A 55,900-nucleotide genomic window follows, 5' to 3' on the forward strand; every position below is an offset into this window, starting at 1 on the left:
CTAGCGCATGCTGAAACGCTGACCATCGCAACCGTGAACAACGGCGACATGATCCGCATGCAGGGTCTGACCGACGACTTCACCGCGAAAACCGGTCACACCGTTGAGTGGGTCACCCTCGAAGAGAACGTTCTTCGCCAGCGCGTAACCACCGACATCTCGACCAATGGCGGCGCATTCGACATCATGACCATCGGTATGTACGAAACCCCGATCTGGGGTGCGAACGGCTGGCTGGTCCCGCTCGACGATCTGTCCGAAGAGTACAACGTTGGCGACATCCTGCCTGCTATGGCTGGCGGTCTGAGCTACGACGGCACCCTCTACGCTGCACCGTTCTACGGTGAATCGTCGATGATCATGTATCGCACCGACCTGATGGAAAAAGCTGGCCTCGAAATGCCGACCGCTCCGACTTGGTCGTTCATCCGCGAAGCAGCCGCAGCAATGACCGACCGTGATGCTGACATCAACGGTATCTGTCTGCGCGGTAAAGCAGGCTGGGGTGAAGGCGGCGCGTTCATCACTGCGATGGGCAACTCGTTCGGCGCTCAGTGGTTCGACATGGACTGGAACGCAACTTTTGACGGCGAAGCATGGGCAAACACCCTCAACTTCTTCAAAGGCATGATGGATGAATCCGGTCCGGCTGGCTACGCCACCAACGGCTTCAACGAAAACCTCTCGCTGTTCCAGCAAGGCAAGTGCGGCATGTGGATCGACGCAACTGTTGCGGCATCCTTCGTCACCAACCCGAACGACTCGACCGTAGCTGACTCGGTTGGCTTCGCACTGGCACCGGATAACGGTCTGGGCAAACGTTCGAACTGGCTCTGGGCATGGGCTCTCGCGATCCCTGCAGGTTCGCAGAAAACCGACGCCGCGAAACAGTTCATCGAGTGGGCAACTTCGACCTCCTACATCGAGCTCGTAGCTGCAAACGAAGGCTGGGCAAACGTTCCTCCGGGCGCACGCGTATCGCTGTACGAAAACCCGAACTACAAAGACGTTCCTTTCGCACAGATGACCCTGGACTCGATCCTGTCGGCTGACCCGCTGAACGCAACTGTAAACGAAGCACCCTACGTTGGTGTTCAGTTCGCAGCGATCCCAGAATTCGCAGGTATCGCAACTGACGTAAGCCAAGAGTTCTCGGCAGCTTACGCTGGTCAACAGACCGTTGAAGAAGCTCTGGCCAAGGCACAAGCCCTGACCAACGACGCAATGGAAGCAGCTGGCTACCGCTAAGCTTTCCTCCAATGACGGTGGGTGGCCCTCGCGCTGCCCACCGCTCATTTCAATCTACGAATTACGCAAAGATCTTTAAGGTAGCGGCACAGCTACCAACAGAGGAAGTGCATTCATGGCGACCCAACATTCACGCGCTGCAGCTCGCATTATGATGGCCCCCGCGGTCATTCTATTGCTGGGTTGGATGCTCGTCCCGCTCACGATGACGCTCTATTTCTCGTTCAAGAACTACCTGCCCCTGCGTGGCGGCGACCTTGGATGGGCTGGATTCGAAAACTACACGCGCTTTGTCACAAGCAGTTCTTTCTGGCCGAGCATCCTCACCACCCTAATCATCGTTGGTGGCGTGCTGTTTATCACAGTCGTGTTCGGTGTTCTGCTGGCGCTCTTGCTGGACCGCCCAATGTGGGGCCAAGGCATCGTTCGCATCCTCGTGATTGCACCCTTCTTTGTCATGCCGACCGTGTCCGCACTGGTCTGGAAGAACATGTTCATGGACCCGACCAACGGCCTGTTCGCCCACCTGTGGCGCGCCTTTGGTGCGCAGCCCGTTGAATGGATGTCGCAGGCCTCCCTACCCTCGATCATCATCATCGTCAGCTGGCAATGGCTGCCGTTTGCGACCCTCATTCTGCTGACCGCGATCCAATCGTTGGACGGCGAACAACTCGAAGCGTCTGAAATGGACGGCGCACCTGCCCTGAAACGGTTCTGGTACATCATCCTGCCGCACCTAAGCCGTGCAATTACCGTCGTGATCCTAATCCAGACAATCTTTCTTCTGGCGGTTTTCGCAGAGATTTTCGTCACCACCGGCGGCGCATTCGGCACCAAGACACTCAGCTACCTCATCTTCCAGCGGGTTCTGGAAAGCCAAAACATCGGTCTGGGCTCTGCAGGCGGCGTCTACGCGATCATCCTCGCAAACATCATCGCCATCTTCCTGATGCGCATCGTCGGCAAAAACTTGGATAACTGAGGGAGGAGCAGTCATGGCACGCACCGTCACCACACGCCAAAAGGCGCTCAATACGACCCTCGCTTGGGCTATCGGTCTTCTGATCTTTTTCCCGATCCTGTGGACTATTCTGACCAGCTTTAAAACCGAAGGTCAGGCAATCTCTGATCCACCCATTTTCCTGTTCTTTGACTGGACGCTGGAAAACTACGCGATCGTTCAGGAACGCTCTGACTACCTGCGGTTCCTGACAAACTCTGTGATCATCGCAGTTGGCTCTACCCTCTTGGGCATCGTTGTCGCGGTTCCTGCAGCATGGTCGATGGCATTCGTTCCCTCCAAACGGACCAAAGACATCCTGATGTGGATGCTCTCGACCAAGATGTTGCCAGCGGTTGGTGTTCTTTACCCTATCTACCTGCTGTTCATCAAATTGGGTCTTTTGGACAACCGTTGGGGTCTGGTCGTTGTCCTGATGTTGATCAACCTGCCGATCATCGTCTGGATGCTCTACACCTACTTCAAGGAAATCCCGGGTGAGATCCTTGAGGCAGCCCGCATGGATGGCGCCACACTGCGCGAGGAAATCCTCTACATCCTCACGCCAATGGCCGTCCCTGGCATCGCCTCGACGATCCTCTTGAACGTCATTCTGGCTTGGAACGAAGCGTTTTGGACGCTCAACCTGACGGCCGCCAAAGCCGCTCCGTTGACCGCATTCATCGCAAGCTACTCCAGCCCTGAAGGCCTCTTTTACGCAAAACTCTCTGCTGCTTCGACCATGGCGATCGCACCGATCCTGATCATGGGCTGGTTCAGCCAAAAACAACTTGTCCGCGGTCTGACCTTCGGCGCCGTGAAATAAGGAAAAGAATAATGGGACGCATTACGCTAGATAAAGTCACCAAACGTTTCGGCGATGTCGAAGTTATCCCGCCGCTGGACTTGACCATCGAAGACGGAGAGTTCGTTGTATTCGTTGGCCCATCGGGTTGCGGCAAATCCACTCTTCTGCGCCTGATCGCTGGCCTTGAGGACGTGTCGGGCGGCCAAATCCGCATCGACAGCAAAGACGCCACCGACCTGCCGCCCGCAAAACGCGGTCTTGCGATGGTGTTCCAGTCCTACGCGCTCTACCCGCATATGTCCGTGCGCAAGAACATCGCCTTCCCGCTCAAGATGGCAAAGATGGATCAGGCCGAAATCGACCGCCGCGTGGATAACGCTGCAAAGGTTCTGAACCTCGATAGCTACATTGATCGCCGTCCGGGTCAGCTCTCTGGCGGTCAGCGCCAGCGTGTTGCAATTGGCCGCGCGATTGTGCGCGAACCAAGCGCGTTCCTCTTTGACGAACCGCTGTCGAACTTGGACGCAGCGCTTCGCGTTGGGATGCGACTTGAGATCTCAGAACTCCACGAGCGCCTGAAAACCACCATGGTCTACGTGACCCACGATCAGGTCGAAGCGATGACCATGGCAGACAAAATCGTGGTTCTGCAGGCTGGTGTGATCGAACAGGTCGGCTCCCCTCTCGAACTGTACCACACCCCGCGCAACAAATTCGTCGCTGGTTTCATCGGCTCGCCCAAGATGAACTTTATCGAAGGTGAAACCGCTGCACAGCATGGCGCGCACACCATCGGCATTCGTCCAGAGCACCTGACTGCATCCGCGACCGAAGGTCTATGGAAAGGTACAGTCAGCGTCTCTGAACATCTCGGCTCTGACACCTTCCTGCACGTTCATGAAACGGGCCTCGCGGAATCCATAACCGTGCGCGTTGGCGGCGAATTCCCCGTTCGCCACGGTGATACTGTCTATCTCACCCCCGAAGCCGACAAGATCCACCGCTTTGACGAAAAAGGGCTGCGGATTGCATGATACGGTTTTCGGGTAAATCGGTTCTGATCACGGGTGCAGCCCGCGGGATCGGTTTTGAATTTGCAAAGGCCTATGCTGCCGAAGGCGCGCGTGTTGCGATTGTCGACATCAACGCCTCGGCCGCATTGAAGGCCGCACAAACCATCGGCAATGGCGCAATCGCCGTTGCCTGTGATGTGGCGGATAAAGCTAGCATTGATAACGCCGTGAACACGGTCGAAACGGAACTCGGCGGGATTGACATCCTTGTGAATAACGCCGCGCTATTCTCGGCCGCACCGATCATTGAGATCACCGAGGCAGATTATCAAAAGCTGTTCTCGATCAACGTCTTTGGCACCATGTTCATGACCCAAGCTGTCGCGAAGGTCATGATCGCCAACGGCAAAGGCGGCAAGATCATCAATATGGCGTCCCAAGCTGGCCGTCGTGGTGAGGCCCTCGTGGGCGTCTACTGTGCGACGAAAGCCGCTGTCATCAGCTTTACCCAGTCAGCGGGCCTGAACCTGATCCAACATGGCATAAATGTGAACGCAATCGCGCCCGGTGTGGTGGATGGCGAACATTGGGACGGCGTCGATGCCTTCTTTGCCAAATATGAAAACAAACCCCTCGGTCAGAAAAAACGCGAAGTCGGTGCCGCCGTCCCCTTTGGACGCATGGGCAAGGCTGAAGATCTGACCGGAATGGCACTCTTTCTTGCCTCAAACGAGGCCGACTATGTCGTCGCACAATGTTTCGGTGTGGACGGCGGAAACTGGATGGCATGACCATGGCAATCGAACTCAACACCTCCGCTCTGGCTCAGCTCCCTGATACCATCGGCACCCCTTCTTACGACCGATCCGCGTTGACGGCGGGCATCCTCCACGTGGGGATCGGCAATTTCCACCGCGCGCACATGGCGGTATATCTCGACCGCCTGTTTGCACTGGGTGAAAGCCATGACTGGGCGCTGTGTGGCGCTGGCGTCCGCGCAGGCGACGCAACCATGCGCGACCGTCTTGCGAAACAAGACTGGCTGACAACCGTTGTCGAACTGGACCCCTCGGGCCTCACCGCTCAGGTCGTTGGTTCTATGATCGACTTCGTTGAGGTCGATCCCGAGGTCACCATCGCAAAAATGGCCGATCCCGCGATCAAAATCGTATCGACCACCATCACCGAGGGCGGCTATTACGTCGACGCCCTGACCGATGGTTTTGACACAAAACACCCCGACATTGTCGCAGATGCTGCGAACCCCGACGCGCCGAAAACCGTGTTCGGTATGGTGATCAAAGCACTCCGCATTCGTCGTGACGCTGGCCTTGCGCCGTTCACGTTCATGTCCTGCGACAACCTGCCTGAAAACGGTCACGTCGCAAAACGCACGGTCATTGGCCTCGCTCGTCTGTCTGACCCAGACTTTGCGGATTGGATCAGCGCAAACGTTGCCTTCCCGAACTCTATGGTCGACTGCATCACGCCAGCGACCTCTGACCGCGAACGCGCGATGGTTGCCGATAAATTCGGCATCACCGATGCGGTGCCTGTTGCCTGTGAACCTTTCCGTCAATGGGTCCTAGAGGATAACTTCCCCCAAGGTCGCCCAGCGCTGGAAAAGGTTGGCGCGGAATTCGTTGAGGATGTTGCAAAATACGAGTTGATGAAGCTCCGCATCCTGAACGGTGGCCACGCGGCGATTGCCTATCCGTCGGCTCTGATCGGGCATCATTTTGTTCATGATGCGATGGCTGATCCGTTGATCTCAGAATGGCTCGACGCATTGGAACAGCGTGAAATCATCCCGACGCTAACCCCGATTGAGGGCGTTGATTATCAGGCCTATCGCGAAAAGATCATCGAGCGCTTCTCGAACCCAGAAGTCGGCGACACGATCCCGCGTCTGTGCCTCGATGGGTCCAACCGTCAGCCAAAGTTCATCCTCCCGACCTTGCGTGACGCGCTGGCGGCGGGTGCGGATGTGTCTGGCCTCGCATTGGAAGTCGCGCTCTGGTGCCGTTATTGCGCCCGCGTGGATGAAGCTGGCAATGAGATCGCGCCGAATGACGACAACCATGTGGTTCTCAAATCTCTCGCGGATGAGGCCAAGGCTCGTCCCGCGGCATTTCTAGAAAACACTGCGGTGTTTGGTGATCTCGCCCAGAACGAGGTATTCGTGGCCGCCTTTGGAAAGGCCCTGAACAGCCTTTATGACAACGGCGTCAAAGCTACTCTGACCGCCTACATCAAAGGCTAAGCCTGTTAGACATCCTGAAACGGCGCTTCTGTTTAGAGGCGCCGTTTAGCTATGATCTGCGGCGCAATCGATAGCCCAATCCCGCCGAGCACCAGTGCCGCGCCGATGATCCACTGAACTGTGATCGGCTCGTTGATCCAGACCAGTCCACCGAGGCTGGCCAAGACGGGCACCATCAACTGCCCTACCCCTGCCAGCGCAGGGTCAATGACCGCCACAATCCGATACCAGAGCGCATAGCCAAGGCCCGAGGTAATGCCGCCCGACGCCATGGCGAGCACCAATGCTGGCCCACTGAGCGCCCCATTGCCGACCATCATCAACGGCAGCACGAACAGCAGGCACAGGGCAAAGCTCATCGCGTTCACGCGAACAGGATCCCCCGCCCCACGGCCGAGCAGAGTGTAGAATCCCCAGCTCATCCCAGCGAAGGACATCAGCATCAGATCAATGACGGACAAGGTTCCAAGGTCTGATGAAGGTTTCAACAGCCAGACCAACCCGAAGAAAGCCACTATCGCGCCGATCCATTGAAACACAGATGGGCGGTTGCCGCGTGCAACCACCGTAGCGAATATCGTGATCTGCACCCAGCCGAACAGCAGCAAGGCGCCAAATCCAGCGTCCAAAGTGCGATAGGCGAGTGAAAAGCCGACGATATAGCCGGCGAGGCACACAGCCCCTGCAAACGACCGCGCTTTTGTCGGCCACGCCCCTCTCTTTTGCAAAAGGGCTATCGTCATCAGAACGACCGCCCCTGTCGCCACGCGCACGACGGCAAAGGCCGCAGGATCGGCCCCGTAATCCACCACTGCCAAACGGATCAAAACCGAATTGGCGGCCAGTGCGAGCAACGCGCCAAGTGCTACGAGGTAGATCATTCGTGCCTCCAAACGAAAACGGGGCCGCGATTGCGACCCCGTTTCCCTATCATGCCTTCGGCGATGATTACATCATGCCGCCCATGCCGCCCATGTCGGGCATTGCAGGTGCACCGCCGTCTTTGGCAGGCTTGTCAGCAACCATTGCTTCGGTGGTGATCAAGAGACCAGCTACCGATGCCGCGTCTTCGAGAGCGGTACGGGTTACTTTTGCTGGGTCGATCACGCCGAATTTGAACATGTCGCCATATTCTTCGGTCTGAGCGTTGAAGCCAAAGTTTTTGTCGTCGGATTCACGAACTTTGCCAGCAACAACTGCACCGTCAACGCCAGCGTTCTCTGCGATCTGACGAAGCGGAGCTTCGAGAGCGCGGCGAACGATTGCGATACCAGCGTTTTGATCAGCGTTCTGACCTTCGAGACCAGCCAGAACTTTCGCAGCCTGAACCAGAGCAACACCACCGCCGACAACGATGCCTTCCTGAACAGCAGCGCGAGTAGCGTTCAGTGCGTCATCAACGCGGTCTTTACGCTCTTTTACTTCTACTTCAGTCATGCCGCCGACGCGGATAACAGCAACACCGCCAGCCAGTTTGGCAACGCGCTCTTGCAGTTTTTCACGGTCGTAGTCCGAAGAAGTTTCTTCGATCTGGGTGCGGATCTGTGCAACGCGTGCTTCGATCTCTGCTTTGTTGCCAGCGCCATCAACGATAACGGTGTTGTCTTTGGAGATCGAAACTTTCTTAGCCGAACCGAGCATGTCCATGGTGACGTTCTCGAGTTTCATGCCGAGGTCTTCGGAGATCACCTGGCCGCCGGTCAGGATAGCGATATCCTGCAGCATTGCCTTGCGACGGTCGCCGAAGCCCGGTGCTTTGACAGCAGCGATTTTCAGACCACCACGCAGTTTGTTCACTACGAGAGTTGCCAGTGCTTCGCCTTCAACATCTTCAGCGATGATGATGAGCGGCTTCTGGGACTGGATAACCGACTCGAGCAGCGGAACCATCGGCTGGAGCGACGACAGTTTTTTCTCGTGAAGCAGGATGACAGCGTCTTCCAGTTCAGCGACCATTTTGTCCGGGTTGGTTACGAAGTACGGGGAGAGGTAGCCACGGTCGAACTGCATGCCTTCGACGACTTCTACTTCGGTTTCCATACCTTTGTTTTCTTCAACGGTGATGACGCCGTCGTTGCCAACTTTCTGCATCGCGTCTGCGATCTGACGACCGATCGATGCTTCGCCGTTAGCCGAGATAGTGCCGACCTGAGCAACTTCGTCAGAGTCTGCAACTTCACGAGCCATAGACTTGATCTGCTCAACGACAGTGGTTGTCGCCATGTCGATACCGCGCTTCAGGTCCATCGGGTTCAGGCCAGCAGCAACCTGCTTGAGGCCTTCTTTTACGATTGCCTGTGCAAGTACGGTTGCAGTGGTGGTACCGTCGCCAGCTTCGTCGTTGGTGCGCGAAGCGACTTCTTTAACCATCTGCGCGCCCATGTTCTCGAACTTATCTTCCAGTTCGATCTCTTTAGCGACAGAAACACCGTCTTTGGTGATGCGCGGTGCGCCGAAAGATTTTTCGAGCACAACGTTGCGGCCTTTCGGGCCAAGGGTAACTTTTACCGCGTCAGCCAGGATGTTCACACCCTTGAGCATACGGTTACGGGCGTCGGTGCCGAATTTGACGTCTTTAGCAGCCATTGCTGTAGTCCTCGTCTAAAATAGTTTCAGGGAAAGGTACGATCTCAGGCGATGATGCCGAGAATGTCGCCTTCTTTCATGATGAGCAGCTCTTCGCCGTCTACGGTGACTTCAGTGCCAGACCATTTACCGAAGAGAACGCGATCGCCAGCTTTAACAGCCATTGCGATCAGTTCGCCGGAGTCCTTACGTGCACCTTCGCCGCAAGCAACTACTTCGCCTTCAGCCGGTTTTTCTTTGGCGCTATCAGGGATGATCAGACCACCCTTGGTTTTTTCGTCGCTCTCGACACGGCGGACCAGAACGCGGTCATGCAGCGGTTTAAAAGCCATTTTTGTAGCTCCTCAGCTATCGTTAAATCCTGTGTTAGCACTCACTCATGTCGAGTGCTAACGACGCATAGTTAGGAACCTGTCGTAGGGGTGTCAACAGTGGTGTAGAGGATTTTTTGTATCGCCTCCCCTGCTTGAACGGCATAAGTTAAATTACGACAAACAGGAGCCATGATGCGCGCGACCCTCACCGTTCTTTTCGTTTCCTCAGTTTTTCCCACCGCATCTTTGGCACTCTGTTCGGGCGCATCTATTGAGGCCTATTTACCCGCAGACGTTTTGGCTGAGGTAGAGCGCACGTCGGACGCCACCTTGAACGGTAAAGGCCTGATATGGCGGGCTGATCGAGACGGCGATCAGATCACCTTCTTTGGCAGCTTGCACATCTACGACCCGCGCCTCTTGCCGCTCAGGTATAAAGCCCGCGAGGCACTAGACGGCGCCGATATTTTGCTAGTCGAACAGACGACCGAACAGTTGCAAGAAATGCAGCGCGAGCTGCTCGCTGACCCAGCGTTGATCCTCCTGCCCGAAGGGCAAACGCTGATCGGCATGATCGACGACGCGTCATGGGAACTCCTTGCTGAGGCAGGCCGCGCCCGTGGGCTACCCTCACCGATGACCGCACGTTTTCAGCCGTGGTATCTGGTCGCCGCGCTCGGAACTCCGCCCTGCGCCATGCCCGACATTCAGGCAGGGCTGACGGGATTGGACGCGATGGTGATGGAGGACGCTGCTTCGCTAGGCGTTGAAACACGCGCGCTAGAGGACTGGCGCGACTCGTTGCGTATCCTTTACGACGATCCGATCGACGCCCAGATCGACATGCTCGAGATGTCGCTCTTACCGCCAGATATCGAGAGCGCGCTTTTTGCATCCACGTTCGATGCCTATTTCGCGGGTGACGTTGCCCGCGTGTGGGACCTATCGCGGGCCGCGCTCACCCTTGTTCCGAACGTCGATCTACCCCACGCGAACAAGGTGTTCGACGATTTCGCCGAAGGCCTCCTTGACGGTCGGAACATGAACTGGATCGACAACCTTGAAACCGCAGCAGCCGAAGGTCCCGTTGTCGCGGTGTTCGGTGCCGCGCACCTTTCGGGCGACAATGGCGTGTTGAATTTGATGGCCCAGAACGGCTGGACGATCACTCGGCTGGACGAATAGCCTCCTGACCGACCTCGGTTAATCCGTAAATGCCGACAGCCACTCGTTCGAACCAACCGTAGTGGTTGTCGGCCATCAGACGGGTCGCGGTTTTGACACCTGTTGCTTTGGCGACCACCGCCCCTTTACTCAGCCCTTCACTGGCTAGGAATTCCGCACAGGCAATCGCATCCTGCCTGTAGCCCGTCACGATCCCCTGCCGTGTGGCACCGCCGACGTTCGGATCGCCCCTCAGTCGATCAAATTCGCGCAGCAAAGCCTTCGCCTTGTTCGGTGACTTGCGCGGGGTATAGGGACCAGGATCGGCCAGAGTTTCCGTAAACCCGTCCGAGAGGCGAACCGTAATGACGCCAATCCCAAGCCGCCGACAGAGTTTCACATTGGCCTGCAACGCCTTCCAACTCGCCCGCCCGCTTTGCCGTGGCACACAAACATAGACATTGTCCGTAATGGCCAGACGCGCGACAGCCTGCTGCAAAAGCGTGAGCGAAAAGCTAGTCTTTAGCTCTACGATGACAGGTGGTTCGTCACCACGACGTCCCACCACATCGACCGCACCGACCTCGGCCTTCACGACGTAGCCCTGCCGTTCCAGCAGCGCCTTCACGGGCGCATAGAGATCAGTTTCGGAAATCCTAGCCATGGCTCAGACCTACCTTGCGCAACTCGACTGCGCAATTGCGGCATGGCCTTTGGTCGCAGCACGGCGCGAAGTGGTGACAACAACGCTGCCCGATCATATAAGGCCCGCGAATTGATATCGCACATGAGGCAGACCTCTATGACCACGCTTGTTTTCGGCCACAAATCTCCTGACACCGACTCCACTGGATCGCCCATCGTTTGGGCTTGGTATCTGAACGAAGTCAAAGGCATCGACGCAAAGCCCGTTCTGCTGGGCGAACCCAATACCGAAGCCGCCTTTGTGATCGAAAAATGGGGCTTTGCAAAACCCGAGATCATCTCGACCGTCGAAGCAGGCCAAAAGGTTGTCATCGTTGACACCAACAACCCAGCCGAGCTGCCTGATGCGATCAATGACGCGGACATCACCGCGATCATCGACCACCATAAACTGGTCGGCGGTCTGGAAACCAAAGGCCCGATCGACATCACCATCCGTCCGCTCGCCTGCACCGCGACCATCATGTATGACCTGATGGGCGACGACGCAGAAAAAATGCCGGACAACATCAAGGGCGCGATGCTGTCGTGCATCCTATCCGACACGCTGGAATTCCGCAGCCCAACCACGACGGACGTGGACAAAGCACTGGCCGAGAAACTGGCGGCTGAACTCAACATCGACATCAGCGCTTACGCGTCTGAACTGTTCGAAGCCAAATCTGACGTGTCGTCCTTCTCTGACGCTGAACTGCTGCGCATGGACTCGAAGGAATACAATGTCGACGGCACCGAACTGCGCGTCTCTGTTCTGGAAACCACCGCACCGAAGATCATCCTCGACCGCAAGGCAAGCCTGATGGCATCGATGGTTGACGTCGCCAAAGAAGACGGCGCGGATCAGGTTCTCCTCTTCGTCATCGACATCCTGAACGAAGAAGCGACCCTGCTCGTTCCCAACGATCTGGTCAAAAAGATTGCTGAAGCATCGTTCGATTGCACCGTCGAAGGCGATACCGTCGTTCTTCCGGGCGTTATGTCCCGCAAAAAACAGATCATTCCGAGCCTTAAAGTCTGATCCAGTCCAAGGGCGCTTCGGCGCCCTTTTTACTTTAATGAGTTCGGAGTCACTTATGACATTTAAGAATTTAATGATTGCTGGCTGCCTCTTATTTGCCGTACTCGCCGTTGGATTGGTCTTTGCGCCATCGTTGTTTTGCACTCTTTTTGGACTGCCTTCCGATGACTCAGCACTCGTCATGGCGCGGCGCGCTGGCGTATTAATGGTTGGCTTCTCGATCCTGACCTATGTTCTAAGAAACTTACCGCCGACCCCTCTTCGCCATAACGTCATGAAAGGCTTCATCGTAAAGTTGCTTTTGATGGCGGGGCTTGGGATCATAGAACTAATAAGCGCCAATGTTGGGACAGGTATTTTGCTCGCAGTACTTACGGAAATCGCGTTTGCTTGAGCGTTTTGGACGACCCGCAATGATTTCACCTAGTTTCCTGCGTGAAATGCAACGTGGTGAAGAGGCCGCCGTTACGGCCCTTCTGACCGATGCTTTCGGCCAACCTGACGAGGCGCGTCTGGTTGAAAAGCTGCGCAAGTCCCGCGCGATCGCAGGGGAAATGGTGCTGCCTTCCGAACAAGGGATCGTTGGCTACCTCGCTCTATCGCAGATGATCGCGCCCAAAGGTTGGCTCTGCCTCGCGCCGGTTGCCATCCACCCCGATCTACAGCGCAACGGTTATGGCCGTCGCATGGTCGGAATGATCGCGGAATGGGCGCGTTTATCTGGACAAACCTTGGTCGTTCTTGGCGACCCGTCGTTCTATTCGCGCTGTGGTTTCACGCCTGCGCCAGATGGGCTCACCTCGCCCTACCCCGTCGAATACACAATGGTCGCTGGCCCCGCCAAAGCGAAATCACTGGACCTGAAGTATCCTGCCGCCTTTGGCTAGACGCTTTTCTTTTACACGGGCGGGCTATACTCAGGCCTTAACCGAATAGAAGAGCAGCCCATGACCCAAATTATTGAAAACTTCGCCGAAATCGCTGATCAATATGACGCCCTGTTTGTGGATCTCTGGGGCTGCATGCACAACGGCCTCACATCTTTCCCCGCTGCGGTCAAAGCGATGCAGGACTACCGCAAAACAGGCGGCAAGGTGATTTTCGTGACCAACGCGCCGCGGGCTTGGGATCTGGTCGCAAAGCAGATGAACCGCTTTGGCATTCCCGAAGACAGCTTTGATGCCATCGCAACCTCGGGTGACGCTGCACGCGTGGCCTTGTTTACAGGTGCCGTGGGCCAAAAGGTCTATTTCATCGGCGAAGCACATGACGACAGCTTTTTCGAACCGATCAAGGTCGTCGAAAACCCGCTAGAGATTACCCGCGTCCCCCTCGAAGAGGCCGAAGGCATCGTAAACTGCGGCCCCTTCGACCCTCATGCAGAGCCTGACGTGATGCGCCCAGAGTTCCTCTTTGCCCGCGAAAAAGGGATGAAGATGCTCTGCGCAAACCCTGACATTGTGATCGACCGCGGCGAAACCCGTGAATACTGCGCGGGGGCTTTGGCGAAACTCTACACTGAAATGGGCGGTGAGAGCCTCTATTTCGGTAAACCTCACCCGCCGATCTATGACCTTGCCCGCCGCCGTTTGGCGCAACTGGACATGAACGCTGACGAGGCCCGCATCCTATGCATTGGCGACGGTATTAAGACGGACATTTTGGGTGCCGAAGGCGAAGGGTATGATTCCCTTTTCATCACGGGTGGCCTCGCTGCGGAAGAGACTGCGACCAAAGTCCAACCCGACGCAGAATTGCTAAACGCCTACCTGCAAAAGGAAAAACAGTCTCCAACCTACGCCATAGGCTTTTTGCGCTAGCACAATAGGGGGTTGTTTTTTCTGCGGTTGCAAAGTAATAAAGTTTCAAGTGATAACCCAAAAGGGACCATTTGTTACGCAATGGAGCCGAGTATGCTGGATAACTTCCCCCGCGGTACGATCTGTATCGAAGATATCGAAATCGGTATGATCCGGTCTTTGCGTAAGGTCGTGACAGACCGCGACATCGAAATGTTCGCTGAAGTCTCAACGGACCGTAACCCTGTGCACCTTGATGACGACTATGCCCAAGACACGATCTTTGAAGGTCGTATCGCGCATGGGATGCTCACCGCTGGGCTGATCTCTGCGGTAATTGGCGAACAGCTACCGGGTCACGGCACGGTCTATCTAGGTCAATCGCTGAAATTCCTCGCCCCTGTCCGCCCTGGCGATATGGTTTTGGCGGAGGTTGAGGTCACAAACATCGACCATTCCAAACGTCGCGTGACCATGGAAACGCGCTGCCTCGTCAACGGCAAAAAGGTACTGATCGGCGAAGCAACCGTTCTCGCACCGTCGCGGAAGTTCGACTGATCTTGCATGCGTCGGCTTGGGCGGCTACGCATCGCCTATGCGCATTATTCGAGACACCTTATTCCTAGACCCCAATGATCGTGGCGCGGCTGCGGCCATCGGGAATTTCGACGGCGTCCATTTGGGCCATCAGGCAGTCATTGATTTGACCCGTAAGGCGGCGTTTGATCTGGGCGCACCTCTCGGCGTGATGACGTTCGAACCGCATCCGCGTCAGTTCTTTGCCCCCGATGCACCGCCGTTCCGTTTGATGAATGCCGAAGCCAAGGCTCATCGCCTGCGCAAACTGGGTGTCCAAAAACTCTACGACGTGCCGTTTAATGCCGCCCTCGCCCAATTCACCCCTCGCGAATTCGCAGAGACGATCATCGTTCAGCGCCTCGGCCTCGTGCATGTCGTCGTTGGGGCTGATTTCTGTTTCGGCGCGAAACGGGCTGGCGATGTGGAAACGCTGAAATCACTTGGTGAAGAGCTTGGGTTCGGCGTGACCGTCACCCCGCTTTTGACGTTTGAAGAGGAAGTCTCCTCCACGAATATCCGCAATGCCCTGTCCGATGGCCGTCCTCGTGACGCTGCACGTATGCTGGGCCATTGGCACCGCATCGAAGGCCCCGTGATCCGTGGCGACCAGCGTGGTCGTGACCTTGGCTACCCGACGGCGAATATGTCCATCACGAACCTTCACCAGCCGAAACTGGGTGTTTACGCGGTAAAGGTCGACGTCCTCGAAGGACCGCACGCAGGCAGTTACGACGGCGCCGCTTCGATCGGTGTCCGCCCCATGTTTGGCGAAGACAATGTGCCGAACATCGAAACCTTCCTTTTTGATTTCAAAGGCGACCTCTACGGCACGCCGCTTTCGGTCGCGCTTGTGGATTATCTGCGTCCCGAACTGAAATTCGACAGCCTCGATGCGCTCATCGTTCAGATGGCGAATGACTGCGATACAGCCCGAAAGATCCTCAAAGATGTCTGACATCGACCGCAGCGGTTTGCGCCCGAACTACTGGAAAACCGTTCCGATGGTGAAGATGAACCGTCAGGAATGGGAAGCGCTTTGCGATGGCTGCGGGAAATGCTGCCTGAACAAGCTTGAGGACGAAGATACGGGTGAAGTCGCGCTGACCAACGTGGCCTGCCGCCTTTTGGACGACGCGACTTGCTTGTGCAGCCAATACGACATCCGCCATCAGTTCGTGCCCGAATGTATCGTGCTGACGCCCAAGACGATTTTGGATAACCTATACTGGCTCCCGCAAACCTGCGCTTACCGTCTGGTTCATGAAAAGCGTCCGCTCTACGACTGGCATCCGCTGATCTCGGGTAATTCGGAAACCGTGCATCTAGCAGCCGTTTCGATGCAGTACCGCACGCTCTCTGAATTCGATATCGCCGACGAAGACTGGGAAGACCACATCATCGAGGAACCGATCTAATGTTTTTTGCCTCTGACAATACGAGCCCCGTTCATCCTAAAGTGATGGAAGCCCTAACGGTAGCAAACACAGGCTATGTGTCGTCATATGGCAGCGACCCGATCATGGAGACGGTTCGTCAAAAAATCCGTGATCTGTTTGAGGCTCCCGAGGCCGCCGTATACCTTGTCGCAACGGGATCTGCCGCCAATGCACTGGGCCTCGCCCTGATCACCGAGCCGTGGCAGAGCGTATTCTGCCATCGCAGCTCCCACATCGAAGAAGACGAATGCGGCGCGCCAGAGTTTTACATCGGCGGCGGCAAACTCTGCCTCGTCGAGGGCAAAGACGCTAAAATGTCGCCCGAAGCTCTTCGCAACGCGATCGAATTCACAGGCCGTGGTGGGGTTCACAACCTCCAACGGGGCGTCGTGTCGATTACCAACGTCACTGAGAAGGGCGCGGTCTATTCCGTTGCTGAGGTCGCAGAGTTGACCGCTATCGCACGAGATTACGGCCTCCCCTGCCACATGGACGGCGCACGTTTCGCCAACGCCATCGTCGCAAGCGGCGTCACCCCTGCAGAAATGACGTGGAAAGCGGGCATTGATATCCTTTCGTTCGGCGGCACCAAGAACGGCCTCATGGGTGTCGAAGCGGTCGTGATCTTTGATCCAAAACTCGCTTGGGAATTTGAACTGCGCCGAAAGCGCGGCGGCCATCTGTTTTCCAAGCACCGCTATCTGTCCGCCCAAATGGATGCCTATCTAACCGACGATCTGTGGCGCGACCTCGCGACCCATGCGAACGCAATGGGACAATTACTGTCCGCTGGCATCCAAAAGATCAACGGCGCGACGCTCTTGCACCCGACCGATGCGAACATGGTGTTTGCGGGTTTCCCACGCGGCGCGCATCAAAAGGCATTTGCCGCTGGGGCCAACTACTATTTCTGGCCGTTCAACCAGAACCTTGAAGGCCCCGCCGACGAAACCCTCACTGCGCGATTGGTTGCCAGTTGGTCGACGACAGAGCAGGATATTGAGGCGTTCCTCAACGCCCTCAACTAAGAAATCCTGCGGCAAAAGCGTATTAAGGCATGGTAAAACTTTGCCTTAACGGTTCCGTGTGCTACGCGGTCCCTGCGTCACGATTCCGTCACACACGGACAACAGCCTGGGACTCTGCCACATGCCGTCGATCACTGAACCGAAACTGATTTCGGGGAACGCCAACAAACCGCTCGCTCAATCCATTGCCCGTCGCATGTCGATGCACCGAGGCATGAATGTTAACCTTGTTGATGCTCGTGTAGAGCGTTTCAACGACGGCGAAATCTTTGTCGAAGTTTTCGAAAACGTCCGTGGCGAAGATATGTTCGTCATTCAGCCGACGTCGAACCCTGCCAACGACAACCTGATGGAGCTGCTGATCATCACCGACGCGCTGAAGCGTTCGTCGGCTGGTCGCATCACCGCAGTTATCCCCTACTTCGGTTACGCTCGTCAGGACCGCCGCACCAAGGCACGCACGCCGATCAGCGCGAAACTGGTTGCGAACCTCATCGCCGAAGCGGGCGTTGACCGCGTTCTGACCATGGACCTGCACGCAACGCAGATCCAAGGTTTCTTTGATATGCCGGTAGACAACCTCTACGCCGCACCAATCTTTGCGCTGGACATCAAACACCACTTCAAAGGCGACATGGACGACATCATGGTCGTTTCGCCTGACGTTGGTGGTGTCGCTCGCGCACGTGAGCTTGCCAAACGCATCAACGCTCCGCTGTCGATCGTCGACAAACGCCGCGAGAAAGCTGGCGAAGTCGCTGAGATGACCGTCATCGGTAACGTCGAAGGCAAAAAATGTATCATCGTGGACGACCTTTGCGACACCGCAGGCACGCTCTGCAAAGCCGCTGAACACCTGATGGAAGCAGGCGCCTCCGAAGTGCACGCGTACATCTCGCACGGTGTGATGTCTGGCCCAGCCGTTGAACGTGTCACCAACTCGGTCATGAAATCGCTGGTGATCACCGATACCATCCAGCCGTCTGACGCGATCCTGAACGCCTCAAATATTCGTGTGGTTCCAACCGCGCCGATGTTCGCTCAAGCGATCCTAAACACGTGGAACGGCACCTCCGTGTCGTCGCTGTTCGAAGACCAGACCCTAATCCCGATCTACGAAGGCCTCTACAACGCCAACTAATCTGGATCGAAACTCGAGAAACACGAAACCCCCGAACGGAAACGTCGGGGGTTTTTCTTTGGTCAATGACAAATGAGTTAGACAACGTCCCAGTCATCGTCATGTGGCACCTCGCCAATCGACTGCCACGCCACACGGACGCGAGCGATTTTCGTATCGCCCCATGTCTGAAACACAATAGCGAAACCTGTTTCGGTGATGTCCTCAGCCTGCACATCGGTGCGGCAATTGGTGGTGTTCGAAATATCGACCATCGATAACCAGCACTGAACCATCGGCAACGAACGATACGGCGACGAAAAGGTAACAGCCCGCCGCAAACTACGGTGACCATCACCCGACCACATTGGACCGTCGGTTTCAAAGTCCGAGAACAAGACAACCTCGCCTTGATCCACACCAATAAGATGATTTTGAAGCTTCTTCATTACCCGTTACGCTATAAGTCCCAAAAAACGTAGACCAGAGAAATTCGTCAAAAACGAGGTTTTCATATGAAAATAGGCCCCAAAGGGGCCTATTTCGAAGCTTAATTCGTATAGGTCAGGATTATTCCTGATACGACAGACCCATGTGGGTACCAACGGCGACCATGTCAGCCAGAAGGTGAGCCGCATCATCAACCGGACCCGGTTCGTTCTTAAAGTTCGCAAGAGCCTTCTCGTGAGCTGCGCGGTATTCCGCAACCATCTCAGCGAAGATCTCTTGGGTCACTTCTGCGGTGGGCAGGGCGCGTTCAGCAAGAACCGAAACACTCTCTGCACCGATTTCGGCAAAGCCGCCGGAAACGACATATTCGTCGCTGCCGCCCGCATGAACGACCCGCAGGATACCTGGACGCAGGGTGGTGATGGTCGGTGCGTGACCTGCCATCGCCGTCATTGCGCCTTCAGCAGCCGGGATCTGGACCTCGGTGGCCTGAACAGAAGCGAGCTTCCGTTCAGGGGATACGAGATCAAATTGGAGCGTGTCAGCCATTATGCCTCTCCTTAGGCAGCTTCAGCTGCCAGTTTTTCGGCCTTTGCCAGAACTTCGCCGATACCGCCTACCATGTAGAAGGCAGCTTCCGGCAGGTGGTCGTATTCACCGGCCACAACTGCTTTGAACGACGAGATGGTGTCTTCCAGCGGAACCTGAACACCGTCCGAACCAGTGAACACTTTCGCAACGTCGAACGGCTGCGAGAGGAAACGCTGGATCTTACGAGCGCGCGAAACGGTCAGTTTGTCTTCTTCCGACAGTTCGTCCATGCCGAGGATGGCGATGATGTCCTGCAGCGACTTATAGCGCTGGAGGATGTTCTGGACGTCGCGAGCAACCTGGTAGTGCTCTTCACCAACGATCTGCGGGTCAAGGATACGCGACGACGAGTCGAGCGGGTCAACTGCCGGGTAAATACCAAGTTCCGAGATTGCGCGGTTAAGAACGGTGGTTGCGTCCAAGTGAGCAAAGGTCGTTGCCGGTGCGGGGTCGGTAAGGTCGTCCGCAGGTACGTACACAGCCTGGATCGATGTAATCGAGCCGTTCTTGGTCGAGGTAATGCGTTCCTGCATCGCGCCCATGTCGGTTGCCAGTGTTGGCTGGTAGCCCACAGCGGACGGGATACGACCCAGAAGTGCCGAAACTTCGGAACCAGCCTGAGTGAAGCGGAAGATGTTGTCCACGAAGAACAGAACGTCGGTACCCGAAGCGTCACGGAACTGTTCCGCAAGGGTCAGACCGGTCAGTGCAACGCGTGCACGTGCTCCCGGAGGTTCGTTCATCTGACCGTACACGAGAGCCACTTGCGACTCTTCGAGGTTGTCCGGCTTAATAACGTTAGATTCGATCATCTCGTGGTAAAGGTCGTTACCTTCACGGGTACGTTCACCAACACCTGCGAACACGGAGTAGCCCGAGTGCACTTTTGCGATGTTGTTGATGAGTTCCATGATGAGAACGGTTTTACCAACGCCCGCACCGCCGAATAGACCAATCTTACCACCTTTGGAGTAAGGTGCGAGAAGGTCGATAACCTTGATGCCGGTTACGAGGATTTCGGTTTCGGTCGACTGGTCGCTGAATTCCGGTGCCTCAGCGTGGATCGGACGGGTTTCCGTCGCGTTCACTGGGCCCTTTTCGTCAACTGGTTCGCCAACAACGTTCAGAATACGACCGAGGGTCGCGGTACCAACCGGAACCGAAATCGGTGCGCCGGTGTCGACCACTGCCTGACCACGAACGAGACCTTCGGTCGCGTCCATAGCGATGGTGCGTACGGTGTTTTCGCCAAGGTGCTGGGCCACTTCAAGAACCAGCTTCTTGCCATTGTTTTCGGTGTTGAGTGCGTTGAGGATCGCCGGCAGGGCATCTTCGAACTGCACGTCCACAACGGCGCCAATCACCTGCGTGATTTTGCCTTTTGCGTTTGCCATGTTTCGTTACTCCGGTTCTTAGAGCGCTTCCGCGCCCGAGATAATTTCGATCAGTTCGTTGGTGATGACGGCCTGACGCGAACGGTTGAATTCGATGGTCAAGCGGTCGATCATATCGCCCGCGTTGCGAGTTGCGTTGTCCATCGCGCTCATCCGCGCACCCTGTTCGGATGCAGCGTTTTCTAGCAGAGCCGCAAATACCGCCGTCGACACGCTGGCAGGCAGCAGGTCTTCGAGGATTGCTTCTTCGCTAGGTTCGTAGTCGTAGTCAGCCACAGCACCGTCGGTTGCTTCAAACTTTGCTGGGATCACCTGCTGCGCAGTCGGGACCTGAGCGATCACGGACTGGAATTGAGCAAAGAAGATCGTCGCAACGTCGAATTCACCGGCTTCGAACCGCTTCAGAAGGTCTTTGCCGATGGATTGTGCAGTCGCGTAGTCCATACGCTTTACAGCGGAGAGATCTACGTGATCCACAATCAGCTCGCCCATATCACGGCGAAGCTGTTCACGGCCCTTCTTGCCCACTGTCAGGATTTTGACCGTCTTGCCTTGGGCTTGAAGGTCACGAACAGCCTGACGGGCTTTCTTCACGATCGAAGAGTTGAAACCGCCGCAGAGGCCACGTTCAGCAGTCATGACCACAAGCATGTGGACTTGATCGCTGCCCGTACCACGAAGCAGCAGCGGCGCAGTATCCGAACCACCAGCCGAAGCAGCAAGCGCGGACACTACAGCGTTGAAACGCTCAGTGTACGGGCGAGCCGATTCAGCAGCGTCCTGGGCACGGCGGAGCTTTGCCGCCGCGACCATCTGCATCGCCTTTGTGATCTTGCGGGTCGATTTGACCGACGCGATCCTGTTTTTTAGGTCCTTAAGACTTGGCACTGCCTTGTCTCCTTATCCGGTGATCAGGCGAAGTCTGCGGCGAATTCGTCCAGCGCAGCCTTCAGCTTGTCAGCATCAGCGCCTTTGATCTTCGGGTCGTCGTTCGCGATCCAGTCCAAGATGTCCTTACGCTTGGTGCGCAGGAATGCGAGGAGCGCTGCTTCGTAGCGGCCAACTTCTTTTACGTCGACTTTGTCGAGGTAACCGTTGGTGCCTGCGAAGATGATGCAAACGATTTCCGCGTTGGTCAGCGGCGAGTACTGCGGCTGTTTCATCAGCTCGGTCAGACGCGCACCACGGTTCAGAAGACGCTGGGTTGCAGCATCAAGGTCGGAACCGAACTGAGCGAATGCAGCCATCTCGCGGTACTGAGCGAGCGACAGTTTAACCGGACCAGCAACAGACGACATTGCTTTGGTCTGAGCGGACGAACCAACGCGCGAAACCGAAAGACCGGTGTTCACAGCTGGGCGGATACCCTGATAGAACAGTTCGGTTTCGAGGAAGATCTGACCGTCGGTGATCGAGATCACGTTGGTCGGAATAAACGCCGAAACGTCGCCGCCCTGGGTTTCAATGATCGGCAGCGCGGTGAGCGAGCCCGAACCATTGTCTTCGTTCAGCTTTGCCGAACGTTCCAGCAGACGCGAGTGGAGATAGAAAACGTCGCCCGGGTAAGCTTCACGGCCCGGCGGACGGCGGAGCAGAAGCGACATCTGACGATACGAAACAGCCTGCTTCGAAAGGTCATCGTAGATGATCAGTGCGTGGCGGCCGTTGTCACGGAAGTGCTCTGCCATTGCGGTTGCCGCGTAGGGAGCAAGGAACTGCATCGGTGCCGGATCGGACGCGGTTGCAGCAACAACGATGGAGTATTCCATCGCGCCGTTTTCTTCGAGCTTACGAACGAGCTGAGCAACAGTCGAACGCTTCTGACCAACTGCAACGTAGATGCAGTACAGTTTCTTGGACTCGTCGTCGCCAGCAGCTTCGTTGTAGGACTTCTGGTTCAGGATAGCGTCAAGAGCAACAGCGGTTTTACCAGTCTGACGGTCGCCAATGATAAGCTCACGCTGGCCACGGCCAATCGGGATCATCGCGTCAACCGATTTCAGGCCGGTTGCCATCGGTTCGTGAACCGATTTACGGGGAATGATGCCCGGTGCTTTAACGTCAGCTACCAACCGCTTGGAAGCGTTGATCGGACCTTTGCCGTCGATCGGGTTACCCAGACCGTCAACAACGCGACCCAGCAGTTCATCACCAGCCGGAACGTCCACGATCGAGTTGGTGCGCTTAACAGTGTCACCTTCTTTAATGTCGCGGTCGGAACCGAAGATAACAACACCAACGTTGTCTGCTTCGAGGTTCAGAGCCATCCCGCGGATACCGCCCGGGAATTCGACCATTTCACCAGCCTGAACATTGTCCAGACCGTATACGCGAGCGATACCGTCACCGACCGAGAGCACACGGCCGATTTCGGCCACTTCGGCATCTTGGCCAAAGTTTTTGATCTGGTCCTTCAGGATCGCAGAAATTTCTGCAGCTTGGATCGCCATTATCCGACCTCTTTCATGGTGTTCTGGAGAGCGCTGAGCTTGGAGCGGATCGACGTGTCGATCATCTTCGAGCCCACCTTAACAACAAGACCGCCAACGAGGGACTCGTCCACGGCCGCATTAATTTTCACAGTTTTACCGATATTGGCAGAGAGTGACTTTGCCAGTTTATCGGACTGAGTTTTAGTCAGCGCTTTTGCGCTGATAACCTCGGCGGTTACTTCGCCTTTTTCTTCGGCCATCAGGTCGCGTAGCGCGTTCAGGACGAACGGCAGAACGAACAGACGGCGCTTTTGCGCCAGCAGGCCGAGAGTGTTGGTTACGATTTCCGACAGGCCCATCTTTTTCGCGAGCGCTGCGATAGCAGTCGCTTGCTCTTCGCGGGAGTAGACCGGCGAAGAAATCAGAGCGCGCAGATCAGAGCTACCTTCGAGTGCAGCCGTCAGTGCGTCAATGTCGGATTCAAGAGCCGCAAGACCTTTACCTTCTTTGGCAAGGTCAAAAGCAGCAGATGCATAGCGCGAAGCGATGCCGGTTGAGATCGAAGCTGGTTCGGACACGTCCACCCTTCCGATAGTTTTGGCCCTCACGTCATACCGGGATGGTCTGAAGTTTAGGCAGCTTGAACCGCCCTCGTCGAAGCGGGGGCGCCAAAATCACGGGGGATGTAGCAGACAGGTATGACTGTCGCAACCGCCTAGACGCACTCAAAATCGATTGTTTGCGCCAATACTCTGAAAGAACAGCGTCGCAAGGTGACAGGTGCGACCATTCGCGCAACCTTTCTCGTCAAAAATCTGTACGCGACGGTATACCGAAGTCCGATTTTAACCGAGAATCGAATCTCTTTTTCGTGATCGTCAGGTCGGACGGCTATTTGATAGCCCCGCTTCGGGCACAGGCCGCCCTACCCCTTCGAGAATTTTAAGTGGGCGTTTCACCGCCTCTCCCAGACCCGGTCGACGGGGGGCAGAGACTTGTTTCGAAACTTCGACAATCAACACACCACCAGAAGCGATGAACGGCAATTTATGTCCCAGATCTTCAAGGACATTCGCCAGTTTGCGCCATATCCGCTTTTTCGAGGGTGGCTGATAAAGAACCGACGACGTGCGTTCGACAACGAAGTTGTGCTGTCTGAGCTGGGCCTCAAGCTGGCTCAGCGAATAGGGACGCCCATAACCGAACGGCGTTTTGTCCGATCGCGACCAGAGCCCCGCACGGTTGGGCACGACAAAAACAGCACGCCCTCCGGGTCCAAGAACACGCCAACATTCCTCCAAAACCGCCGTCGGATTCTCTGACGTTTCCAGCCCGTGCATCAAAACAAGCTTATCAACGACGCCGTTTTCAAACGGCCACATCATTTCTTCACATAGGACGCTGACATTCGGCTGTCCCGCAGGCCAAGGCATAACGCCCTGCGGCCCCGGCATCAGCGCCACAACCCGACGCGCATCTTCTAGGTAAGGACGCAACAACGGCGCAGCAAAGCCAAAGCCCGCAACGGTTTGACCTTTCGCCTCGGGCCACATCGCAGTCAATTCACCACGGATGACCTTTTGTGCGGCCCGCCCCAAGGCGCTGCGATAATAGAAATTGCGCAGATCAATTACGTCGAGATGCATTGCGGTCGGTGGCCTTTGGGCTAGTCTCTTTATCAAAGCTTAACCGAAGATCGTGACAATGCCATGCCCCTTGAACTCATTACCTTGCCCTGTTTGACAGATAACTATGCCTATCTGGTCCGAAACACTGAGACGAATGAGGTCGCTCTGATCGACGCACCCGAGGCTGGACCGATCGCATCCTACCTCGACGCACATGGCCTAACTCTCAGCACCATACTGCTAACCCACCACCATTGGGACCACGTGGACGGCGTTCCTGATCTTGTCGCACGGTATAGTCCCAAAATCATCGGCGCCGCCGCAGATGAGGCACGACTACCCAAGCTCGACCAATCTGTGGTGAATGGTCAGACAATCACCATTTGCAGCGAACCTTGCGCAGTGATCGACGTCTATGGCCACACCATCGGACACGTGGCGTTTTACTTCCCGCAAAGCGGCTATCTTTTCAGCGCTGATAGCCTGATGGCATTCGGCTGTGGTCGCCTGTTCGAGGGAACGCCTGCACAAATGTGGGACAGCATGCAGCGCCTCCGCGCCCTGCCTGACGGTACACTCGTCTGTTCGGGCCACGAATACACTGCATCGAATGCCAAATTCGTGGCGACCATTGATCCGAACACCCCAGCCGTTCAGGCCCGCATTCAGTCCACACCCGAGGCCCGCGCGAAAAACGAAGCAACCGTTCCATCGCTCCTCAGCTTGGAAAAAGCGACCAACCCGTATTTGCGCGCAGACCATCCAGACCTCAAAGCCGCACTCGGCATGGAAGGTGCAACGGACCTCGACGTATTCACCGAAATTCGCCGCCGAAAGGATAATTTCTGATAGTTTGGTGCAAAAACATTCCGCGCTGACGCGCCGTTACAGGGCGATGACGCGAAATGTGAAGCGAATATGAAAGAAAGTCCTTGAAGGTTGGGCAAGAAAACCAAACTTTAAAGGTATGAGGCCACAGTCGAACGGAACGTGTTCCGCGAGACACCGAAAGAAAGGAGCACTCATCGTGCCATCTTTTTCGACCACACTAGAGCAGTCCATCCATGCGGCGCTGGCTTTGGCCAATGCGCGTCGCCACGAACTCGCTACACTCGAACATCTTTTGCTGGCCCTGATCGATGAACCCGACGCCGCACGCGTCATGAAAGCGTGCTCTGTCGATCTCGATGAGCTGCGCAAAAACCTCGAAGAATATATCGACGACGATCTGTCGACCCTGATCACCGAAGTCGATGGGTCCGAAGCCGTGCCCACCGCTGCGTTCCAGCGTGTGATCCAACGCGCCGCGATCCACGTCCAGTCGTCGGGTCGCACAGAAGTCACAGGTGCGAACGTCCTCGTCGCGATCTTTGCGGAACGCGAATCCAACGCGGCCTATTTCCTCCAAGATCAGGAAATGACCCGCTATGACGCGGTCAATTTTATCGCGCACGGTGTTGCCAAAGACCCCGCCTTTGGCGAGGCGCGTCCAATCATGGGCGCTGACGACGAAGAAGACCGTACAACGGAGACAGCAACCGAAACAGCCGAAGCGAAAGACTCCGCTCTTGCCAAATACTGCGTGGACCTGAACGCGAAATCCGCGAAGGGGGACGTTGATCCGCTGATCGGTCGCGATCACGAGGTTGAACGCTGCATTCAGGTGCTTTGCCGCCGCCGTAAAAACAACCCGCTTCTCGTTGGTGATCCGGGCGTTGGTAAAACCGCTATCGCCGAAGGCCTCGCCCGCAAGATCGTAAACGGCGAAGTGCCCGAGGTTCTGTCTGAAACGACGATCTACAGCCTCGATATGGGCGCCCTTCTCGCGGGAACCCGTTATCGTGGTGATTTCGAAGAGCGTCTCAAGGCGGTGGTGTCCGAACTCGAAGACCACGACGATGCCGTTCTGTTCATCGACGAAATCCACACTGTGATCGGTGCGGGTGCGACCTCTGGCGGTGCGATGGATGCGTCCAACTTGCTGAAACCTGCATTGCAGGGTGGTAAGCTGCGCTGCATGGGGTCGACCACCTACAAAGAGTTCCGCCAACATTTCGAAAAAGACCGCGCACTTGCTCGTCGTTTCCAGAAAATTGACGTGAACGAGCCATCGGTCGAGGACTCGGTGAAAATCCTGCAGGGTCTAAAGCCCTACTTCGAAGATCACCACCAAATCCGCTACACCCACGACGCGATCAAATCCGCCGTGGAACTGTCGGCCCGTTATATCAACGACCGCAAACTGCCCGATAAAGCTATCGACGTGATCGACGAGGCTGGTGCTGCTCAGCATCTGGTCGCTGAATCCAAGCGCCGTAAAACCATCGGCGTGAAAGAGATCGAAGCGGTCGTCGCAAAAATCGCACGCATCCCACCGAAGAACGTCAGCAAAGACGATGCAGAGACGCTCAAGGATCTGGAAAAATCGCTCAAGCGCGTTGTGTTCGGTCAGAACCTCGCAATCGAAGCGCTGTCCTCTGCGATCAAACTGGCGCGTGCGGGTCTTCGTGAACCTGAAAAGCCCATCGGGAACTACCTCTTCGCGGGCCCGACTGGTGTTGGTAAAACCGAGGTTGCGAAACAGCTTGCCGATACGCTCGGCGTCGAACTCATCCGTTTCGACATGTCCGAGTATATGGAGAAGCATGCCGTATCGCGTCTGATTGGTGCCCCTCCGGGTTATGTTGGGTTTGATCAGGGCGGTATGCTGACCGATAGCATCGACCAGAACCCGCACTGCGTGTTGCTTCTCGATGAAATCGAAAAAGCGCACCCAGACGTTTACAACATCCTGCTGCAGGTGATGGACCACGGGAAACTGACCGACCACAACGGTCGGACGACAGATTTCCGCAACGTGATCCTGATCATGACCTCGAACGCGGGTGCTGCAGAGCAAGCGAAAGAAGCAATCGGCTTTGGTCGTGATCGTCGCGAAGGCGAAGACACCGCGGCCATCGAACGCACCTTCACGCCTGAATTCCGCAACCGTCTGGACGCGGTGATCCCTTTCCAGCCGCTGCCGAAGGAAGTCATTTTGCAGGTCGTCGAAAAGTTCGTCCTGCAACTCGAAGCGCAGCTCATGGACCGCAACGTCCACATCGAACTCACGCCGGCCGCCGCCGCGTGGCTCGGCGACAAAGGCTACGATGCGAAAATGGGTGCACGTCCGCTGGGCCGTGTCATTCAGGAACACATCAAAAAACCGCTGGCCGAGGAATTGCTGTTCGGCAAACTCACCAAAGGCGGTGTGGTTCGTGTCTTGGTCAAAGACGACAAACTCGAACTGGAAGTCGAGCCACCACAGCAAGGTCGCCTGACAGGAAACAAACCACCGCTCTTGACCGCAGATTGATGCGTGCGGGGGCACTCATACTAATCACTCTCGCCGCACCAGCCGCGGCGAGAGACCCACTTTTCGGGCTACCGATTGACTGCGATCTCTCGGACACCTGTTACATCCAACAATTCGTCGACCATGACCCGTCTGCGGGCGTTACCGACTTTGCCTGTGGTTCGCTAACCTATGACGGCCACAAGGGAACAGACTTCGCCCTCCCCTCGCTCGCCATGCAAGCCCAAGGCGTCAACGTGATCGCAGCTGCCCCTGGAACGGTGCGCGGTATTCGCAATGACATGGTCGATATACTGCAAGGGCATGCCGGTGCGCCCGACGTGTCCTCTAAGGAATGCGGCAACGGTGTCGTGATCGACCACGGCAACGGGTGGGAAACCCAATACTGCCACATGGCCCAAGGGTCCGTCATTGTGAGATCAGGTGATCAGGTGGCTATGGGTCAGGTTCTCGGCCAAGTCGGACTATCGGGCCAAACCCAATTTCCGCACGTCCACCTATCTGTGCGCCACAATGGAGAGGTCGTAGACCCCTTCGATCCGAACGATGAGGCCACCTGCGGACCGTCAGACACCACGCTCTGGATTGACGAACCGCCAACACCTGCAGGCGGATTGATCAGCACAGGATTTGCCCCGAACGTGCCTGACTATGCAGATATTAAGGCAGGCACCGCAGGCGTGGTAGAGCTGGATAAATATGGCAATATCGTCCTCTGGGGGTTCTCGTTCGGCGTCCAATCTGGTGACGAAATGACGTTTGAAATCATCGGCCCCTCTGGCCCAATCTTCGAGCACGTCGAAGCACTGACCCGCGATCAAGCGATGGTCTTTCGTGCCAGCGGGAAACGCGCGCCCGCGTCAGGTTGGGACACAGGCGACTACGCAGGAATGGTCACCTTGCAGCGTGACGGAACCGAGTTAGACCGCCAAGTGATCAACGTCACCGTTCGGTGAGCTTCAATTCGATCCGACGGTTCTGCGCTCGTGCTGCATCGCTGTCTTCTGTGTTCAAAGGCTGAAATTCACCAAAACCATTGGCCGACAAATGGGTCGGATCAATGCCTTGGCTTTCCGACATGAACCGCACCACGGACAAGGCCCGTGCTTGGGACAGTTCCCAGTTGTCACGGAATTCGCCCAAGCCCGACAGAGGTATATTATCGGTGTGCCCATCGACGCGGATGATCCAATCGATGCTATCGGGAATATTATCAGATACTTGCCGCAAAAGCGTCGCGACCTTAGCAACCTCGGCCTGACCCAAAGGCGAAAGCGTCGCGCTGCCCGGAGGGAACAGAACCTCAGAGGCAAAGACGAAACGGTCGCCCTCAATTCGCACGCCATCCTGATCGGCCAGCACTTGACGCATCTGACCAAAGAATTCCGACCGATAGTTGGCCAGTTCTTTTGTCTCTGCCTCTAGGCGCGCCCGTTCGGCCTCTTCCAACTCCAAACGACGCGCGTTTTCCGCAGCGGCACGGGCAAGCGCCTGATTGAGCCGCCCAGAAAGGTTCGTAATCTGGACCTGCGCTTCGGTATCCGCCTGCTCTGCCAAATCCAGCAGGCCTTGCAGGTGGGCAACTTGGCTGCGTAATTCGGCAACATTGGCATTCAGAGCCGCAACCTGACGCTGGCTTTCGGCTGAGAGCGCCTCTTCCTCGGTCAAACGTTGCTGGGCAACGGCCAGAAGCGCCGCCTGACGCTCTGCTTCGGTCAATTGCTCAGTCTGTTGAGCCGCCAAAACATCCCGCGCGGCCTCTGCTGCGGCCAAGAGCGTGAGAGTGTCCTCAGCCTCTTTGCGCTGCTGTTCGAGGGCCAGTGTCATCGCTGTAATTTCGGCGTCTGCATCTGCGAGGCGCGCACGCAATGCTTCCAAAGCGGCTGCATCTGTCAAACGCGCAGCTTCTAGCTCTGACACTTGCGCTTGACGCGCCGCGCCGCCAGTTTCCAACTCGGCAATCGTCGCCGCGTCCTGATCACGTTTGGCCTCAAGGTCCGCGATCAGTGCTTCGAGCGCTTCACGACGGGCGGCCGCAAGTCGCGCACTCTCGGCAGCATCGTCAATTTCTGAACGCGCCGTTGCGAGGGCGAGGTTCAGCGCCTCAGCCTCGGACATCAATCGCGCCTGTTCGGTTTCCAGCCCCGCGACCTGATCCCGCAAATCGGTGCGATCCGCCAGCAAACCTGCAATCTGAGCTTCAAATCCAGTGATCTGACTTTGCGCATCGACGAGTTCGGCCGTGACCCGATCCCGTTCTGCCGTCAACGACGCAATCAGGGCCGCTTGGGCCTTACGTTCGTCTTGGGCCTGCGACAGGTCCGTGGTCAACTGCCCGACCTGACTAGCCAGCTGCGACGACCGCGATTGTTCGAGGCCCAGCGCATCGGTCAAAGATGCAATCTCTGACGAAAGCTCCTCGAGCCGCGTTTCCTGTCCCGTGATCTTTTCCCGCAGCACAAACTGGATCACCATAAAAATGGTGATGACGAACATCAGGACCAACAAAAGCCCCGTCATCGCATCCACAAACCCCGGCCAGATCGATGCGTTGAAACGGTTGGTGCTGCGACGACTGATCGCCATTAGCTATGCCCCGTACCCGTTGGGCGTTTTGTGGCGCGGAGCATGCGGGTGATGTTCGCGAGATCGCCGCGCAGTTCGCCTACTGTTTCTTGACGGCCCGACGATAGTTCTTCGAGGATTTTCAGAAGCTGAACATCAATCGACCGCAACCGCATTCGGCTTTCTGCATCAATTCCGTCAACGCCGCTGTCCTGTAGCTTCTGCGCGAGCCGCATCTGCGCCTCAGCAGCCTCTTGCAATGCAGGCCGCACATCGGTCGCGTCAATTTTCTGGGACAGCCCCACAACGGCTTCGGTCAGGCGCACCAGATAAGCATCAGTTTGGCCACGGCCTGCTTCTGCCTGCTCAAAGAGCGCGCGGAGGGTGTCGATCTGATCTGCCATCTGGTCGAGCACGCCACCGTAGGGGTTCCCCTCCATCGCGGAACCCTCATCCCCGCTCGAAAATCCGAGACGGGTGATCGAGGACATCCATTCTTCGAGGTCGCGGTAAAAACGGTTTTGGCCGTGTCCTGCAAAAAGCTCCAGCAGACCAACGATCAGTGACCCCGCCAAACCGAGGAGTGAGGACGAAAACGCTGTGCCCATGCCGCCCAACTGCGCCTCAAGGCCCGTTTGCAGTTTGGCAAAGATATCGCCCGCAGCACCGTCATCGGCATTCAACGAACGAATAGTTTCGACCAGCGCAGGAACCGTCGTGGCTAGACCATAGAAGGTCCCCAGAAGGCCGAGGAAAATCAGCGTATTGCCCAGATATTTCGTGATCTCGCGGTCTTCGTCGATGCGGCTAGCAACGGAGTCCAAGATCGACCGCGCCGACGAACTGGACAGCTGCATCCGCGCACCACGTGACCGCAGCAATGTCGCCAAAGGTGCAAGAAGCGCAGGCGCGCCTTGAACCTGCTGATCCCGAGCAAAGCGTTTGATCCACCCAACGGACGATACGAGCTGAACGACCTGCCCAAAGCACGACAAAACGCCCAAGACAAAGACAGCACCGATCAGCCCGTTCAAATACGGGTTTGACCAAAAGATCGACAGCAACGTGGACAATGCCACATAGACGCCAGCGCCAATCAGCCCCAATGCGATCAACATCATGGTGATCTGTCGCGTTGGTTGCGAAAAATACGGCTCGGCCTCGGGTTCCCTGATGTCCGCCACGGGTTGGGTTCCTCGCGTTAGTTTGTTGAGGGAACCATAAGGCCCTGAGACTGAATTCCCAAATGAAATATACGGGATCAGTCTGCGATAATCGCCTTAACGCGACCGACGAGCCACGCCATTTCATCATCGCAAATGCCCATCTGGGTCAGATGCGCCGCCGTGTTGAAAAGATACTCGGTATTTGGTCCGCGCCCACCGACCGCACGCCCGATCATTTGCGCCTGCGTTTCGAGCGGCAGGTGACAGTATTGTTCGTGATCTGGGTCGATAATGTAGGTCACCGCCTCAACCATCCGCCCGTCATGGAGCGTAATCGGCAGCACCGCCTCAAGATAGGCCGACGACACCAATTCACGTTCGCGCAGCGCGGTGATCACGGCCTCGCGGTCCGCATCGGCAACTCGAAACGCAACACCCGTGCAGCCAGCACCATCCTGACGATCCAAAGCCAGAACGAGTCCCGGGTCGTCCACGGTGCCGCGATGGTGAATGGACAGCATACAAAACGACCGATGAAACCCGTCCAATCGCGCCTGAATAGCCTCCTCGGGTTCGAAACCGGGGTTCCACAAAAGCGAGCCGTAGCCAAAGACCCAAAGCGGGGAATGTTCTTTTCCTGTCATGATCCCATGGTTAAACACGAAACCAGTTCGGGTAAAAGGGGGCGTCATGCGGATCAAAGGTTGGGCGATTACAGGCGTCGTGGTTTACGGGCTCTATTGGGCCGCTGGATCGTTTGGTTTGCAGTCGCTGGTGCAGTCGGCCATTCAGGCAGACACCTCGTCAAAGGCTCAGGACGTGGCGCTGCAAAATTCACCGCTGCGGTTTACCACCCGTGTGGATGGCTACGAGAGCCAAATCGATGATTTGACCACGCTCGTCGCCGAGTCCGCAGAGGTGAGCATTCCCACATACGCCCCGAACCGCGCCCGCATCGAAATACTCGGCCCTGTTCAAATCGTGGGCCCTACATGGACGATCAAGGTTTCCGCTGACGATCTATCAATTGGGGGATCAGTTCAGATCACACGAAATGGCGACCTTGGACGATTTGACCTCAGCGGATCGAATGTTGTCATTGAGGAACCCGATACCAAGGCAGCCACCATAGAGGTCCACCTCATTCCGTCAGACCAAGGTGTCTACGATCTAGACCTATCGATGACGGACGTCACTCTGATGGCTGAGGTAACGAAGTCCATCGACCCGACGCACCAACTGCCCGAAATGGTCAGCCTATTCAGCGTCAACGGGGCAGTCAAATTCGACCCCGCCCCTGCCCTGTTCGCGACCTCTGACCCGATGATCGCAGGCATGGACTTTGCGCCGCTCAAACTCATATGGGGTGACATTGATCTGACCTTCGACGGGCTCATCGACATTCTACCTGACGGAACGCCAAGCGGTCAGTTGGACGTGACCCTAAAAGGCTGGGAAACCGTTCTTCGGATGCTCGCTGCGAACGGAGCGATCAAACCTGCCAACTTGATGGGGTATCAGGCGATGGCATCGGGTCTTGCGAGCGACGATGGCAGCATTACACTTCCCCTGATCTTTGCGGACGGGCAAATGCGCCTCGCCGCGTTCCCGTTGGGACCCGCGCCAAAGCTACGCTAACTCAATCAGCTTTGGTTGGTTTGCGGCCAAAGTCGGGGGCGTCGGTGTCCTGACCTGCCTCAATGATGCTGCGACGGATCGCGCGGGTGCGTGTGAAATAATCGAACAGCAGATCACCATCGCCCTGACGAATAGCGCGCTGCAGGACGAACAATTCTTCGGTGAACCGCCCCAGAATTTCCAAGGTCGCGTCTTTGTTCGTTAGAAACACATCGCGCCACATCGTCGGGTCAGAGGCTGCAATACGGGTGAAGTCACGAAAGCCCGCCGCAGAGAACTTGATCACCTCTTGGTCGGTGACGCGACGCAGATCATCGGCAACGCCAACCATCGTGTAGGCGATCAGGTGTGGGGTGTGAGACACCACAGCGCAGACCAGGTCATGGTGATCAGGGTCCATGATTTCGATGTTCGCGCCGATCCCCTTCCAGAAATCGCACAACCGATCCAGTTGACCCTGATCGACAGTCTCGGGTGGCACGACGAGGCACCACCGATTGTCGAACAGTGTCGCAAACCCAGACCTCGGGCCGGAATGTTCCGTCCCCGCCATTGGGTGACAGCCGATGAAATGCGCATGTTCGGGCAAATGCGGCACAACGGCGTCGAACACGGATTTCTTCACCGATCCCACATCCGTGACCATCACACCCTGTTTCAAGTGCGGAGCAATCGCCGCCATCACAGGACCCATCGCACCAATCGGCACCGCCAACACAACCAGATCAGCGTCTTTGACAGCTTCTTCGGCAGTATCGACAACGCGGTCGACCAGATTGATTTCGCGTGCGATGTCACGCGTTTCGGCAGAGCGTGCATAGCCCACGATTTCATTCGCGAGTTTCCCACGGCGAATGGCCAGCGACATCGACCCCGCAATGAGGCCCAGCCCGATCAGCGCAACACGGTTATAGGTGGCCATCAGCGGACCCCTTTGAATGTGCCAATGACATGCACCACGCGGCGGCATGCGGCCTCGTCACCGACGGTGATCCGCAGGCAGTTCGGTAGGCCATAGCCACCCACACGGCGCACGATAATCCCATCGTCCTTGAGCGCGGCATCGCAAGCGGCGGCCTCTTCTTCGGAGGCAAAACGCGCCAGAATGAAGTTCGCAAAGCTCTCATCGACCTGCACACCCATTTGGATCAGGGCATTGGACAGCCACCCGCGCCATTTCGCATTTTCGGTCCGGCAACGTTCGACAAAGGCGACGTCGCGCACAGCGGCCTCTGCGGTCGTCAACTGCGTCTCGGACAAGTTGAACGGCTGGCGCACACGGTTAAGCACATCAATGATGTCCTTTGCCGCATAGGCCCAACCGATCCGCAAACCGCCTAGACCGTAAATCTTGGAGAATGTGCGGGTCATGATCACGTTCGGATACTGATCCACCAACGCAGCGCCGCCATCGAACCCATCCACAAATTCAGTGTAAGCGCCATCGTGAACGAACAGCACATCGGACGGCAGACCTTCGATCAACCGCACAAGCTCTGCCTCGGTCAGCATCGTGCCTGTCGGGTTTGCAGGGTTCGCGACGAAAACGATCCGAGTGCGATCGGTGACAGCCGCCAGAATAGCGTCCACATCTACACGGCGGTTGTTTTCTTTGACCTCAACAGGGATAGCGCCGACCATCTTGGCGAGGATCGGATACATCGAAAACCCGTGTTCGGTGGTGATGATCTCATCGCCAACACCCGCGTAACAGGTCGCGATGAACTGGAGCACTTCGTCCGAGCCCGCACCGCAGATCAATTGATCGGGCGAGAGGCCATATACCTCACCAATCGCGGCCCGAAGGCTCGCGTGGTCGGTCGAGGGGTACCGATGCAAGTCCTGAACGCTGCGGGTAAAAGCCTCGCGCGCTTTGTCGGAAAACCCATAAGGGTTTTCATTCGACGACAGCTTGAGCACGTCGGATTTACCAGCGACCTTGCTTTCGCCACTGACATACAGTGCGATATCCATGATGCCGGGTTGCGGTTTTGGCGTCTTGGTCATGTTCTGCCCTCGGGTTGTCGGACCTTCCTTAACGATGGTTTTGACCCGTTTCCAGAGCACAGATCGACACGGGTGAAATAGCTGCCCGATTTCAGGCGGCATGTGGCAGATTGATCGGCTATAACCGGGACATGTTATTCAGTTTGCCAGACCCAGATACACTCTACGACGCACTTGTAGCGCGTGACGCATCCTATGATGGGCGCGCCTATGTGGGGGTTACGTCGACAGGCATCTTCTGTCGACTGACCTGCCCCGCGCGCAAACCTTTGCGAGAGAACTGTCGGTTCTTTACGACAACGGCAGAGTGCATCGCAGATGGCTTCCGCCCCTGCAAACGCTGCCATCCCATTGGCACGAGCGCGGAGGCTGACCCAGTGATTGCCCGACTGCTGTCCGTGCTCGACTCTGAACCCGATCGACGCTGGACCGAGGGCGATGTGGAAACGATGGGGTTTGACACATCGACCGTGCGGCGGGTGTTTCGGCGACAATTCGGGATGACGTTTATTCAAATGGCACGACAAAGGCGGATGAGAATGGGTGCAAAGACATTGGCCGAAGGCGGCAAAGTCATCGAGGCGCAGCTGGACGCGGGTTTCGACAGCCCTTCGGCCTTTCGTGCGTCATTCGCGAAACTGCTGGGCGTTGCCCCGTCCGAGATGCGAACGGATGCGATGTTGCGGGCGGATTTCATCGACACACCATTGGGCGCTATGATCGCCGTCAGCGATGCCAAATCCCTGCGGATGCTCGAATTCCCCGAACGAAAGGGGCTGGCCGCGCAGCTAAAGCGCATCTTTGAAACCGCGAACGGATCAATGGGTTTTGGTCGGTTCGAGGCGACAGATCAGGTTGCCGAAGAATTGGGAGATTTCTTTGCGGGGAAACGATCCACCTTCGACGTGCCCCTCGCGCAAAACTACGGAACGCCGTTCCAGCGAGAAGTCTGGGAGGCACTCCGTAAGATCCCCGCAGGCGAAACGCGCAGCTACGGACAACTCGCCGCAGAGATCGGGCGACCGACCGCAATGCGCCCCGTGGCCTCGGCCAATGGCGCGAACCAAATCGCGCTCGTCATTCCATGTCACCGCGTCATCGGCGCGGATGGAACACTCACAGGCTACGCGGGTGGCCTATGGCGAAAACAAAAACTGATCGAAATCGAACGTCAGTTTCGGTGAAACAAAAAGAAAAAAGGCTGCCCGAAGGCAGCCTTTGCCCGAATATCGGCTAAGAACCAGATTAGTTCTTAGCGTAGAATTCGACGACGAGGTTCGGTTCCATCACAACCGGGTACGGAACGTCCGACAGGCCCGGGGTGCGAACGAAGGTCGCGGTCATTTTGTTGTGGTCAGCGTCGATGTAGTCAGGAACATCACGCTCGGTCAGCTGAACAGCTTCGAGAAGAACGGTCATCTGTTTCGACTTCTGACGAACTTCGATAACGTCGCCTTCTTTAACGCGGTAGGACGGGATGTTTACCGATTTACCGTTAACCAGAACGTGGCCGTGGTTTACGAACTGACGAGCAGCGAACACGGTTGCAACGAACTTTGCGCGGTAAACAACAGCGTCCAGACGGCGCTCGAGCAGACCGATCAGGTTTTCACCGGTATCGCCTTTTACGCGTTCAGCTTCGCCGTAGATGCGGCGGAATTGTTTCTCGGTCAGGTCGCCGTAGTAGCCTTTCAGCTTCTGCTTAGCGCGCAGCTGCAGACCGAAGTCCGAGATTTTCGCTTTGCGGCGCTGACCGTGCTGGCCTGGGCCGTATTCACGCTTGTTTACTGGCGACTTAGGACGACCCCAGATGTTTTCGCCCATGCGGCGGTCGATTTTGTACTTGGCAGACGTGCGTTTGGTCACGGCTGATCTCCTTCGTTATGGTCGACGCCCCGAAGGGCGACTATGAAGGGCGTTGTCCTCTTGGCCGAAGCCATGACAGGAATCCCCTTGCGGGGCCCACCAACACCAATGAATGGGCGGCTTATAGAGGCGAGAGCGACAGAGTCAACGCTCTTTTCTCACATTAGCCGACTGTCGTGCCGCAGGATTTCCACTTCGGTGCCCGACAGGACACGACGCGCAAACATACCGTAAGTCTGCGGGTCACCGCCCAGCTCTGGCATCCGCTGGAAGAGGCGCGACCGATCAGCCTCGTTCAAGTGGGACAATGCGGCGCTTGCTGGGTGGAAGCTCTCGGTTTCGACCTTATTCGCAAAGACCACTTCATGCTGCGGAAGAAGCATGTGGATATAAGTCACCTCACGAACCGAGCGGTCCACATAGATCGAATGATCGTTCACCAGATCACGTGCTGTCACCAGCACCTCATCCGCATTGAACAAGGCACGCGCACGCGCGCCTTTGAGGATCATGCGGTGATCGGGCGACACAAGCAGTCCCTCATCCGGAACATCCTTGTCCAAGGCCCCTGCCCGCATCCGGATCGGTGCATAGTGCGGCATTGCAAACAAACGCGCTCCCGTCACACGGCGAGTGCCGATCCAAAGGATCTCCTGACAGCCATTGTCCTTGGTCTGAACCCGATCGCCTTCGCGCAAGGATTCAACGAACCGAGGACCGCGTTCCGTTTGAATGGTCGTCCCGGGGGTAAAGCAAATAACACCACCCGGCGCGGCACTGATCTGATCAGGGCGCTCAAGGTCGATGTTATGCGACACGATCCACATCTCGCGATGGCGTGGCGGAATATCCCCGATGAACATCAACAGCGGCGGGCGACCACGGCCCGTCTCGATCAAGGTGACAGTCCAAGTGTCCCGACCATCCGTGATGCTAAAACTCTTCTCAAAGAGTGGGTGATCGACCTCTACTTCGATCCCGATGGGATCTTTGGTCTCGACCGCCTGCAACATGCGTCGCACCGAATGCGCCGCTCTTTTTCGAATGTCTGCCTCTCCGGTCGCAATACCCAAAGGAAGCACAGAATTCGGGCCATCCACCCGTACTGCGTCCCCAGTCCAGGTCCAAGTCGCCCCCACGCGAAAAGCATCGCGCGGCGCGGACCAGAGCCCGTCAATCTCACATTGCGCCCAGGAAATGACAAACGTGCCTAGAAAGCCCGTTTTCATGCCCGTTCTCTGCCTCAGTCTGCCCGCGTCTTTTGTCCCGCGCGGATCTGACATCAAAATAAGCAGGTGGATTCTCGCGAATCAACCCTAAACGTGAGTAAGCGTTAACTTTTTACTTAGAAGTTGAAATTTAGCTTCAGCGAACCGACGACTTGGCCCTCTTCTTGACCAACGTATTCTTCGGACAAGTAGGTTGCGCCGTAATAGAATGAAATCTTAGGCGCGATTTGCCAATTGAGGCCCGCACGAAGGCGATAGCGGGTGTCTTCAGCCTCAACGCCAAAGCTGGCAGGGAAGTAGATGCTATCCCCGACAATCGCGTAGTCAGCGCCCAAAAGGAACGCGAGCCCGCGGTTATGAGAATCCGCCAGTTTGAACCGCTGCCCCGTGACCGGATCACGGCCATGCGCCACATCAACGGCCACATCCCCGAATTGGAAGTCAGCACCAACGCGGATCAAATCTTCTGCCCCATACTGCCCCTCAACGAACGGGCGCAGGTAAGAATGACCAAAGTCGATTTCGCGGGCGATTTCGGTCGTAAGGGTCGGATAGACGCCATTCGCAATTTGGTTTGCTTCGACTGAGGCCGCGATTTCAGGGGCCCCTACACGGTCGTGGAAATTCCGCTGAAACTCCATCATGCCTGTTTGCGGACCGACGACGACAATGTCGGTGCCCACACTGATTTCCAGATCGCTAATCTCGTAGTGGGTATGCGCTCCGACCGACAAAATGCCCGCATAGGCGCGGTCGGCGGACTTTGCACCATTCAGGTTTCGCGGCGCGATAACTTCGGAGCGCAAACGAAGCTCCATCAACCCAAAGGGCTGATCGGCATAGTCGCGTTCGTTGTCCTTCGAAAATGCAAAAGACAATACGTAGCTGCCTGTGCGCCAGCGATCCTCATTGTCGCCAAAGTAGTCGTTGTTGAACAACCGACCGACGCCTGTCAGGCCCCAGCCGCTCTCGGTTTCGGCAACTACGGCACCGGATGACAAGATGAGAGACGACAGAACGACGGCGCGCGCAAAGAACATACCATACCCCACAATTAGTATACACGCGGAGGTTTAGCACAAGCTGAGCAAATTTATAGCTAAAATTTCCATTCTCACGCGCCCGCCTAGCAGCACCGTGCTATCTAGCGTTGCGCAACACAGCGGCGACTGTCAAACACAGCGCATGATGCAGAACACCACATCAAAAACGCACCTCATTCTGATCGCCTTTCTGACAGGCGGTCTTCTGACGATTATGACGCTGTTCAATGGCCGCGTCGCATTAGGAGGCGGCGCGATCTTTTCGTCATGGGTGGCGCATGGCGTCGGAACTGTCGCAGCCATCATCGCACTCATCGTGCTCTTTCGGCGCCGCCCAAAGGGAGGCACGCGGTCTCGCGCTCCGTTCTGGGCTTACCTCGGCGGTATTTCGGGGGCTTTGACGGTGATCCTGACCTCAACCACGGTGAACACATCGCTTGCACTCTCGGGCACAATCGCCCTCGGCCTTGCGGGACAGATGGTGTTTGGACTTGGCGCGGATGTGCTGGGGCTGTTTGGTCTGCCAAAACGTCGATTGGCGCCGCGCGAGTTGGTCTCTTTCGCAATGATCTGCGCGGGTAGTTTGATCATCATCTATTTGGGGCGGGTCTGATGGGAATTTGGTTTTACGTCTTACTCGCCTTTGCCGCAGGTTTGCTGGTCGGACTGAGCCGCCAAATCAATGGTCGCCTGTCACTCTCCACGAGCCCGCTAGAATCATCGTTCTGGAATCACGCGATTGGCTTCGTGGTCCTCTGTGTGGTTGCGCTCTCCATCGGATGGTCCCACCCCCAAGACGGCCTCGCTGACATACCGCTGACCGCCTACGCTGGCGGCGCGGTTGGCGTGGTCTTTATCGCGTCATCCAGCTGGCTCATCGCGCGTATTGGCGCTGCGCAAACGGCTGTATTGGTGATCGCAGGGCAAATGGTATCGAGCGTGATCCTCGATATCGCGATGGGAACCGCTGGGATCGCTTGGGCGCGCACCTTGGGGGTTACGTTAATCCTTGCAGGAATTTTCTACGGTCGACGCGCAAGAGACTGAATTTCCCGCTTGCGCCGCCGCACAGACATGATTATGACGCCCCTCACGCACAGAGTGGCCCGTTCGTCTATCGGTTAGGACGCCAGGTTTTCAACCTGGAAAGAGGGGTTCGATTCCCCTACGGGCTGCCACTGCATTTCCCAAAATATTTTAAAAACAATATGTTAGGTACTTATTCATCTAGCGTGTATGCCGGTCCGTATACCAAATTGATTATGGACAACATTGGTCCTGAGCTGACTGAAGGTTCACACCCTCACACTCGTACTCTCCAAGAAACTTGACGATGAATGCCCTTCTGGGACATGTCACTGGTGTTTATCCAATGGCGGACTGATTATGCTCTCGAAATTCAAAAATAAAACTGCCAACGATGCACCAGCCGACGATAGGCATTCGCCGAGCGATCAGAAGCTTCAGTCATCGGCATTAGACGCGGCACCTACCAAAAAACCATTTATGCCACCCTATCGAGAAGGCAGCGTTACTGACAAACGTCGCTCAGTTCTTCATGAAGGGATCAAAATCGAAGGCAACTGGACAAGTGATGGTGTTGTCGAGTTTGGCGGGACGATTACCGGCGACCTTACCGCTGACATTCTAGTGGTGACCAAAACTGGGAAAATCACAGGCACAATTCGGGCTGATCAAGTCATGATTGAAGGACAAGTGATAGGCAAAATCTTTGCCAAATCTCTCAGCTTGAAACCGACCGCAAATGTAGAGGCCGACATCACCTCACCTACCTTGAGCATGGATATGGGTGCAAAATTCAACGGCGCAATCTCGATGCCACCCCAGAAAACTATGATCTGATGCCGCTACCTCAAAGTGCTAACGCTGATAGATGTGCCTTATAGGGCATACAGACCCTGGGGCACTCTCGCCTCCCACTAAATACTATCCGACATGCAATACCTGGAAATGAATATGTCCTAGGTTTTGGTCTCGAAGCCGCTGGCGTCAATTTTTCCCACAGCACTGCTTATATAAATATCCAGACCCACAAGTGCATGGGTCATTTCGTTTTGGCTTTTTAATTTGACGCTTTTGACGAGATGTCGGTTGTTCAAATAAGTCCGTACGAGCCTGCTGCAGCAATTCAATTAAGGCATTCGGAATGAGGTCCAGCGCTTCTTCAGAAAACGCGTGGATAAGTTGGTCGTCAAAATCACTTTGACCTTCGGCTATTTCATTGAGAACTAAAAAGAGGCTCAGAGCACTTCGCGTAACCTCCTCACTATGATCGAACAACGCCTCCCAGACATCTTTCCGGAGAGCTACGCCACGGTTGAAGCCTTGAACCCAAGGCTGCCATGAAACTTGATCTGTGTCCTCAACATTTGAAAAAATAGGCTGCAATCGCTGTCGAGTCTTTGCCCTATCGGCGATGTATTCGAGGTGGCCGACAATATTTTCAACGACCAGATCAGCAACTTTGCCACGAGGGAATTTCTCAGGAACTTTTCCTTTGAATAAATCTGTGAGCCAGCTTGATGGAGGTACAAATTCTGGACACAAGAACACTGCCGTAAGATACCCATCCAGCTCACTGAGCTTCATATCGATGCGCTGGGTAGCATCTGAAGACGAGAGAAGTTGAGCAAGTCGCTCGACATCATGTTTATAGAAGCGCATGATCTTCACCTTCCGTTGCCTACTCCAACATTCGGTTGCTTAGACTTTATAAGCTCGAAACTGTCGATGCCTTAGTGGACCACAGATTAGTCATAATTATGCCTCTTTTTTACGTGATGTAAGCTTCATGAAAGTTGTTCGCTCTCTCATTTTTGGATGGTCGCCAATCAGAATACAGGACTACCTGACATCTGAGATGATGAAGTTTGGCGTTCCTGAACACCTTGCTCGATCGATTATTAAAGTGCTTGCAGATGCGGGCTATCTGCAATCTGAGAAGACACAGCCTCCTTTAGTTTTGACACAGGAATTTCGGGTGCCGCTTAAAACGAAAGATAAAAAATTAGCACTCCGTCCAGTCGAAACTCTTGTTCAAGAAATAGAGAACACTTGTGCTGCACGTTTATCCGATGCGACAGTCAAGAGGTTGATGACACGGCAACACTACCTGAGACTTGCCACTCATCATTCTTTGGCTGAGGACTGACTAATGACCATTACGCGTCTAACTGCGATGCTACTTCCGTTTGTAGCCCTCACCACCGAAGGCCAGGCTCAAGAACCCACTGGAGGCTACTCCGTCTTTTGCGTTGTAGATGAGGCAAAATCACATCACCTGAACACTGGTGAAATCGATGATGAATATTCGGAGCAGCCTTCGAGCTTCAGCGTACTCCCATCGGGCGCAATCGTGGCAGTGAATGCCCCATTTTGCCAGTTTGTTACGCAAGTAAATCGGACAGAAGGCAAGCTCAGCTTCTACTGCAGGACGATGGAACCGGACAGCGAGGCTCTCATATCCCTCGACACTCAAACCTATGACTTTTCAAAATTCGTTCATCTAAGAGAAAAAGCGATTATCACAATGTCGGGCCATTGTATCATCGACGATGACGCGCCTGAAAGTCCCAGTAGCTGACATCAACACTCATCGAAAACCACGGCCCGGCCATGCCCATCAAAAATTTTTCCGTCAGCGGCATAGCAGAGTATCGTCTTGAGTTTCTCACGGGACTTTTTCCCCAAACCCGCCAACTGTTTTAGACGTCTTTCATCCATCCCAAGCAATTCACGCAGAAGCGAGATATCTACGGCATCAAGCTCCACATCGTCGTATCGCGTCTTAAAATCTCTCTGAAGGTGCAAAAAAATTTGCACCCAGATCGTCGGCCGGATGAGATCGATGAGCCTCCCACTTGGACACTGAAAATCTTGAATAGGGTTTGCCGCCAAATCATACTCAGTGCGTGACACTTTGCTTTCTCCGCAAGAACGAATAACACATCACAATTGATCGATTTCGAGATAGGCTTTCACATTACAGCATGAGGATACCGTGGTGAAGTACGACCGTGTCGCTGACCAGCCTTTGATAAATTTCGCAACAGTCGACGGCCCATTAGCTCGCCAAATAAGCACATTCGTGTGGGTCAAGATATTCCTAGACTGTCAACGCGACTTCAAAACGTCTCATAGCAACGTTGATCCAGCTGCCATCGATATATCGCTGATCGATCATCTAATGACGCTACAGCCAACTCAGATAGCGCAGATTTCTGGTGTTGGCCCCCAAGCGCAGAAAAAGCTTCAAGAAATCATCGAAAAGCGTCGCGATGGTAAAATCTTCGCGTTGTGAGATCGTCTGACATTAAATTTTAATTTAGACGCTAAATGGGACGCTTCGTTGAACCGGAAAAACGATGGGCGCTCAGTGTCCAATCAAAAGCATGGTCGACAGGCGGAATATCGGCACACAAACCCACGTACATATTGAAAGAATACATTAAGGTTCAGGTGTTGTTTTTGGGCTGTTGTGTATCAGAGTTCTGCGGAGGCTCGTCTATGGGCGGGAGGTTCCGAGCATCACCATCCGCGAGATGACGGATCTGGTGACGGCGAGTTGGGAAAAGCAGGAAGAGGTGGTGTTTGGGGGGTGAGGGCGGGGAGCAGGAGTTCGCTTCCTGATTTCAGCAGCAAACAGCGGACCAAATCTGTTCCACCAATAACCTATAGTTTCATGGCTAACATCGATCCCCCGCTCATGCAGGAGATCCTCCACATTACGAAGAGACAGAGGGAACCGCACATAGAGCATGACCGCTAAGCGGATCACCTCTGGGCTCGTCTTGAAGTATCGAAATGGAGAGCGCTTGGTCATACCAAAACGCTAAACACGTACCATACCCTGCTCAAGGACGTTTAGTCTGACAGTGCCCTCAAGTTCATTCGTATAACAAAAAGGCCAACCGACTTAGGGTTGGCCCTTTGATCGTTGTCAAAACCTATTCGGTCTCAGGATGAAAGAGATGGGCTTTCACCGGATCGAAGGACAGCTCAATCGATGTACCGCGATCAAAAATCGCGTCTTTTGGAAGGGCCGCAATCAGAGTGGTTCCGTCACCCATCGCAAGGTTCATCACCGTCTCGCTTCCAAGACGCTCTGTTAGGTTAATCTTACCCTTCAAAACCCCGTAACCCTCTTTCGCCTCAGGCTCGAGGTATTGCGGCCGCAATCCAAGAACGAGCTTGTCGCCGACCTTGGCCTTGATCTCAGATGGGATCGAAATCGGAGCGAGCGCCGCATTTGAAACCACATAGTGGCCCTTTTCGGCAGCCGTGACCTCCACCTCAAGGAAGTTCATTGACGGGCTGCCGATAAACTTTGCAACAAAGAGATTTGCGGGCTTGTGATAAAGCTCCATCGGCGCGCCGATCTGCTGAACTTCTCCGTCGCGAAGCACTACGATCTTATCCGCAAGCGTCATAGCTTCGACCTGATCATGTGTCACATAGATCATGGTCGCTCCGAGATCTTTGTGCAGCTTGCCGATCTCCATCCGCATATCCATTCGAAGGGCCGCGTCTAAGTTAGAAAGCGGCTCATCAAAAAGGAAGACTTTGGGATCGCGCACAATCGCACGTCCAATCGCAACGCGCTGGCGCTGACCACCCGAAAGCTGGCTCGGACGGCGATCCAACAAGTGCTCCATCTGCAAGATACGTGCGGCTTCCGCAACTTTAGCTTCTTTCTCCGCTTTGGGCGTTTTGGAGATCGTCAGGCCAAATGCTACGTTTTCGCGAACAGTCATATGAGGGAAAATTGCGTAGGATTGGAACACCATCGCAACGCCGCGCTCTTTGGGTTGGAGCTCGTTGACGACCTGCCCATCAACGGACAACTCGCCTTCCGAAATATCTTCAAGCCCAGCAATCATCCGCAAAAGCGTTGACTTGCCGCAACCAGATGGACCCACAAAGACGACAAACTCACCATGGTTGATCTCGATGTCGACGCCTTTAATCACGTCGACCGGACCATAGGATTTTTTGAGCTTCTTAAGAGAGATATCCGCCATTACTCAGTCCGCCTGCTCCAACAGCAAGAGACCATTAGCATCTACAAGCACACGCTGCGGATCATGGATATAGCCGCCAAACTTGTCTTTGCCGTAATCAGCAAACCCAAGAATGAAATGCTCGCCATCTTTCTCAACGATGCGGGCGGCATAGCGCTCGCACGGCAATGCCCCATCAAGGAAACCGGGTGCTGTTTTCCATGGACCGCGCGGATTGTCGGCGATGAGGTAATGGTTGCCCGTCACAGGCGGAACCCCAGCCTCGGCGATGCGGCCTTTGGACCAATGCTCGGCAGCTGTGCAGAAAAGGCAATACCACTTACCATTGATCTCAAAGACCTGCGGCACTTCGAGCTGGCCATAGTCGCCGGTAAATACCGGCGGCTGCAATTCCCACCGAATAAGGTCTTGCGAGGTCGCAAAGCCTACGGCGCCGCCGCCATTTGGCTCTTCAATTCCAGGCACACGTGCCGTGAAATACATGAGCCACCCGTCCCCTTTAGGGTCGCGCATCACCCAAGGATCGCGCATCGCACGGTCATGCCAGTGACCAATTGCATGCTCGCATTCATAGTATTTTGCATTCGGTCCAGTGAGGTCGAGGCACTGACCATCGCCAACACGTTCCCACGAATGCATATCTGTCGAAGTCGCATGACCAACGCGCTGATAGAGTGCGCTCTCGCTTTGGCGCGTTCCTGTGTAAAAGAGGTGCCACAGGCCGTCATCGTCCTGAACGACGGAGCCTGTCCATGTGGTCTTATCATCCCAAGCAGGACCATTGCGCCACGGGGTCAGGCAGGTGCCAAGGTGTTCCCAATTGGTCAAGTCGGTAGAAACCGCATGCCCTTGAGTAACATTGAAATGGCGCAGATCAGGATCGCCCAGCGATTTGTCGGCCTTGAGGAAATAGCAGTGGTGCTTTTCGCCATCGAAGGCATACCAGCTGTCCCAAATCCATTGGTTTTCAAGTGAAAGAACCATTGTCGTTTTCCTAATTAGCCTTTGACGCCCGTCGATGCGATCGACGCGATGAAGGCACGTTGCAAGAAGAGATAGAAGGCAAGAACGGGCACAGTGATCAGGCTGAGGTAGGCCATGATCTCGCCCCAAGCGATGTTGAGCTGGAAGAAGTATTGAAGCCCAACCATGACAGGACGGTATTGCTCCTGCTGCACGACCATAAGCGGCCACAGATACTGGTTATACATCGCCAGAAACTTAAGGATCGCTGCGGTCGCAAGCACAGGTCCGGCAAGCGGCATCACAATGCGGCGGTAAATCTGGCCCCAGCTCGCACCCTCGACGCGAGAGGCTTCGATCAACTCGTGCGGTAGATCTTTGAAATACTGCACGAAGAGATAGATGGTCAAACCATCCGCGATGAACGGCACAATCTGCACGCGATAGGTATTGAGCCAGCCAGTCGTAAACCCATCAAGACCGATCCACGGCAGCTTGGACGCCAGCAAAAGCATCGGAATTGCGATAGTTTCGAACGGCACGATCAAAGTCGCAAGGATGATTGAGAGCACAAGGTCTCGCCCCCGCCAGTTCAAGAAAACGATCGAGAACGCGGTCATCGAACAGATGAGGAGCGAGAGAACGACCGTAACGCCTGTGACAAGCATTGAGTTAAAGACGAAGAGTCCAACAGGTGCGCGTTTAAAAGCCGCCGAATAGTTATCAAGACTGATGTCGCCGATTGGCAGGAATGCCCGCAGCGATGCGGTGTCGAGCAAAAGTTGCTCGCTCGGCTTGAGCGACGACATAATCATGAAGACAAGCGGAAAGCAGAAGATCAAAGCGATGATCGTCAATACCGCATAGCGTGTCGCAAGGCGCAGACCGCGGTTATCAGGTGAAACAAGTGCCATCAGCGACGCTCCCGTGTAAGCCAGCGTTGGATGAGAGAAATCGACAGAACGATAACGAAGAGGATCACCGAGATAGTGGAACCGCCCGAAATGTCCTGTTTGCCATAGCCACGTTCAACTGCTTGGAAGACGATGGTCTGTGTGCTGTCGAGAGGGCCACCGCTCGTCATAACGTCGATCTGACTAAAGAGAGCAAAGGCCTGCATTGTGATGACGATGAGAACAAGAACCGCAGTATTGCGAAGCCCTGGCCAGGTCACATAGCGGAAGGTCTGCCACTTGCTGGAGCCTTCGATTTCAGCTGCCTCATAAAGGGTGGGCGAAATGGTCTGGAGACCAGAAAGCCAGATCACCATGTGGAACCCAACGGCTTGCCAGATCGACATTCCGATGATCGAGCCAAGAGCGGTATCTGGATTGCCGAGCCAATCAATCGGAGAGAACGCACCGAAAGTGAGCGAGCTTAGGATATTGTTCAGAAGACCATTGTTGCCATCATAGATGAACCGCCACAGAAGTGAGACAACCACGATCGAGACCACGACGGGCATAAAATAGATCGCGCGGTAGACATTGATGCCGCGAAGTCTTTGGTTGATCAGCAGCGCAAGTCCGAGAGCAAGACCACCTTGAACCGGAGCGACCACCAACACAAAGATCAGCGTGTTCAGAACGGCGCGCATAAAGACAACGTCTCGCGCAAGGACATAGGTGCGATTTTCACCCGATTGCCAGCTGGTCCATTCGCGCATCCCGTCTAGCTTGGGATAGTCAGGGTTCTTGCGCGTGAAATTACGAAGCTTGGGATAGGTCGGCGCGCCGCTGTCGTCGCGAATGATATCTCCGCTTGCATCGCGTTCGGGCTCAAGCGTGATCATGCCTACGCCAAGGAGCGATTTATAATTCGCCATGCCGACAAACTCGGTCGGGTTGGGAGAGATTAGTCGCTGATTGGTAAAGGAAAGAGCGATCGCAAAAAAGAAGGGCAGGATGATGAAGACAACCATCAAACCAAAGCCCGGAAGTGCGAAGAGCCATCCTGCTCGGTTCGATGAAGTGAGTTTGGAGGACGTCGCCATAATGCTGACCTTGAAGACGTATTGAAAAGCAGTTCCCCCGAGCCGAAGCTCGGGAGAACCATCCACTAGGGAGGATTAGTGGCCGTAGCCGCCGTTCTTCTCGATATCTGCTTCGATTTCATCGACCGCAGCATCAAGAGTGTCGGCAACGTCTGCACCGTTTGCGATGTCAGCAGCAGCCTTTTCAAAGACTTTTGCCTGAACAACGTAGCCAGGGGTTACAGGGCGAAGAACGCCTTGAGCTTGGCTCAGAGCAAAGAAGCCGTGGAGCGGACCACCTTCTTTGTAGTTCTCGGTCATCGCAGCAGCCGCTGGGGTTGCTGGGATCAGGCCAATGCCGTTCGAGAATGCTGCAAGGTATTTATCCTGAAGCGCGAACTCGATGAAGGCCGAAGCACCATCTGGGTGCTCAGAGCTTGCCGAAACGCCGAACTGCCAGGATGCAGCACCGATCTTCGGACCATTGCCGAGGTCAGGTGCAGGAAGGAAGAGAGCGTCGTCATAAGCAGCGAGAGTGCCGAGAGCTGCCCAGTTGCCGTTCCAAGAGAAGGCATACTTACCGGTGTTGAAACCGGTATCGCGGTCAGCACCGTCCTGAGTTGCCTGAGCGTAGCCGTTTGCGAAGAGACCCTGCCACCAGTTGCCCCAAGCGTTTGCTGCGTCGCCGTTCAGAGCGCCTTCAGCCGACTTGTAGGACGAACGATCGATGATATCACCACCGAACGACTGGAGAAGCGGCGAGAATGCATATGGGAACCATTCACCTGTCCAAGCTGTACCGAGGTCAAGTGCGAAGTCATACTTGCCAGACGCCTTTGCTGCATCAAGTGCGGCCATGAATTCGTCTTGGGTCCAAGGCTGCTCGAGGGTCGGCGTGCGCAGGCCAAGCTCATCGATGATCGACTGACGGGTTACGAGGGCAACAGCTGCGTCCCAAAGACCGATCGAGTAGAGCTTGCCATCCCAAATACCCTTGGTGCCGGGGAGGAAGTTGGCGATTTTGGCTTCGTCGATTTGCAGCGGCTGCATATAGCCCGACCACGCCCAGTTCGGCATGTTGGGTCCATCAACGTCGAGAATGTCCGGCAGGTTGCCAGCGAGCGCGCCAGCGGTGACGGAGTCGTTGTAGGCAGCTTGCGGGAACGACTCGAGCGTTACAGACCAGTCGGACTGGCTGGCGTTAAAGTCCGAAACGATCTGGTTGATGATCTGGCTTTCGACTTCATTGCCTGCGCCGTGATACCACATGGTCAGTTCGGTCTGAGCGAAGGCAGCGCCAGACATCCCTGCGGTGAGCGCCATAGCGCCAGCAGAAAGTGTAAACAGTTTCATTGGGGGTTCCTCCCGTTCGAAAGTGGAAAGCGGATCGTTTTGCCATCCGCCGAGGCATTAGCAGTCACAGAGGACCGCCAGTTCACAGGACCAGACACGAGGGTCGGGTTGGTCTGTTGGTGGGTCTCGTCATTTATGAGCGACAAAAGCCAGTCAGCTGCGCGCGCACCCATCGCCGCATAGGGCAGCTCAGCGGTGGTCAATGGCGGGAAAAGGGTTTCAGCGATAACGCGGTAGTTATCATAGCCGGCAACAGAGATATCTTCGGGCATTCGGATGCCGCGCGTGCGCAAAATGCCATAGGCGCGCATTGCCATCTCATCGTTACCGCAGCACAAAACAGTCGGTGGATTGGGCAGAGACAAGACGCGATCAATCGCATCCCAAAGGACCGCTGAGTTGCGATGCTTGTCATGCATGAAGCCTGTAGAAATCAGCTCGGGATCAAACTCGATACCCGCTTCGGCAAGCGCGCGCTTATAGCCTTCAAGGCGAAGGCGCGTTGCGTCCATCCCTTTAGGCAACGTGAGATAGCCAATCCGTCGATGTCCTGCCTCGATAAGACGCGCTACAAGATCGTGCTGTCCGCGCTCATCATCAGGAAGCACCGAAGGCGTTCCGCGATCATCATAACAATTGACAAGGACGAGTGGCGTCCCCTTAGGAGCGGGAGGCAGTTCGACGTGCTGGTGATAGTCGGCAACATAAATGATGCCCTCTGCGCGATGCTCGACAAAGGTGCGAATGAGCTCCGGCACACGCGCCGAGCTACCGCCCGTGTCTGCGATCATCAGCGTCATACCAGTCGCAGACATGACCGACTGAATGCCCTGAACGATAAGCAAGTCAGGGAGACCCTTGGGATCATTGCCGTCTGAAGTCGTGGAAATTGCACCGGTAATCAGCCCGATGAGACCTGAGCGCGAGGAACGCATCATTCGAGCGGCGTTTGAGGGGACATAGCCAAGTTCGAGAATTGCCTTTTCGACCGCCTCGCGGGTCTTCTCACCCACAGGCGCGTCCCCATTGAGCACTCGGCTCACAGTCTTTGGAGAGACCCCTGCTATCTTTGCTACGTCGTAGATCGTCGCCAAACGTTCCCCTCCCGTGGCCCAAATGGAATCGTGACACCGATGTCATGACACCGATGTCACAGTTAATCAAGTAACTTGATTTATCACTATTCTTTCGAGGGTGCTGTCAGACTAATTCTGAACTCGTCTCCGTTTGTCGCTCCACCAAGTCTTCAAATCGTGCCAAGTTGGCGCCACTCGGCGAGAGCCGCGGCGCGTAAGGTCTTAAATTAGCTTCGGCTGTAGTGCTGTCGTTCCTGATTGAAGTGATTGTGGATGGGAGAGTGAACGGCGGCGAATTTCTGCAAACATCGCATTTGCCGAAACCTCAGCATGGCACGTTCTCGTCGTCGAAACGGAAGGTGAGAATTCTCAATACGGTTGTTGAGCCACCTGCCCGTTTTCTGCTTCTCAGTATTTCCTATGTCTCTCATAGCAACGCCATAAGTCCGTAGATTATCGGTAACTATTTCCTGAGGGCTTCCGTATCTACGCATAGATTTCCTAAGGAATTTCAATGCTGCCTTACGGTCTCGGCGCTTAGTGACATAGCTTTCAAGCACCTCCCCTTCATGATCAACAGCGCACCACATGTAATGCCGCACGCCTTTCACTTTCACGAAGACCTCGTCCAGGTGCCATTGCCAATTCGAGCTGGATTTCAATCTGTCCGCTCTTCGCTTCCTGATTTCAGAAGCAAACAGCGGACCAAATCTATTCCACCAATAACGGATCGTTTCATGGCTAACATCGATCCCCCGCTCATGCAGGAGGTCTTCCACATTACGAAGAGACAGAGGGAACCGCACATAGAGCATGACCGCTAAGCGGATCACCTCTGGGCTCGTCTTGAAGTATCGAAATGGAGAGCGCCTGGTCATCCCAAAACGCTAACCACGTACCCTACCCTGCTCAAGGCCGTTTAGTCTTACAGTGCCTTGTCATCGATATCCGCACCGAGGCCATCGGCGGGGTTATTCAAGATCTGATCACCCCCACCAAAGAGGAGGCCGCTTGATCATGACCACTCCTAACAGCATCCAAATCTTTGTCCCCCTCACCATTCGGAAGCGCAGCGGGCGGCCGAGGATCGTTCCACCGGGCAACATCACTCAGGAACCCGCGGAGTCTGGCGAATGTTGCAACCTTCTCCGCGCCATTGGACTTGCTTAGTCATGGCGGCGCAGGCTCGGCTCCGGTGAATTTGAGACCGCGAAGGATCTTGCGGCCGCTATCGGCAATCACGAGCGTTACGTCACCCGGCATTTGCGGCTGACCTATCTTGCGCCCGAGGTTCTGCGGAGGCTCGTTTACGGTCGGGAGGTTCCGAGCATTACGATACGGGAGATGACCGATTTGGTGACGGCGAGTTGGGAAAAGCAGGAAGAGGTGGTATTTGGGGAGTAAGGGCGGAGAGCATGCGTAATTGGGCTGACCCTACTCAAAGGTCGAGCTCCCGTTAAGATCGCAGCATTGCTGTGAGAAGAGGGAGACAGAAAATGGAATACTTCGTTGGTTTGGATGTGTCGCTTCGGTCTTGCGCGCTTTGCATTTTGGACGGTCGTGGCAAGGTTTGCATGGAGCGAGAGCTCCCGTGTGAGGTCGATGAAATCGTCAATTGCCTGAACGCGTTCGGCCACCCGATAGTGCGGATCGGCTTTGAGGCTGGTGCGCTGAGCCAGTACCTCTTCTTCGGCCTGAAAGACAAGGGCTTCGAGATCGTGTGCATGGAGGCTCGCCAGGTCAGTGCTGCACTTTCAGCGATGCGGAATAAGACTGACAAGACGGACGCGAAAGGCATTGCTCAGATTTTGCGGACGGGTTGGTTCAGCCCGGTGCATATGAAGAGCCGAGAGGCGCACGGGCTACGGGCTCTGCTGAGCACCAGAAAGGCCTTGTTGAAGAAAACAATGGACTTGGCAAACGAAGTGCGTGGTTTGCTGAAGATATTTGGTGTTCGCCTTCCCCGGACCGTTAAGCACGGTAGCTTCGACGATCTCGTTAGGCCCATGATCGAGATGGATGAAGTTCTCGCGCATGCGGTCATTCCGTTGCTCGATGCACGTGCCGTCCTATTCCAGCATTATCTTGAACTGGATCGACGGGTGAAGCATGCGGCGTCGCAAGACGAGGTCTGTATGCGGATGATGACGGTGCCTGGTGTGGGCCCGATCGCGGCTCTCACATTCAAAGCAGCGGTCGATGACCCCAATCGGTTCAAACGTTCTCGCACAGTAGCCGCGCACTTTGGCCTCACGCCGAGGCGATACCAGTCCGGCGAACATGACAACCCAGGTCGTATCTCCAAGGCCGGTGATCAGAATGTCCGAGCGACGCTTTACGCTGCTGCAAATGCGTTGCTCATGCGAACGATGGCCGGATCGCAGATAAAGTCATGGGGCATGCGCCTAATGCGCACCAAAGGTCGGCGTCGAGCCGTTGTGGCCGTCGCCCGTAAACTCGCCGTTCTTCTCCATCGAATGTGGATCGACGGCACAGAATTCCGTCAGGAAAAAGTGGGAGGCCAGGCATGACCCAATAGCCCACCACCTGACCTGAACGGGATCGTCCATCCGGACGAGGTGTGTGGATGAAGCCGAAAATGTCTGCTGCGCAACTTGAAGCGCGCCGGAAAGCGGGGCTCTCCACTACCAATCCGACGCATGCATGCAGCGGCGCCCTTCGAACGCCAATCCAGACTGCGAAGAGAAGCGTGACCCGGAAAAACGATCCTTCTGACGAATGAAAGAAAACGAGCTTGACCAAGATGCCCAATTAGAGAAGCGGTCATTGACTCAAGGGGCAGCCAATGACCGCTTTCAGCATTTACATCAGTCCGCTTGTTCTGCACCTCCAGCGTCTTTTTCGATCGTAGCGGCGACAGGGGCAGAGCCATCAAGTTGGAGGGATACGGAGACGTGTTTGCCAGCTTGGCTGAGCCATCTTCGATGCTATCACGAAGCGGCAACGTATTTTCTTCACGCGAATTGGCAGATGTAACTGAGGCGGGTGGTGTCGGCGATACCAGTCTTCGTTTCTTTGACAGTGACGGTAAAACGGTAAAGACACCGTTGGATGATCGGGTTATCGGCATGACACTTGACGAACTTGCAAAGGTAGATCGCGTGATGGCCTTAGCTGGTGGGGAAAGCAAGACTGACGCCATTCGCGGGGCTCTGCGTACCGGCGTCATCGACCTGCTAATCACCGACAGGTTCACTGCCGAGCGTCTTATTGGGGAAGAGTACCAGGTAAACGCAGTCGAATAGTCTGAGCTATTGTCTGAGCATGCTTACGCAACGACATCGGCGGAATGCGGTCTTCGCTGTGCTTTGAAGCAATTCCACAATACTCTAAAAGAAATCAAATGCTCTCGCCCAAGACGTACAAATTTTCTACATCTAAAATATCGACTTAAACTCCCCCAAAGCGGTGCTTTCATGTGTAAACGGTGCCGTTTCAAAGGATCACGCGAGCACTTGGCAATCCTACTGCGGTGAACGGAGCGGCATATACCGCGCCATCCACGTCATTTGGTTCCGCCAGCCCTTCGCGTGCCGTCGTGACAAATAGTGTGTCAAACTCTACCCCACCAAATGTAGGACAAGAAGTGTGGCTGGCTGGAAAAGAAACAGACCGCAGAAACGTTCCATTGGGACTATAGCAGGCTACACGAGATGCGCCCCATTGCGCAGACCAGAGGTTTCCATCACGATCGGTAACTGCACCGTCGGGGTTGAGGCCGTGTTCACGAAGGTCAACAAACACATCTGGAGTGCCAACAGGCCATCCCTCTGTGTCTAATGACACGCTCATAATCTGGCCAGATATCGTATCAGCAAAGTAGGCGGTTTTACCTTTTGGGCAAAAACAAATAGAGTTCGTTATTGTGAGATCCGTGTAAAGGCGCTTCAGTTCACCTCTATAAAAACGCCATATAGATCCTGCACCTTTTTCAGCATTCTTGCCCATAGTTCCTATCCAAAAACCACCAAAAGGGTCAGCGCGTCCATCGTTTGATCTTGTGACATCATCATCAGCTTCAAGATTTGTAACGAACGAAAGATTGCCGGTCTCAAGATCCAAAATGGACAAGGCAATCTCTGATGCGACCAGTAAACTATTGTCGTCGACAATGGCCGCAGCACTAGTCAAATGATCAAACTCAAAAACCGAAACGTGACCATCGAGAGTTCTTTCAAACAGCTTCCGGTTCATTATGTCGAACCAAAATAGGCTTTGCCGGCCATCGTGCCACAAGGCGCCCTCACCAAGTTCACAAGGTGTCGGATCGAACATCATTGGACAGCATCCCACGCATCCACAATTTCACGTGCCTTACGGGCAATTACAGTAGTGCTATCCCCCGGCTTATAGATTGAAGACCCAATGCCGAAACCTGCAGCGCCAGAACGGATCCAGTCGCCCATATTTTGGGCCGATACGCCGCCAACAGCGAACAATGGCACCTCCTGCGGAATTACCGCTCTCATTGCTTTTAGACCAACTGGCCCAATCACTTCACCCGGGAACAATTTCAGACCATCAGCCCCAGACGCCAGAGCAGAAAACACTTCTGTCGGTGTCATGATCCCCGGGAAACTCAGCATATTTGCAGCCTTTGTTGCCCTAATGACTGATGGATCGTTATTTGGCGACACTATTAGTCGCGCACCGGTTGCAGCAACCTGCGCAACTTGCGACACCGAAATCACTGTACCGGCTCCGATTAGTGCCTCTTCACCAAACTGTTTCTGCATTCTGGCAATACTGGAAATCGGATCTGGTGAGTTGAGCGGAACTTCAATCTTGGTCACACCCGCATCTATTAATACTGCCGCGACTTCCAAAGCCTCATCTGGAGTTATTCCGCGCAGAATGGCAATAATATTTCTTGTCATAAAGTATCCTTAAGGTTCGACCAAGCCGCACATAATCCTGCGAGCGTGGCGTCTTCCCCTGACATTACGGAAGATGCCGCACCGATGCCCTGCAACGCTTCGTGATACAACGCGAACAAACGTGGAGCACCAATCACCATGACTTCATGTTC

General features: G+C 55.4%; 60 protein-coding genes, 1 tRNA gene and 1 pseudogene (2 of these 62 cut by a window edge). 30 read left to right on the top strand and 32 right to left on the bottom strand.

The window, feature by feature from the left end; translation table 11 throughout:
* The 6 genes from QWY83_RS08980 to QWY83_RS09005 all read left to right on the top strand — a co-directional run.
* On the top strand, positions 1-1,248 hold the 3' portion of the coding sequence (locus QWY83_RS08980; protein WP_249945224.1) for an ABC transporter substrate-binding protein. 57 nt of this gene lie to the left of the window's left edge; the window shows 1,248 of its 1,305 coding nt (coding positions 58-1,305); the start codon falls outside the window, past its left edge; its stop codon occupies positions 1,246-1,248.
* Positions 1,249-1,363: 115 nt separating this feature from the next.
* Positions 1,364-2,230 (top strand): carbohydrate ABC transporter permease, encoded by an 867-nt coding sequence (locus QWY83_RS08985; protein WP_067551440.1) that lies wholly within the window; start codon positions 1,364-1,366, stop codon positions 2,228-2,230.
* A 13-nt stretch (positions 2,231-2,243) separates the two neighbouring features.
* Positions 2,244-3,074 carry a carbohydrate ABC transporter permease gene (locus QWY83_RS08990; RefSeq protein WP_067551443.1) on the top strand — a complete coding sequence of 277 codons (831 nt, stop codon included), beginning with the start codon at positions 2,244-2,246 and terminating at the stop codon, positions 3,072-3,074.
* An 11-nt stretch (positions 3,075-3,085) separates the two neighbouring features.
* Complete coding sequence (locus QWY83_RS08995) at positions 3,086-4,090, top strand: ABC transporter ATP-binding protein (RefSeq protein ID WP_249945223.1); 1,005 nt, start codon at positions 3,086-3,088, stop codon at positions 4,088-4,090.
* Positions 4,087-4,860: an L-iditol 2-dehydrogenase gene (locus tag QWY83_RS09000; RefSeq protein ID WP_290245945.1), complete on the top strand. Its 774-nt coding sequence runs from the start codon at positions 4,087-4,089 to the stop codon at positions 4,858-4,860. The genes QWY83_RS08995 and QWY83_RS09000 overlap by 4 nt, the downstream gene beginning before the upstream one ends.
* Positions 4,861-4,862: 2 nt before the next feature.
* Entirely contained in the window at positions 4,863-6,332 is a 1,470-nt protein-coding gene (locus QWY83_RS09005) for a mannitol dehydrogenase family protein (protein WP_249945222.1), read from the top strand.
* Between the two features lie 32 nt (positions 6,333-6,364).
* Here QWY83_RS09005 and QWY83_RS09010 read toward each other — a convergent pair whose 3' ends face one another.
* The 3 genes from QWY83_RS09010 to QWY83_RS09020 all read right to left on the bottom strand — a co-directional run bounded on the left by QWY83_RS09010 (position 6,365) and on the right by QWY83_RS09020 (position 9,250).
* On the bottom strand, positions 6,365-7,213 hold the full coding sequence (locus tag QWY83_RS09010) for a DMT family transporter (protein ID WP_249945221.1): 849 nt from the start codon (positions 7,211-7,213) through the stop codon (positions 6,365-6,367).
* Positions 7,214-7,280: 67 nt separating this feature from the next.
* Positions 7,281-8,918, bottom strand: a complete 1,638-nt coding sequence (gene groL / locus QWY83_RS09015; protein ID WP_067551455.1) for a chaperonin GroEL — start codon at positions 8,916-8,918, stop codon at positions 7,281-7,283.
* A 44-nt stretch (positions 8,919-8,962) separates the two neighbouring features.
* Entirely contained in the window at positions 8,963-9,250 is a 288-nt protein-coding gene (locus tag QWY83_RS09020) for a co-chaperone GroES (RefSeq protein WP_067551458.1), read from the bottom strand.
* 174 nt (positions 9,251-9,424) lie between these two features.
* Between QWY83_RS09020 and QWY83_RS09025 the strand changes: the two genes are divergently transcribed.
* Positions 9,425-10,417 (top strand): TraB/GumN family protein, encoded by a 993-nt coding sequence (locus QWY83_RS09025; protein ID WP_249945220.1) that lies wholly within the window; start codon positions 9,425-9,427, stop codon positions 10,415-10,417.
* Here the strand turns inward: QWY83_RS09025 and QWY83_RS09030 are convergent.
* A complete protein-coding gene (locus QWY83_RS09030) occupies positions 10,398-11,060 on the bottom strand; it encodes a DUF2161 domain-containing phosphodiesterase (RefSeq protein WP_249945219.1) in 663 nt (220 codons plus the stop codon). The two genes, QWY83_RS09025 and QWY83_RS09030, sit on opposite strands and share 20 nt — an antisense overlap.
* A 138-nt stretch (positions 11,061-11,198) precedes the next feature.
* Between QWY83_RS09030 and QWY83_RS09035 the strand changes: the two genes are divergently transcribed.
* From QWY83_RS09035 to QWY83_RS09075, 9 genes are all read left to right on the top strand, one after another.
* Complete coding sequence (locus QWY83_RS09035; protein ID WP_249945218.1) at positions 11,199-12,119, top strand: manganese-dependent inorganic pyrophosphatase; 921 nt, start codon at positions 11,199-11,201, stop codon at positions 12,117-12,119.
* 55 nt (positions 12,120-12,174) lie between these two features.
* Entirely contained in the window at positions 12,175-12,513 is a 339-nt protein-coding gene (locus tag QWY83_RS09040; protein ID WP_249945217.1) for a hypothetical protein, read from the top strand.
* Between the two features lie 19 nt (positions 12,514-12,532).
* Positions 12,533-13,006: a GNAT family N-acetyltransferase gene (locus QWY83_RS09045; protein WP_249945216.1), complete on the top strand. Its 474-nt coding sequence runs from the start codon at positions 12,533-12,535 to the stop codon at positions 13,004-13,006.
* A 60-nt stretch (positions 13,007-13,066) separates the two neighbouring features.
* Complete coding sequence (locus QWY83_RS09050; RefSeq protein ID WP_249945215.1) at positions 13,067-13,939, top strand: TIGR01459 family HAD-type hydrolase; 873 nt, start codon at positions 13,067-13,069, stop codon at positions 13,937-13,939.
* Between the two features lie 93 nt (positions 13,940-14,032).
* Positions 14,033-14,476 (top strand): MaoC family dehydratase, encoded by a 444-nt coding sequence (locus QWY83_RS09055; protein WP_067551686.1) that lies wholly within the window; start codon positions 14,033-14,035, stop codon positions 14,474-14,476.
* Between the two features lie 37 nt (positions 14,477-14,513).
* Positions 14,514-15,452 carry a bifunctional riboflavin kinase/FAD synthetase gene (locus QWY83_RS09060; protein WP_105234440.1) on the top strand — a complete coding sequence of 313 codons (939 nt, stop codon included), beginning with the start codon at positions 14,514-14,516 and terminating at the stop codon, positions 15,450-15,452.
* Complete coding sequence (locus tag QWY83_RS09065) at positions 15,445-15,912, top strand: YcgN family cysteine cluster protein (RefSeq protein WP_249945214.1); 468 nt, start codon at positions 15,445-15,447, stop codon at positions 15,910-15,912. Before QWY83_RS09060 ends, QWY83_RS09065 begins: the two co-directional genes overlap by 8 nt.
* Positions 15,912-16,961: a threonine aldolase family protein gene (locus QWY83_RS09070; protein ID WP_249945213.1), complete on the top strand. Its 1,050-nt coding sequence runs from the start codon at positions 15,912-15,914 to the stop codon at positions 16,959-16,961. The genes QWY83_RS09065 and QWY83_RS09070 overlap by 1 nt, the downstream gene beginning before the upstream one ends.
* A 121-nt stretch (positions 16,962-17,082) precedes the next feature.
* Positions 17,083-18,102, top strand: coding sequence for a ribose-phosphate pyrophosphokinase (locus QWY83_RS09075; RefSeq protein WP_105234437.1), 1,020 nt, complete (start codon positions 17,083-17,085; stop codon positions 18,100-18,102).
* Positions 18,103-18,179: 77 nt separating this feature from the next.
* Here the strand turns inward: QWY83_RS09075 and QWY83_RS09080 are convergent, their stop codons facing one another.
* The 7 genes from QWY83_RS09080 to QWY83_RS09110 form a co-directional block, all read right to left on the bottom strand.
* Complete coding sequence (locus QWY83_RS09080; protein WP_067551485.1) at positions 18,180-18,530, bottom strand: H-type lectin domain-containing protein; 351 nt, start codon at positions 18,528-18,530, stop codon at positions 18,180-18,182.
* 121 nt (positions 18,531-18,651) lie between these two features.
* The gene (locus QWY83_RS09085) at positions 18,652-19,080 is read right to left on the bottom strand and encodes a F0F1 ATP synthase subunit epsilon (RefSeq protein ID WP_067551489.1); all 429 of its coding nucleotides are present in this window, start codon (positions 19,078-19,080) and stop codon (positions 18,652-18,654) included.
* Positions 19,081-19,091: 11 nt separating this feature from the next.
* Entirely contained in the window at positions 19,092-20,516 is a 1,425-nt protein-coding gene (atpD, locus tag QWY83_RS09090; RefSeq protein ID WP_105234436.1) for a F0F1 ATP synthase subunit beta, read from the bottom strand.
* Positions 20,517-20,534: 18 nt separating this feature from the next.
* On the bottom strand, positions 20,535-21,404 hold the full coding sequence (locus QWY83_RS09095) for a F0F1 ATP synthase subunit gamma (protein WP_105234435.1): 870 nt from the start codon (positions 21,402-21,404) through the stop codon (positions 20,535-20,537).
* A gap of 23 nt (positions 21,405-21,427) precedes the next feature.
* A complete protein-coding gene (gene atpA / locus QWY83_RS09100; protein WP_067551495.1) occupies positions 21,428-22,966 on the bottom strand; it encodes a F0F1 ATP synthase subunit alpha in 1,539 nt (512 codons plus the stop codon).
* A complete protein-coding gene (locus tag QWY83_RS09105; protein WP_249945212.1) occupies positions 22,966-23,526 on the bottom strand; it encodes a F0F1 ATP synthase subunit delta in 561 nt (186 codons plus the stop codon). Before QWY83_RS09105 ends, atpA begins: the two co-directional genes overlap by 1 nt.
* 300 nt (positions 23,527-23,826) lie before the next feature.
* Positions 23,827-24,594, bottom strand: coding sequence for a class I SAM-dependent methyltransferase (locus tag QWY83_RS09110; RefSeq protein WP_249945211.1), 768 nt, complete (start codon positions 24,592-24,594; stop codon positions 23,827-23,829).
* Between the two features lie 63 nt (positions 24,595-24,657).
* On the opposite strand from QWY83_RS09110, the gene gloB reads away from it, so the two are divergent.
* The 3 genes from gloB (at position 24,658) to QWY83_RS09125 (ending at position 28,887) form a co-directional block, all read left to right on the top strand.
* Positions 24,658-25,425, top strand: a complete 768-nt coding sequence (gene gloB / locus QWY83_RS09115) for a hydroxyacylglutathione hydrolase (RefSeq protein ID WP_249945210.1) — start codon at positions 24,658-24,660, stop codon at positions 25,423-25,425.
* 178 nt (positions 25,426-25,603) lie between these two features.
* Positions 25,604-27,931 carry an ATP-dependent Clp protease ATP-binding subunit ClpA gene (gene clpA / locus QWY83_RS09120; protein ID WP_249945209.1) on the top strand — a complete coding sequence of 776 codons (2,328 nt, stop codon included), beginning with the start codon at positions 25,604-25,606 and terminating at the stop codon, positions 27,929-27,931.
* Positions 27,931-28,887, top strand: a complete 957-nt coding sequence (locus QWY83_RS09125) for a M23 family metallopeptidase (protein ID WP_249945208.1) — start codon at positions 27,931-27,933, stop codon at positions 28,885-28,887. Before clpA ends, QWY83_RS09125 begins: the two co-directional genes overlap by 1 nt.
* On the opposite strand, the gene QWY83_RS09130 is transcribed toward QWY83_RS09125, so the two are convergent.
* The 3 genes from QWY83_RS09130 to QWY83_RS09140 all read right to left on the bottom strand — a co-directional run bounded on the left by QWY83_RS09130 (position 28,874) and on the right by QWY83_RS09140 (position 32,306).
* The gene (locus QWY83_RS09130) at positions 28,874-30,517 is read right to left on the bottom strand and encodes a peptidoglycan -binding protein (RefSeq protein WP_249945207.1); all 1,644 of its coding nucleotides are present in this window, start codon (positions 30,515-30,517) and stop codon (positions 28,874-28,876) included. The two genes, QWY83_RS09125 and QWY83_RS09130, sit on opposite strands and share 14 nt — an antisense overlap.
* Positions 30,517-31,614 carry a biopolymer transporter ExbB gene (locus QWY83_RS09135; RefSeq protein WP_249945734.1) on the bottom strand — a complete coding sequence of 366 codons (1,098 nt, stop codon included), beginning with the start codon at positions 31,612-31,614 and terminating at the stop codon, positions 30,517-30,519. Before QWY83_RS09135 ends, QWY83_RS09130 begins: the two co-directional genes overlap by 1 nt.
* A 143-nt stretch (positions 31,615-31,757) precedes the next feature.
* Positions 31,758-32,306 carry a gamma-glutamylcyclotransferase gene (locus QWY83_RS09140; RefSeq protein WP_249945206.1) on the bottom strand — a complete coding sequence of 183 codons (549 nt, stop codon included), beginning with the start codon at positions 32,304-32,306 and terminating at the stop codon, positions 31,758-31,760.
* A 46-nt stretch (positions 32,307-32,352) separates the two neighbouring features.
* Between QWY83_RS09140 and QWY83_RS09145 the strand changes: the two genes are divergently transcribed.
* Positions 32,353-33,300, top strand: coding sequence for a DUF2125 domain-containing protein (locus QWY83_RS09145; protein ID WP_249945205.1), 948 nt, complete (start codon positions 32,353-32,355; stop codon positions 33,298-33,300).
* Between the two features lies 1 nt (position 33,301).
* Here QWY83_RS09145 and QWY83_RS09150 read toward each other — a convergent pair whose 3' ends face one another.
* Both QWY83_RS09150 and hisC read right to left on the bottom strand, forming a co-directional pair.
* Entirely contained in the window at positions 33,302-34,222 is a 921-nt protein-coding gene (locus QWY83_RS09150) for a prephenate/arogenate dehydrogenase family protein (RefSeq protein WP_249945204.1), read from the bottom strand.
* Complete coding sequence (gene hisC, locus QWY83_RS09155; protein WP_249945203.1) at positions 34,222-35,307, bottom strand: histidinol-phosphate transaminase; 1,086 nt, start codon at positions 35,305-35,307, stop codon at positions 34,222-34,224. The genes QWY83_RS09150 and hisC overlap by 1 nt, the downstream gene beginning before the upstream one ends.
* 131 nt (positions 35,308-35,438) lie before the next feature.
* Between hisC and QWY83_RS09160 the strand changes: the two genes are divergently transcribed.
* The gene (locus QWY83_RS09160; RefSeq protein WP_249945202.1) at positions 35,439-36,491 is read left to right on the top strand and encodes a bifunctional transcriptional activator/DNA repair enzyme AdaA; all 1,053 of its coding nucleotides are present in this window, start codon (positions 35,439-35,441) and stop codon (positions 36,489-36,491) included.
* Positions 36,492-36,552: 61 nt separating this feature from the next.
* Here QWY83_RS09160 and rpsD read toward each other — a convergent pair whose 3' ends face one another.
* From rpsD to QWY83_RS09175, 3 genes are all read right to left on the bottom strand, one after another.
* The gene (rpsD, locus tag QWY83_RS09165; protein ID WP_067551526.1) at positions 36,553-37,173 is read right to left on the bottom strand and encodes a 30S ribosomal protein S4; all 621 of its coding nucleotides are present in this window, start codon (positions 37,171-37,173) and stop codon (positions 36,553-36,555) included.
* A gap of 158 nt (positions 37,174-37,331) precedes the next feature.
* The gene (locus QWY83_RS09170) at positions 37,332-38,186 is read right to left on the bottom strand and encodes a Hint domain-containing protein (protein WP_353958947.1); all 855 of its coding nucleotides are present in this window, start codon (positions 38,184-38,186) and stop codon (positions 37,332-37,334) included.
* Between the two features lie 332 nt (positions 38,187-38,518).
* The gene (locus QWY83_RS09175; protein ID WP_249945200.1) at positions 38,519-39,442 is read right to left on the bottom strand and encodes a lipid A-modifier LpxR family protein; all 924 of its coding nucleotides are present in this window, start codon (positions 39,440-39,442) and stop codon (positions 38,519-38,521) included.
* A gap of 145 nt (positions 39,443-39,587) precedes the next feature.
* Between QWY83_RS09175 and QWY83_RS09180 the strand changes: the two genes are divergently transcribed.
* From QWY83_RS09180 to QWY83_RS09195, 4 genes are all read left to right on the top strand, one after another.
* Entirely contained in the window at positions 39,588-40,058 is a 471-nt protein-coding gene (locus QWY83_RS09180; RefSeq protein WP_249945199.1) for a DMT family transporter, read from the top strand.
* Positions 40,058-40,492: a DMT family transporter gene (locus tag QWY83_RS09185; protein WP_249945198.1), complete on the top strand. Its 435-nt coding sequence runs from the start codon at positions 40,058-40,060 to the stop codon at positions 40,490-40,492. The genes QWY83_RS09180 and QWY83_RS09185 overlap by 1 nt, the downstream gene beginning before the upstream one ends.
* A gap of 56 nt (positions 40,493-40,548) precedes the next feature.
* Positions 40,549-40,623: transfer RNA gene (locus QWY83_RS09190), tRNA-Glu, on the top strand.
* A 208-nt stretch (positions 40,624-40,831) separates the two neighbouring features.
* Positions 40,832-41,308 (top strand): bactofilin family protein, encoded by a 477-nt coding sequence (locus tag QWY83_RS09195; protein ID WP_249945006.1) that lies wholly within the window; start codon positions 40,832-40,834, stop codon positions 41,306-41,308.
* Positions 41,309-41,455: 147 nt separating this feature from the next.
* Here the strand turns inward: QWY83_RS09195 and QWY83_RS09200 are convergent, their stop codons facing one another.
* Entirely contained in the window at positions 41,456-42,130 is a 675-nt protein-coding gene (locus QWY83_RS09200) for a UPF0149 family protein (protein ID WP_067551541.1), read from the bottom strand.
* A gap of 127 nt (positions 42,131-42,257) precedes the next feature.
* Here QWY83_RS09200 and QWY83_RS09205 point away from each other — a divergent pair, with 127 nt between their 5' ends.
* Together QWY83_RS09205 and QWY83_RS09210 are read left to right on the top strand one after the other, a co-directional pair.
* Entirely contained in the window at positions 42,258-42,617 is a 360-nt protein-coding gene (locus QWY83_RS09205) for a hypothetical protein (protein ID WP_156529611.1), read from the top strand.
* A gap of 3 nt (positions 42,618-42,620) precedes the next feature.
* Positions 42,621-43,049 carry a hypothetical protein gene (locus QWY83_RS09210; RefSeq protein WP_067551546.1) on the top strand — a complete coding sequence of 143 codons (429 nt, stop codon included), beginning with the start codon at positions 42,621-42,623 and terminating at the stop codon, positions 43,047-43,049.
* A 2-nt stretch (positions 43,050-43,051) separates the two neighbouring features.
* On the opposite strand, the gene QWY83_RS09215 is transcribed toward QWY83_RS09210, so the two are convergent.
* Positions 43,052-43,384, bottom strand: coding sequence for a DNA-directed RNA polymerase subunit alpha C-terminal domain-containing protein (locus QWY83_RS09215; RefSeq protein WP_067551549.1), 333 nt, complete (start codon positions 43,382-43,384; stop codon positions 43,052-43,054).
* 85 nt (positions 43,385-43,469) lie between these two features.
* Between QWY83_RS09215 and QWY83_RS09220 the strand changes: the two genes are divergently transcribed.
* Complete coding sequence (locus QWY83_RS09220; RefSeq protein WP_067551551.1) at positions 43,470-43,766, top strand: hypothetical protein; 297 nt, start codon at positions 43,470-43,472, stop codon at positions 43,764-43,766.
* 318 nt (positions 43,767-44,084) lie between these two features.
* Here the strand turns inward: QWY83_RS09220 and QWY83_RS09225 are convergent.
* From QWY83_RS09225 to QWY83_RS09260, 8 genes and pseudogenes are all read right to left on the bottom strand, one after another.
* Positions 44,085-44,288, bottom strand: a pseudogene (locus QWY83_RS09225) (IS6 family transposase); the annotation flags it as partial.
* A 124-nt stretch (positions 44,289-44,412) separates the two neighbouring features.
* A complete protein-coding gene (locus QWY83_RS09230) occupies positions 44,413-45,486 on the bottom strand; it encodes an ABC transporter ATP-binding protein (RefSeq protein WP_067551554.1) in 1,074 nt (357 codons plus the stop codon).
* Between the two features lie 3 nt (positions 45,487-45,489).
* Complete coding sequence (locus tag QWY83_RS09235; protein WP_067551557.1) at positions 45,490-46,470, bottom strand: glycoside hydrolase family protein; 981 nt, start codon at positions 46,468-46,470, stop codon at positions 45,490-45,492.
* 14 nt (positions 46,471-46,484) lie between these two features.
* A complete protein-coding gene (locus QWY83_RS09240; RefSeq protein WP_067551560.1) occupies positions 46,485-47,363 on the bottom strand; it encodes a carbohydrate ABC transporter permease in 879 nt (292 codons plus the stop codon).
* Positions 47,363-48,442, bottom strand: coding sequence for a carbohydrate ABC transporter permease (locus QWY83_RS09245; protein ID WP_067551563.1), 1,080 nt, complete (start codon positions 48,440-48,442; stop codon positions 47,363-47,365). Before QWY83_RS09245 ends, QWY83_RS09240 begins: the two co-directional genes overlap by 1 nt.
* A 75-nt stretch (positions 48,443-48,517) precedes the next feature.
* Positions 48,518-49,774, bottom strand: coding sequence for an extracellular solute-binding protein (locus tag QWY83_RS09250; protein WP_067551566.1), 1,257 nt, complete (start codon positions 49,772-49,774; stop codon positions 48,518-48,520).
* Complete coding sequence (locus QWY83_RS09255; RefSeq protein ID WP_067551569.1) at positions 49,771-50,868, bottom strand: LacI family DNA-binding transcriptional regulator; 1,098 nt, start codon at positions 50,866-50,868, stop codon at positions 49,771-49,773. The genes QWY83_RS09250 and QWY83_RS09255 overlap by 4 nt, the downstream gene beginning before the upstream one ends.
* Before the next feature lie 209 nt (positions 50,869-51,077).
* A complete protein-coding gene (locus QWY83_RS09260) occupies positions 51,078-51,728 on the bottom strand; it encodes an IS6 family transposase (protein WP_067551571.1) in 651 nt (216 codons plus the stop codon).
* Between the two features lie 618 nt (positions 51,729-52,346).
* On the opposite strand from QWY83_RS09260, the gene QWY83_RS09265 reads away from it, so the two are divergent.
* Positions 52,347-53,381, top strand: a complete 1,035-nt coding sequence (locus QWY83_RS09265) for an IS110 family RNA-guided transposase (protein WP_067551574.1) — start codon at positions 52,347-52,349, stop codon at positions 53,379-53,381.
* A gap of 414 nt (positions 53,382-53,795) precedes the next feature.
* The gene (locus QWY83_RS09270; protein WP_232230429.1) at positions 53,796-54,116 is read left to right on the top strand and encodes a sugar-binding domain-containing protein; all 321 of its coding nucleotides are present in this window, start codon (positions 53,796-53,798) and stop codon (positions 54,114-54,116) included.
* Positions 54,117-54,306: 190 nt separating this feature from the next.
* Here the strand turns inward: QWY83_RS09270 and QWY83_RS09275 are convergent, their stop codons facing one another.
* The 3 genes in view from QWY83_RS09275 to QWY83_RS09285 are tightly spaced (each overlapping or abutting the next) and all read right to left on the bottom strand, a layout consistent with a single transcriptional unit that may run on beyond the window.
* Positions 54,307-55,149, bottom strand: coding sequence for an SMP-30/gluconolactonase/LRE family protein (locus QWY83_RS09275; protein ID WP_067551579.1), 843 nt, complete (start codon positions 55,147-55,149; stop codon positions 54,307-54,309).
* The gene (locus tag QWY83_RS09280) at positions 55,146-55,748 is read right to left on the bottom strand and encodes a 2-dehydro-3-deoxy-6-phosphogalactonate aldolase (protein ID WP_067551582.1); all 603 of its coding nucleotides are present in this window, start codon (positions 55,746-55,748) and stop codon (positions 55,146-55,148) included. The genes QWY83_RS09275 and QWY83_RS09280 overlap by 4 nt, the downstream gene beginning before the upstream one ends.
* Positions 55,745-55,900 carry the 3' portion of a 2-dehydro-3-deoxygalactonokinase gene (locus QWY83_RS09285; RefSeq protein WP_067551586.1) on the bottom strand. It continues 717 nt past the right edge of the window, so only the last 156 of its 873 coding nucleotides appear in the window; its start codon lies off the right edge, out of view — the gene reads right to left on this strand; the stop codon is at positions 55,745-55,747. The genes QWY83_RS09280 and QWY83_RS09285 overlap by 4 nt, the downstream gene beginning before the upstream one ends.

Source organism: Marivivens donghaensis, assembly GCF_030410045.1.
GTDB classification, from domain to species: domain Bacteria; phylum Pseudomonadota; class Alphaproteobacteria; order Rhodobacterales; family Rhodobacteraceae; genus Marivivens; species Marivivens donghaensis.

Coding starts and splice junctions, on each gene's coding strand:
- QWY83_RS08985 (WP_067551440.1), top strand. CDS start 1,364: ATGGCGACCCAACATTCACGCGCTGCAGCTCGCATTATGATGGCCCCC.
- QWY83_RS08990 (WP_067551443.1), top strand. CDS start 2,244: ATGGCACGCACCGTCACCACACGCCAAAAGGCGCTCAATACGACCCTC.
- QWY83_RS08995 (WP_249945223.1), top strand. CDS start 3,086: ATGGGACGCATTACGCTAGATAAAGTCACCAAACGTTTCGGCGATGTC.
- QWY83_RS09000 (WP_290245945.1), top strand. CDS start 4,087: ATGATACGGTTTTCGGGTAAATCGGTTCTGATCACGGGTGCAGCCCGC.
- QWY83_RS09005 (WP_249945222.1), top strand. CDS start 4,863: ATGGCAATCGAACTCAACACCTCCGCTCTGGCTCAGCTCCCTGATACC.
- QWY83_RS09010 (WP_249945221.1), bottom strand. CDS start 7,213: ATGATCTACCTCGTAGCACTTGGCGCGTTGCTCGCACTGGCCGCCAAT.
- groL (WP_067551455.1), bottom strand. CDS start 8,918: ATGGCTGCTAAAGACGTCAAATTCGGCACCGACGCCCGTAACCGTATG.
- QWY83_RS09020 (WP_067551458.1), bottom strand. CDS start 9,250: ATGGCTTTTAAACCGCTGCATGACCGCGTTCTGGTCCGCCGTGTCGAG.
- QWY83_RS09025 (WP_249945220.1), top strand. CDS start 9,425: ATGCGCGCGACCCTCACCGTTCTTTTCGTTTCCTCAGTTTTTCCCACC.
- QWY83_RS09030 (WP_249945219.1), bottom strand. CDS start 11,060: ATGGCTAGGATTTCCGAAACTGATCTCTATGCGCCCGTGAAGGCGCTG.
- QWY83_RS09035 (WP_249945218.1), top strand. CDS start 11,199: ATGACCACGCTTGTTTTCGGCCACAAATCTCCTGACACCGACTCCACT.
- QWY83_RS09040 (WP_249945217.1), top strand. CDS start 12,175: ATGACATTTAAGAATTTAATGATTGCTGGCTGCCTCTTATTTGCCGTA.
- QWY83_RS09045 (WP_249945216.1), top strand. CDS start 12,533: ATGATTTCACCTAGTTTCCTGCGTGAAATGCAACGTGGTGAAGAGGCC.
- QWY83_RS09050 (WP_249945215.1), top strand. CDS start 13,067: ATGACCCAAATTATTGAAAACTTCGCCGAAATCGCTGATCAATATGAC.
- QWY83_RS09055 (WP_067551686.1), top strand. CDS start 14,033: ATGCTGGATAACTTCCCCCGCGGTACGATCTGTATCGAAGATATCGAA.
- QWY83_RS09060 (WP_105234440.1), top strand. CDS start 14,514: ATGCGCATTATTCGAGACACCTTATTCCTAGACCCCAATGATCGTGGC.
- QWY83_RS09065 (WP_249945214.1), top strand. CDS start 15,445: ATGTCTGACATCGACCGCAGCGGTTTGCGCCCGAACTACTGGAAAACC.
- QWY83_RS09070 (WP_249945213.1), top strand. CDS start 15,912: ATGTTTTTTGCCTCTGACAATACGAGCCCCGTTCATCCTAAAGTGATG.
- QWY83_RS09075 (WP_105234437.1), top strand. CDS start 17,083: ATGCCGTCGATCACTGAACCGAAACTGATTTCGGGGAACGCCAACAAA.
- QWY83_RS09080 (WP_067551485.1), bottom strand. CDS start 18,530: ATGAAGAAGCTTCAAAATCATCTTATTGGTGTGGATCAAGGCGAGGTT.
- QWY83_RS09085 (WP_067551489.1), bottom strand. CDS start 19,080: ATGGCTGACACGCTCCAATTTGATCTCGTATCCCCTGAACGGAAGCTC.
- atpD (WP_105234436.1), bottom strand. CDS start 20,516: ATGGCAAACGCAAAAGGCAAAATCACGCAGGTGATTGGCGCCGTTGTG.
- atpA (WP_067551495.1), bottom strand. CDS start 22,966: ATGGCGATCCAAGCTGCAGAAATTTCTGCGATCCTGAAGGACCAGATC.
- QWY83_RS09110 (WP_249945211.1), bottom strand. CDS start 24,594: ATGCATCTCGACGTAATTGATCTGCGCAATTTCTATTATCGCAGCGCC.
- gloB (WP_249945210.1), top strand. CDS start 24,658: ATGCCCCTTGAACTCATTACCTTGCCCTGTTTGACAGATAACTATGCC.
- QWY83_RS09125 (WP_249945208.1), top strand. CDS start 27,931: ATGCGTGCGGGGGCACTCATACTAATCACTCTCGCCGCACCAGCCGCG.
- QWY83_RS09130 (WP_249945207.1), bottom strand. CDS start 30,517: ATGGCGATCAGTCGTCGCAGCACCAACCGTTTCAACGCATCGATCTGG.
- QWY83_RS09135 (WP_249945734.1), bottom strand. CDS start 31,614: ATGTTGATCGCATTGGGGCTGATTGGCGCTGGCGTCTATGTGGCATTG.
- QWY83_RS09140 (WP_249945206.1), bottom strand. CDS start 32,306: ATGACAGGAAAAGAACATTCCCCGCTTTGGGTCTTTGGCTACGGCTCG.
- QWY83_RS09145 (WP_249945205.1), top strand. CDS start 32,353: ATGCGGATCAAAGGTTGGGCGATTACAGGCGTCGTGGTTTACGGGCTC.
- QWY83_RS09150 (WP_249945204.1), bottom strand. CDS start 34,222: ATGGCCACCTATAACCGTGTTGCGCTGATCGGGCTGGGCCTCATTGCG.
- hisC (WP_249945203.1), bottom strand. CDS start 35,307: ATGACCAAGACGCCAAAACCGCAACCCGGCATCATGGATATCGCACTG.
- QWY83_RS09160 (WP_249945202.1), top strand. CDS start 35,439: ATGTTATTCAGTTTGCCAGACCCAGATACACTCTACGACGCACTTGTA.
- QWY83_RS09170 (WP_353958947.1), bottom strand. CDS start 38,186: ATGTTGCAGGCGGTCGAGACCAAAGATCCCATCGGGATCGAAGTAGAG.
- QWY83_RS09175 (WP_249945200.1), bottom strand. CDS start 39,442: ATGTTCTTTGCGCGCGCCGTCGTTCTGTCGTCTCTCATCTTGTCATCC.
- QWY83_RS09180 (WP_249945199.1), top strand. CDS start 39,588: ATGATGCAGAACACCACATCAAAAACGCACCTCATTCTGATCGCCTTT.
- QWY83_RS09185 (WP_249945198.1), top strand. CDS start 40,058: ATGGGAATTTGGTTTTACGTCTTACTCGCCTTTGCCGCAGGTTTGCTG.
- QWY83_RS09195 (WP_249945006.1), top strand. CDS start 40,832: ATGCTCTCGAAATTCAAAAATAAAACTGCCAACGATGCACCAGCCGAC.
- QWY83_RS09200 (WP_067551541.1), bottom strand. CDS start 42,130: ATGCGCTTCTATAAACATGATGTCGAGCGACTTGCTCAACTTCTCTCG.
- QWY83_RS09205 (WP_156529611.1), top strand. CDS start 42,258: ATGAAAGTTGTTCGCTCTCTCATTTTTGGATGGTCGCCAATCAGAATA.
- QWY83_RS09210 (WP_067551546.1), top strand. CDS start 42,621: ATGACCATTACGCGTCTAACTGCGATGCTACTTCCGTTTGTAGCCCTC.
- QWY83_RS09230 (WP_067551554.1), bottom strand. CDS start 45,486: ATGGCGGATATCTCTCTTAAGAAGCTCAAAAAATCCTATGGTCCGGTC.
- QWY83_RS09235 (WP_067551557.1), bottom strand. CDS start 46,470: ATGGTTCTTTCACTTGAAAACCAATGGATTTGGGACAGCTGGTATGCC.
- QWY83_RS09240 (WP_067551560.1), bottom strand. CDS start 47,363: ATGGCACTTGTTTCACCTGATAACCGCGGTCTGCGCCTTGCGACACGC.
- QWY83_RS09245 (WP_067551563.1), bottom strand. CDS start 48,442: ATGGCGACGTCCTCCAAACTCACTTCATCGAACCGAGCAGGATGGCTC.
- QWY83_RS09250 (WP_067551566.1), bottom strand. CDS start 49,774: ATGAAACTGTTTACACTTTCTGCTGGCGCTATGGCGCTCACCGCAGGG.
- QWY83_RS09260 (WP_067551571.1), bottom strand. CDS start 51,728: ATGACCAGGCGCTCTCCATTTCGATACTTCAAGACGAGCCCAGAGGTG.
- QWY83_RS09265 (WP_067551574.1), top strand. CDS start 52,347: ATGGAATACTTCGTTGGTTTGGATGTGTCGCTTCGGTCTTGCGCGCTT.
- QWY83_RS09270 (WP_232230429.1), top strand. CDS start 53,796: ATGCTATCACGAAGCGGCAACGTATTTTCTTCACGCGAATTGGCAGAT.
- QWY83_RS09275 (WP_067551579.1), bottom strand. CDS start 55,149: ATGATGTTCGATCCGACACCTTGTGAACTTGGTGAGGGCGCCTTGTGG.
- QWY83_RS09280 (WP_067551582.1), bottom strand. CDS start 55,748: ATGACAAGAAATATTATTGCCATTCTGCGCGGAATAACTCCAGATGAG.